42 protein-coding genes are annotated in these 49,818 nt (G+C 54.0%); 21 read left to right on the top strand and 21 right to left on the bottom strand.

Features of this window, described 5'->3' with window-relative positions; genetic code table 11:
• Nucleotides 1–93 precede the first annotated feature (93 nt).
• The gene (locus tag B3M32_RS12135; protein ID WP_290747262.1) at nt 94–2,868 is read right to left on the bottom strand and encodes a T9SS type A sorting domain-containing protein; all 2,775 of its coding nucleotides are present in this window, start codon (nt 2,866–2,868) and stop codon (nt 94–96) included.
• 201 nt (nt 2,869–3,069) lie between these two features.
• Between B3M32_RS12135 and B3M32_RS12140 the strand changes: the two genes are divergently transcribed.
• A complete protein-coding gene (locus B3M32_RS12140) occupies nt 3,070–4,281 on the top strand; it encodes a prepilin-type N-terminal cleavage/methylation domain-containing protein (protein ID WP_290747264.1) in 1,212 nt (403 codons plus the stop codon).
• Nucleotides 4,282–4,300: 19 nt separating this feature from the next.
• Here the strand turns inward: B3M32_RS12140 and B3M32_RS12145 are convergent, their stop codons facing one another.
• Nucleotides 4,301–4,525: a DUF167 domain-containing protein gene (locus B3M32_RS12145; RefSeq protein ID WP_290747266.1), complete on the bottom strand. Its 225-nt coding sequence runs from the start codon at nt 4,523–4,525 to the stop codon at nt 4,301–4,303.
• Nucleotides 4,522–5,049, bottom strand: a complete 528-nt coding sequence (locus tag B3M32_RS12150) for a DivIVA domain-containing protein (RefSeq protein WP_290747268.1) — start codon at nt 5,047–5,049, stop codon at nt 4,522–4,524. The genes B3M32_RS12145 and B3M32_RS12150 overlap by 4 nt, the downstream gene beginning before the upstream one ends.
• 120 nt (nt 5,050–5,169) lie before the next feature.
• On the opposite strand from B3M32_RS12150, the gene B3M32_RS12155 reads away from it, so the two are divergent.
• From B3M32_RS12155 to yidC, 5 genes are all read left to right on the top strand, one after another.
• On the top strand, nt 5,170–6,267 hold the full coding sequence (locus B3M32_RS12155; RefSeq protein WP_290747270.1) for a GGDEF domain-containing protein: 1,098 nt from the start codon (nt 5,170–5,172) through the stop codon (nt 6,265–6,267).
• Between the two features lie 160 nt (nt 6,268–6,427).
• The gene (gene rpmH / locus B3M32_RS12160) at nt 6,428–6,583 is read left to right on the top strand and encodes a 50S ribosomal protein L34 (protein ID WP_290747272.1); all 156 of its coding nucleotides are present in this window, start codon (nt 6,428–6,430) and stop codon (nt 6,581–6,583) included.
• Nucleotides 6,584–6,621: 38 nt separating this feature from the next.
• Complete coding sequence (locus tag B3M32_RS12165) at nt 6,622–6,948, top strand: ribonuclease P protein component (RefSeq protein ID WP_290747339.1); 327 nt, start codon at nt 6,622–6,624, stop codon at nt 6,946–6,948.
• The gene (gene yidD / locus B3M32_RS12170; protein ID WP_290747274.1) at nt 6,935–7,183 is read left to right on the top strand and encodes a membrane protein insertion efficiency factor YidD; all 249 of its coding nucleotides are present in this window, start codon (nt 6,935–6,937) and stop codon (nt 7,181–7,183) included. Before B3M32_RS12165 ends, yidD begins: the two co-directional genes overlap by 14 nt.
• Nucleotides 7,180–9,015 (top strand): membrane protein insertase YidC, encoded by a 1,836-nt coding sequence (yidC, locus tag B3M32_RS12175; RefSeq protein WP_290747276.1) that lies wholly within the window; start codon nt 7,180–7,182, stop codon nt 9,013–9,015. The genes yidD and yidC overlap by 4 nt, the downstream gene beginning before the upstream one ends.
• 9 nt (nt 9,016–9,024) lie before the next feature.
• Here yidC and B3M32_RS12180 read toward each other — a convergent pair whose 3' ends face one another.
• The 11 genes from B3M32_RS12180 to hisE all read right to left on the bottom strand — a co-directional run bounded on the left by B3M32_RS12180 (nt 9,025) and on the right by hisE (nt 19,547).
• A complete protein-coding gene (locus B3M32_RS12180; protein WP_290747278.1) occupies nt 9,025–9,900 on the bottom strand; it encodes a rhamnan synthesis F family protein in 876 nt (291 codons plus the stop codon).
• A gap of 17 nt (nt 9,901–9,917) precedes the next feature.
• Nucleotides 9,918–12,203, bottom strand: coding sequence for a ribonuclease R family protein (locus B3M32_RS12185; RefSeq protein WP_290747280.1), 2,286 nt, complete (start codon nt 12,201–12,203; stop codon nt 9,918–9,920).
• Between the two features lies 1 nt (nt 12,204).
• Nucleotides 12,205–12,921, bottom strand: coding sequence for a lysophospholipid acyltransferase family protein (locus tag B3M32_RS12190; protein ID WP_290747282.1), 717 nt, complete (start codon nt 12,919–12,921; stop codon nt 12,205–12,207).
• A 119-nt stretch (nt 12,922–13,040) separates the two neighbouring features.
• On the bottom strand, nt 13,041–14,042 hold the full coding sequence (gene pyrC, locus B3M32_RS12195) for a dihydroorotase (protein ID WP_290747284.1): 1,002 nt from the start codon (nt 14,040–14,042) through the stop codon (nt 13,041–13,043).
• A 126-nt stretch (nt 14,043–14,168) separates the two neighbouring features.
• The gene (locus tag B3M32_RS12200) at nt 14,169–14,981 is read right to left on the bottom strand and encodes an ABC transporter ATP-binding protein (protein WP_290747286.1); all 813 of its coding nucleotides are present in this window, start codon (nt 14,979–14,981) and stop codon (nt 14,169–14,171) included.
• The gene (locus tag B3M32_RS12205) at nt 14,981–15,859 is read right to left on the bottom strand and encodes an MlaE family ABC transporter permease (protein ID WP_290747288.1); all 879 of its coding nucleotides are present in this window, start codon (nt 15,857–15,859) and stop codon (nt 14,981–14,983) included. Before B3M32_RS12205 ends, B3M32_RS12200 begins: the two co-directional genes overlap by 1 nt.
• The gene (gene yihA / locus B3M32_RS12210) at nt 15,840–16,487 is read right to left on the bottom strand and encodes a ribosome biogenesis GTP-binding protein YihA/YsxC (RefSeq protein WP_290747291.1); all 648 of its coding nucleotides are present in this window, start codon (nt 16,485–16,487) and stop codon (nt 15,840–15,842) included. Before yihA ends, B3M32_RS12205 begins: the two co-directional genes overlap by 20 nt.
• A complete protein-coding gene (gene recR, locus B3M32_RS12215) occupies nt 16,484–17,080 on the bottom strand; it encodes a recombination mediator RecR (RefSeq protein WP_290747293.1) in 597 nt (198 codons plus the stop codon). The genes yihA and recR overlap by 4 nt, the downstream gene beginning before the upstream one ends.
• Complete coding sequence (locus B3M32_RS12220; protein ID WP_290747296.1) at nt 17,070–18,305, bottom strand: EAL and HDOD domain-containing protein; 1,236 nt, start codon at nt 18,303–18,305, stop codon at nt 17,070–17,072. The genes recR and B3M32_RS12220 overlap by 11 nt, the downstream gene beginning before the upstream one ends.
• A gap of 145 nt (nt 18,306–18,450) precedes the next feature.
• The gene (hisG, locus tag B3M32_RS12225; RefSeq protein WP_290747298.1) at nt 18,451–19,290 is read right to left on the bottom strand and encodes an ATP phosphoribosyltransferase; all 840 of its coding nucleotides are present in this window, start codon (nt 19,288–19,290) and stop codon (nt 18,451–18,453) included.
• A complete protein-coding gene (hisE, locus tag B3M32_RS12230; RefSeq protein ID WP_290747300.1) occupies nt 19,287–19,547 on the bottom strand; it encodes a phosphoribosyl-ATP diphosphatase in 261 nt (86 codons plus the stop codon). Before hisE ends, hisG begins: the two co-directional genes overlap by 4 nt.
• Before the next feature lie 141 nt (nt 19,548–19,688).
• Between hisE and B3M32_RS12235 the strand changes: the two genes are divergently transcribed.
• The gene (locus B3M32_RS12235; RefSeq protein WP_290747302.1) at nt 19,689–20,918 is read left to right on the top strand and encodes a hypothetical protein; all 1,230 of its coding nucleotides are present in this window, start codon (nt 19,689–19,691) and stop codon (nt 20,916–20,918) included.
• Between the two features lie 9 nt (nt 20,919–20,927).
• On the opposite strand, the gene B3M32_RS12240 is transcribed toward B3M32_RS12235, so the two are convergent.
• The 4 genes from B3M32_RS12240 to B3M32_RS12255 form a co-directional block, all read right to left on the bottom strand.
• Nucleotides 20,928–21,662 carry a methyltransferase domain-containing protein gene (locus B3M32_RS12240; RefSeq protein WP_290747341.1) on the bottom strand — a complete coding sequence of 245 codons (735 nt, stop codon included), beginning with the start codon at nt 21,660–21,662 and terminating at the stop codon, nt 20,928–20,930.
• Complete coding sequence (locus B3M32_RS12245; protein WP_290747304.1) at nt 21,659–22,852, bottom strand: hypothetical protein; 1,194 nt, start codon at nt 22,850–22,852, stop codon at nt 21,659–21,661. The genes B3M32_RS12240 and B3M32_RS12245 overlap by 4 nt, the downstream gene beginning before the upstream one ends.
• Nucleotides 22,853–22,891: 39 nt before the next feature.
• Nucleotides 22,892–23,761 (bottom strand): TIGR02147 family protein, encoded by an 870-nt coding sequence (locus B3M32_RS12250; protein WP_290747306.1) that lies wholly within the window; start codon nt 23,759–23,761, stop codon nt 22,892–22,894.
• Between the two features lie 132 nt (nt 23,762–23,893).
• Nucleotides 23,894–24,934 (bottom strand): sigma-54 interaction domain-containing protein, encoded by a 1,041-nt coding sequence (locus B3M32_RS12255; RefSeq protein WP_290747308.1) that lies wholly within the window; start codon nt 24,932–24,934, stop codon nt 23,894–23,896.
• Between the two features lie 149 nt (nt 24,935–25,083).
• On the opposite strand from B3M32_RS12255, the gene B3M32_RS12260 reads away from it, so the two are divergent.
• The 7 genes from B3M32_RS12260 to B3M32_RS12290 all read left to right on the top strand — a co-directional run bounded on the left by B3M32_RS12260 (nt 25,084) and on the right by B3M32_RS12290 (nt 34,954).
• On the top strand, nt 25,084–27,216 hold the full coding sequence (locus B3M32_RS12260) for a glutamine synthetase III (RefSeq protein WP_290747310.1): 2,133 nt from the start codon (nt 25,084–25,086) through the stop codon (nt 27,214–27,216).
• Between the two features lie 180 nt (nt 27,217–27,396).
• A complete protein-coding gene (locus tag B3M32_RS12265; protein ID WP_290747311.1) occupies nt 27,397–28,218 on the top strand; it encodes a TIGR02147 family protein in 822 nt (273 codons plus the stop codon).
• Between the two features lies 1 nt (nt 28,219).
• Complete coding sequence (locus B3M32_RS12270; protein ID WP_290747313.1) at nt 28,220–29,656, top strand: hypothetical protein; 1,437 nt, start codon at nt 28,220–28,222, stop codon at nt 29,654–29,656.
• A gap of 47 nt (nt 29,657–29,703) precedes the next feature.
• Nucleotides 29,704–31,932: an NADP-dependent isocitrate dehydrogenase gene (locus tag B3M32_RS12275; RefSeq protein ID WP_290747315.1), complete on the top strand. Its 2,229-nt coding sequence runs from the start codon at nt 29,704–29,706 to the stop codon at nt 31,930–31,932.
• A gap of 53 nt (nt 31,933–31,985) precedes the next feature.
• Nucleotides 31,986–33,239 carry a hypothetical protein gene (locus tag B3M32_RS12280; protein ID WP_290747317.1) on the top strand — a complete coding sequence of 418 codons (1,254 nt, stop codon included), beginning with the start codon at nt 31,986–31,988 and terminating at the stop codon, nt 33,237–33,239.
• On the top strand, nt 33,239–34,027 hold the full coding sequence (gene tsaA / locus B3M32_RS12285; RefSeq protein ID WP_290747319.1) for a tRNA (N6-threonylcarbamoyladenosine(37)-N6)-methyltransferase TrmO: 789 nt from the start codon (nt 33,239–33,241) through the stop codon (nt 34,025–34,027). The genes B3M32_RS12280 and tsaA overlap by 1 nt, the downstream gene beginning before the upstream one ends.
• An 87-nt stretch (nt 34,028–34,114) precedes the next feature.
• The gene (locus B3M32_RS12290) at nt 34,115–34,954 is read left to right on the top strand and encodes a hypothetical protein (protein ID WP_290747321.1); all 840 of its coding nucleotides are present in this window, start codon (nt 34,115–34,117) and stop codon (nt 34,952–34,954) included.
• 8 nt (nt 34,955–34,962) lie between these two features.
• On the opposite strand, the gene B3M32_RS12295 is transcribed toward B3M32_RS12290, so the two are convergent.
• Nucleotides 34,963–35,511 carry an NUDIX hydrolase gene (locus B3M32_RS12295; protein WP_290747323.1) on the bottom strand — a complete coding sequence of 183 codons (549 nt, stop codon included), beginning with the start codon at nt 35,509–35,511 and terminating at the stop codon, nt 34,963–34,965.
• 119 nt (nt 35,512–35,630) lie between these two features.
• Here B3M32_RS12295 and B3M32_RS12300 point away from each other — a divergent pair, with 119 nt between their 5' ends.
• Complete coding sequence (locus B3M32_RS12300) at nt 35,631–36,764, top strand: GGDEF domain-containing protein (protein ID WP_290747324.1); 1,134 nt, start codon at nt 35,631–35,633, stop codon at nt 36,762–36,764.
• Between the two features lie 80 nt (nt 36,765–36,844).
• Here the strand turns inward: B3M32_RS12300 and B3M32_RS12305 are convergent, their stop codons facing one another.
• Nucleotides 36,845–38,029, bottom strand: coding sequence for an MFS transporter (locus B3M32_RS12305; RefSeq protein ID WP_290747325.1), 1,185 nt, complete (start codon nt 38,027–38,029; stop codon nt 36,845–36,847).
• Nucleotides 38,030–38,162: 133 nt separating this feature from the next.
• Between B3M32_RS12305 and B3M32_RS12310 the strand changes: the two genes are divergently transcribed.
• Genes B3M32_RS12310 through B3M32_RS12325 form a run of 4 tightly spaced genes read left to right on the top strand, consistent with a single transcriptional unit; the run spans nt 38,163 to nt 45,702 of the window.
• Nucleotides 38,163–38,747 carry a DUF1007 family protein gene (locus tag B3M32_RS12310; protein WP_290747326.1) on the top strand — a complete coding sequence of 195 codons (585 nt, stop codon included), beginning with the start codon at nt 38,163–38,165 and terminating at the stop codon, nt 38,745–38,747.
• Between the two features lie 46 nt (nt 38,748–38,793).
• On the top strand, nt 38,794–40,902 hold the full coding sequence (locus tag B3M32_RS12315) for a hypothetical protein (protein WP_290747328.1): 2,109 nt from the start codon (nt 38,794–38,796) through the stop codon (nt 40,900–40,902).
• A gap of 18 nt (nt 40,903–40,920) precedes the next feature.
• A complete protein-coding gene (locus B3M32_RS12320; RefSeq protein WP_290747330.1) occupies nt 40,921–42,267 on the top strand; it encodes a hypothetical protein in 1,347 nt (448 codons plus the stop codon).
• 33 nt (nt 42,268–42,300) lie between these two features.
• Complete coding sequence (locus B3M32_RS12325) at nt 42,301–45,702, top strand: hypothetical protein (RefSeq protein WP_290747332.1); 3,402 nt, start codon at nt 42,301–42,303, stop codon at nt 45,700–45,702.
• A gap of 11 nt (nt 45,703–45,713) precedes the next feature.
• Here the strand turns inward: B3M32_RS12325 and B3M32_RS12330 are convergent, their stop codons facing one another.
• Nucleotides 45,714–46,874: a class I SAM-dependent RNA methyltransferase gene (locus tag B3M32_RS12330; protein WP_290747334.1), complete on the bottom strand. Its 1,161-nt coding sequence runs from the start codon at nt 46,872–46,874 to the stop codon at nt 45,714–45,716.
• Between the two features lie 143 nt (nt 46,875–47,017).
• On the opposite strand from B3M32_RS12330, the gene B3M32_RS12335 reads away from it, so the two are divergent.
• Nucleotides 47,018–48,121: a PD-(D/E)XK nuclease family transposase gene (locus B3M32_RS12335; protein WP_290747335.1), complete on the top strand. Its 1,104-nt coding sequence runs from the start codon at nt 47,018–47,020 to the stop codon at nt 48,119–48,121.
• A gap of 44 nt (nt 48,122–48,165) precedes the next feature.
• Nucleotides 48,166–49,257, top strand: a complete 1,092-nt coding sequence (locus tag B3M32_RS12340) for an FISUMP domain-containing protein (RefSeq protein WP_290747337.1) — start codon at nt 48,166–48,168, stop codon at nt 49,255–49,257.
• The last annotated feature ends 561 nt before the right edge of the window (nt 49,258–49,818 follow it).

Here is a 49,818-nt window from a genome sequence, read left to right on the forward strand (position 1 = left end):
GACCACCGCTACCAACGACGAGAATGTTCATAAGCGAGTCCTTATCTTTTGATCAAAAGATAATTTAGAAAAATTGAGGCGAAGCCTGACGGCTTACTTCACAAAGATTCTTGCGGAGCGCATCTGGGACTTGCTTGCAATGCGAACCATGTAGGTTCCCTGCGGCAGTGACGCGAGGCTATAGCTCTTGGCGCCCACGACCTGATCGTCAAAGGATTCCACCAAATGACCCATCATGTCGAATACCTGTACGCGAACCGTCGAAAGGCTCGGCTGCACGACCGTAAGTTCGTTATTCGCAAAGCTGAACTTGAAACCGCTCTTTGCCGAGGCGGCAATCGCCTCCGACTTCGACTCGATTTTCTTCGCCTTGAACTTGGCCGTATAGGTCACGTTCTTTGTCACGTCGGCAATCTTTGCATCCCAGCCATCGAAGGTGAACGTAGAGTCCTTGGAATCCTTCTTGGTCGCTTCCGGGACCTTGATCTTGTCGGCCTTGGTGCCGTACTCGTAGTAGGCGGAATCCAGAATCTTGCCCTCGGACACGAACTTCACGAGGTACTTGTTTACCGTGCTGTCGAATACCGCCGTGTAGGTGGCATCACCCGTCACGTCGGCCAGTTTCTTGTCCCAGGCCTTGAAGGTGTAGGTGTACTTGTCCGTAGCGGCCTTCTTGGTTTCGGGCTTCTTGAGGCTATCGGCCTTCGTGCCGTAGGCGTACTGGGCAGAATCAGCCTTGCCATCGACGACGAACTTCACGAGGTACTTGTTCACCGTGCTGTCGAACAGAGCCGTGTAGGTGGCATCACCCGTCACGTCGGCCAACTTCTTGTCCCATGCCTTGAAGGTGTAGGTATACTGGGCCGTGGCGGCCTTCTTGGTTTCGGGAATCTTGAGGCTATCGGCTTTCGTGCCGTAGGCATACTGGGCGGAATCAGCCTTGCCTTCGACGACGAATTTTACGAAGTACTTGTTCAGGGTGCTGTCGAACAGAGCCGTATAGGCGGTAGCTTCCGTCACCTCGACAAATTCCCTGTCCCAAGTATCGAACGTGTAGGTATACTTGTCCGTAGCGGGCTTGACCGGAGTCCCGTCGTATGCAGGAACAGAACCGTACGCCCATTCTGCCGAAGCCAGGGTGTCGACGCCGTCGAGGAAGGTTACCGTGTACGTGCGGAGCGTGCTGTCCCACACCACCTGGTAAGTGGCGTCCTCGGTCGCAGCGACAATTTCCGGAGTAAACAATCCCGTGAAAGTAAAGCGGTGCGATACCGTGGGTTCTATGTTCTTCGCGTACCTATTACAGAGGTGGCATTTCGGCATGTCGCCTTCGGAAACGATCAGTTCTTCAATCACGTTTTCACCGTCAACAAAGGTGATGGTGTAAACCGGAAGGTTGACGCAGCTGACGTTGTCGATTTCGAGGGAGCCTTCTTTCCCGATTTCACCCTGGATATCCCAGTCAAAAGCTTCGACACGCTTCATCGCGTCCGTGAGGTTCACCGCCTTGCCCCAACCGTTCTGCTGCTTCAACTGCGTTGCGACGGGAATCACTTCGGTCTTCCAGACTTCACTCTCCGCAACACTCGTCATGTGATAGTTGCCGCCCACATCGTAGCTCGAGCGAATCCTGAAGTTGTGCGCGGCACCCCTGTAATCATACTTGATGACCTCGCATGTCGAAAGGTCACGGGCGCTCACGTCGTACACGCTCATCACGGCACGTGCATACGGGATATCAGAAGAATCCGGCTTCAGCAGATATGTCAACTTTGCGGCGTTAGACGAATCGTCTGCAGAGGCGCCATACGAAACTTCGAACTTGCCGCCATTGCCCACGGCGCCATCTAGCGAGAACTTGCCGTTCCATTCGTTCACGCATTCTTCACCGTCCGCGCAATTTTCGAAATCTTCGACAAGAACCGTTTCGCCTTCCTCCATCTTGTAAACAAGCGAACTGTCGAACACCGCGTGGTACGAGGTATCCGCCGTCGCCGCGGCAAAAGGCCTGTCCCAACCCTTGAAGTAGTAAGCGAAGCTATCGCTAGGCGCCCTCACAGGAGTTGCTCCGGGATAGGTGACCATTTCGCCTTCGGGGAGTATCGTCGTCTTTACGAGGCGGGCGTCACTGTAGAACGCAATAAGGTGTCCATCCGGCCTGATGCACTTCAAGTTGTCGATGTAGAGGTATTCGCCCGTAAACTCGTCCTCGATATTCCAGCGAACACGAATGACAGTGCTTGCATCCAGGTGATTGGCACCCCAGCCATAACGGTCCTTCAGGTCACTCGGCTTCACATGGGCAACGGTAAGCGTATCGCTTGCCGGTATCGGCTTTTTTATGTCGCTGTAGTGCATATGGTCATCGTCATCTCCGTCGGAGGTTAGAACGAACTGGTGAGCGGCACCCTTATATTCATAGGTATACTCCGTACACGCACCGACGACACCTACGGGGTAAAGCACGGTAATGCCAATATTGTTTGTGCGGCCAAAGAAACCAATGCCATAATCGGTTCCTTCCACGGCGTTCGAAGTGTCTATGGAAACGAACCTCGTCACGGTGATTACGCTGTCCACTTTAACGATACTGTCTACCTCGACAACGCTGCCTGTCGAATCCTCGCTGTCGACCTTGATGACATGGTCTACTTTGATAACGCTGTCTGCCGTAACTTCGAGCAGGTAGATGCTTTCGTTCTCGTTACCTACCGTACCCGCCACATTATCCCAGGTATGGAAGTAATAGCCTACCCCGTTTTCCGATGGCTTAACCGTATTGAAATCACTTAACAGGACTTCTTTTGCCATGCCGACCGTGGCCGCAAGTCCGATAATTATGGCGGGGTACATGAGTTTGCGCTCCATTTTGCGTATCTCCGGAGTTGGGGGTTGGGGATTTAGAGATACCAAACATCTGTACAGCCTGGGGAAAAATAGCTAAAATCCGGTTTCGCCTGTGATTACGCTCATAGTCAAAATGCATTATTCCAAGCGGTAATAAGGCCTAGTATGCGCATTTGCGGGATTTTATATAATTTTTGTAAGATCTTTATCAGGACACCTCATATGAAAAAGGGCTTTACACTTGTCGAAGTCATGATCGTCGTGATTGTAATGGGCATCTTGGCCGTTGTCGCCTTGCCCAAGTTGTTCGGCCATATTGCAAAGGCCAAAGCGGCGGAAGTCCCTATTGCGGCGGGAACCTATATAAAGCTGCAGGACGCTTACCTTACAGAATCGCCCGTTGTTGGCAGCTGGCAACGGATTGGCTACGCCCCACCGGGCTCGAATGGCCGGAGCAATTATTTTGAATATAAGGGATGTGTCGTTGACGATATTCCGATAAGCATCGCCGAGGCGGGTATTGTCGGCTGGCAGGCGTTCAATATTGAAAAACTGAAGGATTGCAGGTCCCGTAATGCCTGGACTGTCGCTGTCAACCCTACTGGAGAACGAAGCCTCAGTTACGACCATATCGTTTCGTCCGTAGATTGTGCCGCACTTACCTTGAAGTGGGATGTGGCGACCATTCCTGAGGGGGCGTGCGAAGCGTCCATGCAGATGGCAGAAGCGGAGCCGCCTTCGAGTTCTCCGGAAGGAGAGGAGATGTCGTCGGAGGCCGAGGAAGAACCGGAATCGTCGCCCTCCGCATCTGCGGATTCCGATAGTGATGACGATGCCGAGGAAGTTGATTGCGAGGCATTGGCGGCCTCGGTTAACAGTAATGGTAAAAAGAATGGCTGGGAATGCTTCGCGGAATGCGGTATATTCTTGCCTCCGGGAAAAATTCCGAATAGGAGCGGCAACAAGAGATACACGAAGAAAAAGAATAATCCAGAGTGCCAGATGCCGAGTTCGTCAGGAACGGCTTCGAGCGCGGCGAACAGCTCCGTTGCTCAAAGCAGCTCCAGCAAGGCGGTTGCCAGTTCCAATAGCCAGCAGCCCGCCAGCTCGCATAGTGTTGTCGGAGATCCTGTAAATGATGATGTAAATAATCCTGTGAATGGTGGCGAAAATAAAGTTAGTTCGGGACAGGGAATATCGTCTTCCAGTGAAGCCGAAGCTGAAATAAGCGACCCCGAACCGGAAGTTCCTGCCATCGTCGACCAGGATGGCAACCAGATTAGCGCCGATGCGTATGCTGCCATAGATGCAACAATAGATCTGTGTACTGACCTCAAAGGACATGGGACAAATTGTAAGAAGACGACGCCTATTTCAAAGGACCAGTGCGCAGAATATGATACCCGATATAACTGGTGTATAACAAAAAAATAGCCGTAGTCTGCCAATTAAGCTATAGCCCGTCGATTTCGACAACCTTCTTGTTGTTCGTACTCCCGAGAACGACGCGGACGTCGCGCTTGTGTACCTTGAAATGCGAGGCGAGGAGCTCGCAGATGGCTTCGTTTGCCGCCCCTTCGACAGGAGGGGCTTTTACGTCTACCTTGTAGCTGCCGTCGGGCTGGGCGACGACGCTTTCACGCTTGCTGCGGGCGTGAACCTTGATGTTTATTCTCACGCGAGGACTTTTCCGACGTTGGCGGTTCCCGGGGCGGGAACGCTGCGTTCCTGGCTTTCGCGCAGTTCGCGCTGGTCGTTTTCCATGGCGGCAAGGAGTTCTTCTTGGCCGCGGATGAGGGCTCGGCAACGGATAAAGTAGTTGTTGCGAAGCTGCTTGAGCTGCTCAATTTCGGCCCGCAGGTTTTCGGCCTCGCGCTTGGTGTTTTCGACTTCGCGGACGGCGCGTGCCTTGGCTTCGGCAATAATCAGTTCGGCTTCTTTTTCGGCAGATGCCTTGACCTCGTCAACCGTCTTCTGCATGGTGACGACGGCGTCCTGGATGGTCTTTTCAATTTGTCTGTAATAATTTACACGCTCTTCTGCAATCTTCAACCGCTCCGTGAGGTCGGTGCGGTTGCGCGACATTTGTTCGAAAGCCGTGGCCGTGGTTTCCAAGAAGGCCTTGACTTCTTCGGCGTCAATGCCGCCAAAATTCTTCTTGTGGAATGTCTGGTTGCGGATATCAAGAGGTGTTAGTTCCATTGTTCGCCTACTGAAAAGTGAATGCAAATCTTATAAAAAAATACATAATAAAGTTTTTTTTGACTTTTTCTTTGTGTAAAAGATATATTAAATGATAGAGAAAATGTGGGGGGAAGGGACATGTTGGGATTTGCACGACGAATTTGGGCCAAGCAGGAGACTCTGGAGCAGAGACTCTTCTGGATGATTTTGGCCATTTCTCTGTTTCTTGCTTTTGGGTGTGTTGTTATTACCGCGGCCGAGCAGGTGGGCGTCTTTGCGGTGGTGATGTGCGCCATGATTTTCGTGGCTTGCGTTGTCTCTGGCATCCTTGTGCATGTGACATCCCGCATTTCTTTGGGCTTCTTTATCCTTATCGTGTTTCTTTCGTGCGTCTCGTCGCCGTTGCTTTTCTTTTTGTGCGGCGGGATCAAGAGCGCCATGCCGTATTTCTTGTTGTCGGGGCCGTTCCTGTGCGGATTTATCACTAACCGCCGTGCAAAGGTCGCTGGGGTGATCTTTACCCTGTTCATGGGCGTTCTCGTGTTTGTCGTGGCGTGGGTGAAGCCGGAATGGGTAGTCGAACCCGCGAGCGACTCCATCGTTATTTTGGACATCATGCTGAACTACGTGCTGTTCGGGGCCGCCCTTTTTGGCATCTGTTCTTATGCGGTAAACGCCTATATGGCCGAAAAGAGCCAAAAAGACAAGTTGATGAAAAAACTGGAAGAACTTTCCCGGCAAGACGACCTTACCGGGCTTTACAATCGCCGTTACTTTATTCAATATCTTGAAGATGTGGTATGGTACAACAGGGAATCCTTCTACATAGTGATGTTCGATATCGACGGGTTCAACCAGATTAACGAGACGTACGGAAAGGTCTTCGGGGATTCGGTAATTTGCGCCGTCGGACGGCTTGTCCGCACCAGCTTGAACGAAGATGTCGGCGAACGGGCTATCCGCTTTAGCGGCGAGACGTTCGCATGCGTGTTGAGGGGCGATTCCGAGATTTCCGCCTATACCCGTGCCGACCAGATCCGCGAGAAGGTGAGCAACCTGCAGTGGCAGGAATATCCGATGCTCCACGTGACTGTCAGCGGCGGTTTTATCTCTTGCGGTGTCGGGAATTCTTTCGACAGGCGCGCCATATCGCGTGTGGTGGACAACCTTCTCTATACGGTGAGGCTAAAGGGCGTGAATCAGCTCAAGATTCTCACGAGCCGCGATGTCTACTGATTTTATGTTGATAGATTGTTGATTAATTGTAGCCACGCCTGATTAATATCATTTTTAGTGCCGAAAAAGGGCTGTGAAGGCCCCGACCCCCTTGATTTGTGGCATTTTTTTGCTAAATTTGCGACTCAAAGAAAATTTGCATCTATAAAAAGGTTTTATCATGAAAAGAACATTCCAGCCTCATAATCGTAAGCGCGTCAACAAGCACGGCTTTATGACCCGCATGGAAGACCGTTGGGGTCGTGCTGTCCTGAGCCGTCGCCGAGCCAAGGGCCGCAAGCGCTTGACCATCAGCGACTCCATCTATAAGAAGTAAGTCGGGGTTGGCTTATAGCCGCTCTGCGTTCTTATCGGCTGCCGTCGCAGCCCGCTTACCGGCAAGTAGCCGTCCAGGGAAAGTTCGTCCGCTCACCGTCGTTGTCGATGAGGTGGATTGACAGTCCGGACGGTTTTTGTCGTTTTTGCTTTTTGGCAAAAAAGAAGAATGGCAATGCCGTATACCGCAACAAGTGTCGCAGGGTCCTGCGGCCGTTGTTTTATGGGATGGTGCCCAAGATAGGCAAGCCCGTATGGGCCATGGTCATCGTGACCGATTCCTCTGCGGAGATGACTCCGCTCCGTTTACGCGAATCTGCACAGAAGCTCTTCTTGAAAATGGGATGGGGCGATGCGGAGGATTAAGGGAGTGCTCGGGGCGTTGCTGATTGCCCCGATCCGCCTGTACCAGCTGGTGCATCCTTACTTTTTTCACGGGGTATGCCGGTTCCAGCCGACCTGTTCGCAGTATGCAATCGAGGCCATCCGGGTGCACGGACCCCTCAAAGGTTTCTATCTTGCTGTTTTTAGAATTCTGAGATGTAACCCCTTCTGCAAGGGCGGCTATGATCCGGTTCCGCCCAGAAAGGAAACCAAATGAACAAGAATACTATTATCGGTTCCGTTTTGATGGCCGTAATCGTCATCTGGTGGATGACCATGAATTCCGCCAATGCCGAGGCCCAGGCTGCAGCCAAGGCTAAGGCCAAGGAAGCCGCCGCTGCCGAAGCTGCCCAGTCGCAGCCTTCCGGCGAACTTGTCCTTCCGGACGAGAAGCCCGAAGTGAAGGCTCCTCCGGTTCTCGGAGCCCCGGTTGTTGCCGATTCCGCTACGGCTGATTCCGTAGCCACCGACTCTACCGTTGCCGCCGACAGCGCTGCCCAGCCTGCTCCGGTTGCCCCGCGTACGGTGACCGTCGAGACGGATAAGTTCATCATGACCCTCGACAACAGGGGCGGCAGGATCCGCAGCGTTATCGCGAAGGCCCTCGCCGACAGCGCCGGCAAGTTCCCGGAACTCATCCAGGATACGCTCCGTGGCGCCCTCGATTTGAAACTCGGCAATGCCGACTTGAGCGATGTGCTCTTTGCCGTGGACGCTCCGGAATGGATTACCGTAGATGCGGACACGAGCGTGCAGTTTGTCTTTGAAGATGCCGGCAAGAACAAGGTTATCCGCAGCTACGCCTTTACCAAGACGGGCGTCTCCGTGCGCCAGACGAACAAGTTCGAAGGATTCCGCCCGGCAGAATACGAACTGAGCTGGAAGGGCGGCATGAAGGAAACCGAAGAGCTCCCGAAAGGCAAGAGCTTTGGCGGGGCAAGCTACTTCTTTAGCGAAGTCATCTTCAACAATTCCGAAAACGTGGAACGCGAAACGGTCCGCGATGCCGAAACGTTCAAGAACGACCGCCTGGTGTGGGCGGGCTTGCGTCGCAAGTATATCGCCATGTCCGTCCAGTTCGACAAGCCCATCCCGGCAACCTTGCAGACGAAGTTCATGAAGGTCGAAGATGACGAGAAGGATCCGGGTACCTACCAGATTGCCTTGACGGACAACCTCCGCGGTGATTCGCTCAGTTACGAGTTCATGGTCCTCCCGCTGCAGTGGGACGAAATCGAGGCTTTGGGTAAGGACTACGAAAAGGTTATCGTCAGCGGATGGACCTGGTGCGGCGCCAACGTCTGGTTCGTGTGGATTTGCAAGATGCTTCTCAAGTTGCTGAAGCTGTTCTATGCGCTTATCCCGAACTACGGCGTGGCCATCATCCTCGTGACGTTTATCGTCCGCGGCATTACGACCCCGTTTACCGTGAAGCAGCTGAAGTCTACCCGCGGCATGGCCAAGCTCAAACCGCAGATTGACGAAATCAACGTGAAGTACCGTACCGACCCGCAGAAAAAGCAGGCGGCCATAATGGAGCTCTATAGCAAGAACAACATCAACCCGCTGGCCAGCTGCACGGGCGGATGCCTCCCGATGATTATCCAGATGCCGATTTTCATGGGCCTCTTCTTTGTCCTGGGCCGCGCCATGGAACTCCGCGGTATGCCCGCCTTCCTGTGGATATCGGACTTGAGCAAGAGCGACGTGGTCTGGAGCGGTTTCAGTATCCCGTTCGTCATGCCTGCCGGCTTGGCGATTCTCCCGTGGATCATGGTGGTGACGACATATTTCCAGACGAAGGTCACGATGAGCGGCAGCGCCGGCATGGATCCTGCACAGCAGAAGATGATGGTGTGGATGATGCCCGCGATGATGTTCTTCTTCAGCGCCGTGATGCCTTCGGGTCTTGTGCTCTACTGGATTATCTCGAATATCTGGAGCATTGTCCAGTACAAGGTCATCAACCGCAACCTCGTGCCGGCTACGGCTTCTTCCAAGCTTAACGGCAAGGAAGTGAAGGACGCGGAAATCGTAAAGAAGAAATAGTTCGGCTCGTCAGTGCTTCTTGAATTTGTCGAGAAGCCGCTTGGCGGGGAAGCCGGCCAGCTGGAAGGTCTTTTCCCAGGCGAAGTCACGAACACGATCTATGAGGCTGTCCTCGCAACGGGGCAGCCATTCTTTTTTGAAGTCGGGTGCGAACCCCGCCTTTTCGATCAGGGCGTGGTAGTTCTCGTTCAGGGCGTCGTAGGCGTGATAACGCACGAAGTGCTTTTTCTCTTCGTAGCTGAAACGGCGCTGTAGCAGTTTGCGTTTGATAAAGCCCGCTCCCTGCTCGATGAGTTCCCTGTAGGCGAAAAAGACGGGGCGTTCCGTATGGTATAGCGATTCCATCCGAACGTCCGCTTCGGCGAATTTTTCGCTGAGTCCGACTTCTAGGCGGCGCGTCACGTCGTAGAATTCGGTCTGTTCCGGGGTCTCGAAGATATGCATGAAGAATACGCCCAATGCCGCGGGCTTCATGTAGAGGAAAAACGACTGCAGGTGCGGCGCGAATTCGTCGTTGGACGTGAGCGATATGACGTCGGCGGGGCTCTCTTCGGCTCGTTGGAAGTATTCCTCGAACTTGTCCCGGTAATAGACGACGGAATCGTTGATGAGCAGCAGGCGCTCGATGTTTTCGTTTTCGGAATTGCTGATGGCCTGCATGTGCAGGTAGCGCCTCCACATGCCGAAATCATAGCCGTGGTTCTGCGTGAGGAACAGTTCGATGTTGTTGTCGGCGAGGAACTCGTAAGTCTTTTGCGATAGCTTCCGCTCGTTGGTCAGCAGAACGACCTTGAAATCGGTCTTGGCCAAGTGGCCAAGCGCATAGCGTACGTAGCCCGGAATCTCTTCGCCTTCCTGGTAGCTTGCGTACAGTGCGATTTTCATGGGCGTCCTGGCCATGCCTAGCGCCTTCTGCCGCGACCTTTCTTACCGCGGGAATCGTTGCGGGAACTGCTGCGGGAATCGCCGCGTGAATTGCCGCGCCCGCGGTCGGCGAACTGGGCCTTGCGGCGTTGCTCGCGGTTGCGCTTGACGGGCTGGTACTCGGGCTCAAAATCGTCCCCGTCAAATTCGTCGGGCTGGCTCAGGTAACCGAGGGCTTCCGCGGCGGCAGCACGGTCGGCGCGTTCTTCCTTGCGGTGCTCGCCCTGACGGCGCTTCTTCGGTTCGCTGCTAAGCTTTTCCAAAATGCTGAAGTCGGCCTGGCCGCGCAGCGGGTCCACGCGCAACAGGCGCACCAGGACCTTGTCGCCACGGCGGAAAGTGCGTCCGCTCTTCTTGCCGAAGGCGAGTCCCTGGTCGGGATTGAAAACGTAGAAGTCTTCGCCGACGATGTCGCGGAAACGTACGAGGCCTTCTGCGATCGGGTCGGCGATGGAGACGTAGATGCCCCATTCCTCGATGCCCGTGACGGTCGCTTCGAAGTCGTCGCCGACATGGCTCTTCAAAATCCAGCAGCTGCACACCTTGATGGAGATGCGTTCCACTTTCATGTTCTTGATTTCGTTTGTCGAAATCAGGTCGCAAACTTCGATGACGCTGTTCGCGCGTTCGGCGTTGATTTCCTTGCCCTTGCGCGCAAGTTCACGATGGCACCAGAGGTCGGCGTAACGGCGGATAGGCGAGGTAAAGTGGCTGTAGTCTTGCCAGTTCAATGCAAAGTGCCCGAAGCTGTTGCTGTCGTAGTGGGCTTTCTGCATACTGCGCAAGATGCGGTTCATCAGGGTTTCGTCGTCGCCGGCGCGCTTCACCAGGTGCTGGTACAGCTTGAAGGCGACCGGGTTCAGGTTCGTGTCGCCGCGCCTCGGCTTGCCCAGGTCGCGCAGCATCACGGGCGAATCCTTGAACAGGTCCGGATACATGTAGTACAGCTCCATGATGTCCTTGGTATCGGGAGCTTCGTGGATACGGTAGATTCCCTGCAGCTTGCGCTTCAGGAGTTCCTTGGCGCAGCAGTTGTTCGCGATGAGCATGCATTCCTCGACCCACGAATTGCTTTCGTCAGTCTCGCGCGGTATAATTTTCACGGGTTCGCCCTTCTCGTCGAACTGGCAGCCGTATTCGGTACTCTTGAATTCGAGCAGGCCTTCCTTGCTGCGGTTCTTCTTGAGCATCGCAGTCACCTCGGCGAGCGCCTTGATGGAATCGTCGCCGGCTTCCATCATCTGCACTGCCTCGCGGTAGGTGATGCCCTTCGATACGTTCACGATGCTGCGGTGAAAATCCCAGCTGAGCACGTTCGCGTTCTTGTCGAGTTCCATCATGCATGTGAAGGCGCAGCGGTCCACTCCCTGGTGCAGGCTGCACACGCCGCTCGAAAGCTTTTCGGGGAGCATGGGCACGGCTGTCCACGGCAGGTACTGCGTGTAGCTGCGTTCCAGGGCTTCTTCGTCGAGGTCACTGCCTTCGGGTACGTAGTAGCTCACGTCGGCGATATGCACGCCGAGCCTGTAGCCGCTGGCCGTACGTTCCACGCTGATGGCGTCGTCGTGGTCCATGGCGCCATCGGGGTCGATGCAGAGCACGTCGAGCTTGCGGTAATCGACGCGTCCCTTGAAGTCCTTCGCAGAAGGTTCCTTGATGCCTTCCACGAATTTCTTGATGGCGGGGGAGAAGTCCTTGGGGAGGTTGGCCTCTTCCATGAACTTCGTCTTGACTTCGTCCCAGGTGACGTTGAGCGCGTCGGCGGAGTGGTCCACCTTCGCCAAATAGCTGTGCTTGAGTTTCGGGTGCGGGTACAGCGTGAAGTTGATGGTCTCGCCTTCTTTGCCCGGGGCCTGGCGGCGGTGGCACATCTCGTATACCTTTCCGGTATCGATTTCGTGGACTTCCCATTTTTCTTCATCAAGCTGGTGCAAGATGCCGCGCTTGACGCGGGTCTCGTTGTCCTTGCCGGTCTGCCTGCGGCTGCGTGCGCCGGGACGGCGGTTGTCTTCGATGCCCTGCTCCGCGAACTTGCGGCGGCGTTTCTCGTTTTTCTCTTCCAGCGGTTCTCCGTCACCCAATTGGTATTCCTTGTGGCTGGTGCGCTTCAACAGTCCGCGTTCCACCATGTCGGCGAGCATCTGCTTGAAAGCCATCTTCTGCTTCTTGGGAAGTCCGAGCGCGCCGCGCAACTGGCTCCCGACCATCGGTTCGTCTCGGAGTATCGCAATAATCTGTTCTTCGCTAGGTAAATGCTGAGCCATACTAGGCCTCCTTTGCTGTGCCGCTTGCGGCTTGCGCCTGGGCTAATTCCTGTTGCTTGTAGGGCATCGCGGATTCGATCAAATCGTGCATCTCGTCGCGCAGTTCGCCCATCGGCTTGTTTGCGTAGTCTTCGCCCTTCACCATCGGGTGTATAACCATCTTGACTTCGCCTCCGCGAATGGACCACTTGACCTTCGGGAGGATTTCACCCGTGTTCACGAGGGTGATGGGGAGAATGTCGAAATGCTGCTCCTTGGCCATGCGGAAAATCCCGTTTTGGAACTTGAGCATGTGGCCGTCCTCGGTGCGGTGGCCTTCGGGGAATACCGTGAAGTTGTATCCTTTCGCGATGCGTTCGGCGACCATCTTGCCCATGCCGGCGTTCTTGCGCGGGTCCTTGTGGACGGGAATGCAACCGATGGAACTGATGACCCATCCAAATACGGGAGCCTTCCATAGGCTTGCCTTTGCCATGAAGGCGGCATTGCCTATTGCGGGCCAGATGACGTTGATGTCGAGGAAACTCTGGTGGTTTGCCACGATGACGAACCCCTTGCGGCCCTTGGGAATGTTCTCTTCGCCTTCGATCTTGAGGGTGATATGGAACAGCTTGAAGGCGATGTGCGTAAAGAAGAACTGGCAGACGTTCGTGATTTCTTCCCTGTGGCCGCGGATGTAACCCTTGTAGATGATATAGGGGATGCCGAGGATTAACATGCCGGTAACGACGATGAGATAGTATAAAGTTGCAAGAAATGCACGATAAACAGACATAGGATTCCTGGGGTTGATATCTATGTCTATAATGTATATTTTTTGCGCGGAAAGGACAAACGCTACTTGATTTTCCACTCAAGTGTCTGGCCCGCGGCAAGCGGGACGACGCCGTTCACCACGAGGGGGACTGTCCATGCTTCTTTCACGACCTCGATCTGCTTTGTGGTGCGCGGAATGCCGTAGAAATCGGCTCCGAAACCGGCGATAAAATTCGCTAGCTTGTCCAGGTGCCCGGCCTTCTCGAATTCCTGTACCAACAGCGGGATGGCCACGGGAGCGCTGTAGACGCCCGCCGCCCCGCACGGACATTCCTTCTTGCCCAGCTGGTGCGGGGCGGAGTCCGTGCCGAGAAAGAACTTCGGGTTGCCGCTGAAGGCGGCTTCGCGGATTGCGGCACGGTCTTCAGGCCGCTTCGGCAAGGGCTTGCAGAAGTGGTGCGGCCTGAGGGCGTCTCCGACGATGTCGTCGAGAGTCATCATCAGGTGGTGCACCGTGAAGGTGGCCGCCACGTTTGCGGGCAGGCGCTTTACCGCCTCGACCGACTTTGCGGAACTCAAGTGCTCAAAGACGATTTTCAGCTTTGGGAACTTTGCGGTGAGCGTTTCCACGCGCTTGATAAATGCGGGTTCGCGGTCCAGGCAGAACTCGCCCGGTTCCTCGCCGTGTACGCACAGCACGAGTCCGAGCTTTTCCATCATGGCGACCACGGGGAAAACGGCTTCAAAGTCACTGATGCCGTCGGCGCTGTTCGTGGTGACGCCCGCGGGGTAGTACTTGCCTGCGACAACACCCACAGCCATCATGTCCTTCAGATCTTGTTCTGTGTAGTTCGGGTTCAGCTTGAACGTCATGAGCGGTTCAAAGTCCGGACGCACGCTTTTTGCCGCGTCCATAATCTGCGCCTTGTATTCGGCAATCGCCTTCGCGGAAGTCATCGCGGGGACGGTGTTCGGCATGATGATGGCACGCCCGAACTGGCTGACAAGGTCGCGTACGTAACCGGGCATGAGTTCGCCCTGGCGCAGGTGGGCATGGAAGTCGTCTGGAAGGGGGAGAAACATTGAAAATTCCTTTTTTGTGATACAATATAGGAACTAATGTGGGATGATTGATAATTGATGATTGATGATTGATGATTGATAATTATCCATTATCCATTATCAATTATACATTGTGCCGAAGGCGCTCTACCCGCTGGTGCGTAGGTCGCGGAACAGTTCCTTGGAAATGTCGTTGTTGGCATGGAGCCAGTAGTCGAAGGGATGGGGTTCCGTCAATTTTTTCTGGTACAAGAAACAAAGATTGCAACCCAGTTCCTTCGCTATCATCAGGTCGTGCGTGATGATGATGATGGACGTCTTGAACAGCGTACGCATGTTGTCGATAAGCGGCAAAAGGTTGCGGCGGTTGTAGTTGTCGAGCCCTGCGGTGGGTTCGTCCATTAAAAGTAGCTCCGGGTCCATGGCCCAGGAACGGGCGATGGCGACGCGCTTCTGCATGCCTACGCTCAGCTGGTGCGGGAAAAAGTTCGCAAAATCCCTGACGCGCATGAGGTCCATGGCCATGTTGATTTTTTCTTCGATTTCCTGGGCGGTTCCCTTTTTATGGTATCGCAACGGAAGGGCGATGTTGTCGCGTACGCGCAGGTTCGATATCAGGGCCCCGTTCTGGAAAACGAGCCCGACTTGCCTCTTGGCAATTTCGAGGGCGGTTTGCCTTTCCGGGGGAATATGCTCGCCAAAGTAGTACAGCTTCCCGGCGCTGGGACGGGCGATGCCGGCAATCACGCGCAGAAGGGCGCTCTTTCCTTGACCCGAAGGTCCGCCGATGCAAAGCGTCTCGCCGCGTTGCAGCACCAGGTTCGCTCCCGAAATGATTTCCCGGTCGTTGTCGCGCGTCTTGTCGAAAAACGAAAGCGAACGCGGCATCGAGAACTTCGTGCCGGCAAGCCCCTGGAAAGACAGGTGGAGGTCTTCGATTCGTAGCGCTTCGTTGTTCATCAGATAATCTTCGAAATTTCGTTGAAGTAGTCCAGGAAATAGAACAGGGAAAGAATCACGTCGGCACAAACGATATAGAAGAAGGACTTGATGACGGACTTGCCCGTAGCCTTCGGAACCTGGCGGATGTCGCGCGGAATGTTCATGGCCTGGTAGCAGGCGTTCGTCGTAATAATGCAACCGAATACGATTGGCTTGATGACGATGAAGATGAAGTCCGTCATCGAAAGCGCCTTGAGGATTTCCGTCGAGAGGTAATCCCATGTCAACTGGAGGTTCAGCGCATTTCCGGTGATTGCGGTAAGGCCCTTGATGACAAGGTAACCGGCGCCGATGGCGCTACCGCTAAAGATAATGGTCATGATGAACGTGGCGATAGTCCCGCCGATAAGGCCCGGCATTACCAGGTAACGGATGGGGTCTACGCCCATAGTCGCCAGCGCGTCGACTTCGGAATCTATAACCATGCTCCCTACGTATGTCGTGAGCGAGGAACCGCTTCGGCCCGCGATAAGGAACGCCGTGAGAATCGGCCCGAGTTCGCGGATGATCACCACCACCATGAGGTTTCCGACCACGTCGCTAAAGCCCATCTTGCCCATCATGGTCATGATTTCCACGATGACGATGGTTCCGAAAAGGGTCGCCACCACGAAAAGGACGGGGAAGATTTCTACACCCGTAAAGAAGGTCTGCAAGATGATGTTCTTGGAGTCTGTCTTGAAACTGCGGCTGGCCGAGAAGATGGACGAGATTGCACGACAAAACAGCGCGACCTGTTGACCGATGGTCCGCTGGAGCAGGAACATGCCCATCTTGTGGAAGAACCTCCCCAAGACCGTGAGCTTCGTGATGTCGTTATTCGTGTATTGTTCCATCAGTCTTGTCGACCAGCTCCTTTCCGTTTATCGCATCCAAGATTTCTTGCCAAAGCGGTTCGAGGCCGTTTTTCTTGAATGAACTTACGCAAAGGGGCTTGACCGGCAGCGAAAGGCGTTCCTGGATCAACTTCAGGTTCTTCGCCAATTCCGACTGGTTCACCTTGTCCCGCTTACTGGCGATAACCAGGACTGGGCACCCCGTGGCACGGATACTTTCCACCGTTTCGATATCGATGGGCGTTCCTCCGTGGCGTATGTCCACCAAGTAGACAAGCCCACGCAAATCCTTGCACTTCTCCACGTAATCGCGGATAAAGTCAGACATTTCATCGCGTTTGGCGTTGCTCACCTTGGCAAAGCCTACACCTGGTAAATCTACAAGAAAAAACGCCTTGTTGATTCTAAAAAAATTAATTTCTCGCGTTTTTCCGGGGGTGGAGCTGGTTTTTACAAGATTTTTCTGCCCCGTCAGGGCGTTCAGCAGCGACGACTTGCCCACATTCGAACGTCCGAGGAACGCAACCTGCGGCAGCCTTTCGTTCGGAAGGCCTTTCAGCGATACTGCCGATTTGACGAATTCCGCGCTGAATATGGTAAAATCGCCGAATTTTACGGGGCTCATCATAGGCTCACCCTTCCTTCGAATGCGCGCAGCATGGTGACTTCGTCAATGAATTCCAGATCGCTCCCCATGGGGATGCCTCGGGCGAGTCTTGTGCGCTTGACGTTTGTCCCGGACAGCATGCGGTCGATCATCAGGGCGGTGCTGTCGGCTTCGGGACTAGAACCAAGCGCGAGGACCAGTTCTTCTATACCTTCTTCCTTGACTCGGGAAACCAGTTGGGACAGGTGAAGGTCTTCGGGACCGATGCCGTCAAGCGGAGAAAGAACTCCGCCAAGAACAAAGTAAAGTCCCTTGAAGATGCCGGAGCGTTCGAACGGGATGATGTCGGAACTCTTTTCGACGACGCATAGGGACTTTGCTCCCGCACGTGAGGTGCAGGTCGGACAGACGTCCATGTCGGTAAACGCATGGCAATGCGGACATGGGTGGACCTTTTCGATGGCGTTCGTCAAGTTGCCGGCAAACCTCTCGACGTCGGTCTTGGGACGCGTCAGTACATGGTACGCCAAGCGGCGGGCCGTTTTCTGGCCGATGCCAGGAAGGCTCGCGAATTCGGCAATCAGCGCCTCGAGACTTTCCGGTTCAACGTTCATGGGCCCACGTGTATGCGTCGTTCACGCAACGGTTCAGGAGTGTAGAAGAAATCTTGAGTTCTGCGAGAAGGCTTATGATTTTTGCCTGGTCGTCTTGTTCCACGGCGTCGGCGAGCTGGAGCAGTTTGCCGAGACGGCCGGAGCGCTGCAATAGGGCTTCGCGGATGTCTTCGTCGGCACACGATTCCGTAAGGATGCTTTCGAGCGGGGCGCCTACGAGTGCGTCCATACGGCTGATGAGTCCGACCATGAACGCCTTGGCGGGCAAGTCGTTGTCGGTGCCGCTGAGCACACGAGCCAGGATTTCGAGGAACTTCGCTCGGTGGCTGGCGTTCTGGAACAGCGGGGAACTCTGCGGCGTCATTCCCATCTCGGGGCGCGCGTAGAGCATGAGCATGAGCCATTCCTGGATGTTGCGCATGCCAATCCAGACGATGGCGTCGCGGACGTTCGAAATATCGCGGCCGCGATACTGGGCGTCGGAGTTTACGAAGCGCAGCAGGTTCGCGGCGACATCCCCGTTGTTGGCGAAGCAGTCGCACAGCTCGTCGAGGTCGGGATGCTTACGCAAAAGCAAAAGGATGCGGAGGATGGCGGCCGAAGTCGCGTCGATTTTTTTGCCGGTCACCAGTTCGGGCTTGGCGAAGAAGAATCCCTGGAAGTAGTCGTAGCCGTCTTTCAGGCGCATCTTGAAACAGGCTTTCGTTTCGACTTTCTCGGCGAGGATCTTGATGTTCTTTGCCTTGAAGAATTTTGCCGCGTCGGCGAGCGCCTTGTCGTCGTTGTCGACGAGGTCCATCTTCACGTAGGAGACGTACGGGAATAGCGGTTCGCAGCGTTTCAAGAAATCTTCGTTGAAGATGAAGTCGTCCAGCGCCAGTTCAAAACCGCGCGCCCTGTAGCGTTCTACGGCTTTTACCAGGGAGTCGTCGACTTCGACATCTTCCAGGATTTCCAGGACAAAACAGCGGGGGTTCAACAGACCGAATACATTGTCCAGGAGCATGTCGCGGCTACAGTTGATGAACGCCTTGTGGTCGCCGATGAGTTTCGGTAGGCCGATGTTGTTCAGGACATTTTCCAGGACCTGTGCCGTGGCGAGAACGTCGCTTGCGATGACTGCGGTATCGCTGGATGGGGAGTCACGGAACAAAAGTTCGTATGCGTAAATTTTCCCTTCTCGGTCAAGGATAGGCTGGCGTGCTAGATAGGCGAGAGAATGCATTTTTTAGACGATAGACGAAAGACGATAGACGAAAGAGATACTGGAAAAAATTAGGATTTAGGAATTATAAATTCGGAATTACTTAGTTAGGCGGCGAAGCCGCGAAAATTTCAAATCCTAATTCTGAATTATTTAACGTGCAACGCTAAATCCTCGCGCTCTTGATTCCGAACAGGAGGATACTGCGTGCTCCGGCATCCCAGAGCTTGTCCATGATGCCGTTCGCTTCTTCTTGCGGGACCATCGCCTTCACGGAATACCACTCGCGGCCGTGCAGCTTGGTCACCGTCGGGGCGTCGAGGCCCGGCGTGAGTTCACATGCTTTTTGCAGGAGCTCGGCGGGGCAGTCGTATTCGATCATCATGTACGACTGGGCCACCAGCTTACCTTCGATGCGGCGGATAAGCGTGTGGACTTCTTCGAGTTCGGTCTTCTGCGGGTTGCAGAACAGGGCCGCGTTGCTGCGGAAAAGCGGTTCGCCCACGATACGGAGTCCGGCCTGCTTCAGGGTCGTGCCGGTTTCCACCACGTCGACGATGGCATCGGCCACGCCAAGGCTCACCGAAATTTCGACGGCGCCTTCGAGCACCACGAAGTTCATGTCCTTCTTGTAGTAGCCTTCCACGATATGCGGGAAGCTCGTGGCGATGGTCTTGTCCTTGAGTTCTTCGAGCGTCTGCACCGGGCTTTCGTTCGGTACGGCGGCGCACATCTTGGAGGCGCCGAAGGGCAGGTCCAGGACCTTCACCGCGGGGCTCTTCGCCTCGGCGTTGAAGTCGATTCCGGTGATGCCGGCGTCGATAATGCCGCGGCCTACGTACATCGGGATGTCGCTCGGACGCAAGAAAAAGAATTCGATGCCGTTCTTTGTGTCGAGTTGAGTCAAAGTCTTGTAGGGCTTGGTGGCCTTGTAGCCGCAAGCCTTCAGGAGTTCCTGGGTGGGCTCAAAAAGCATGCCCTTGTTGGGGAGAGCTACCTTGATCATAGTTTTGCGTACACCTCTTCGAGAGTGAGACCTTTTTCGGCCATCATCACGGCTACGTAGTAAAGAACCTGAGAAAGTTCCAGGCACTGGGCGTCGCGGCTTTCGAACCGTGCGGCCTGCCAGCTTTCGGCAGCTTCTTCCACCAGCTTCTTGCCGATGGCGTGTGCGCCCTTCTTGAAGAGTTCCGTGGTTCCCTTTCCTTCGGGCATTTCCTTCTTGCGCTGGCAAGCCAGAGCGAACATTTCTTCAAACGTCATGATAGACCTCTTGTTTTTCTGGCCCAAAAGATAGTATTTATTCAGTGCCGGCTATGCTACGCTAATTTTACATCTGTGGCAAATAAAACAAAATTATATTTAGACGGGGCTTGTGGTGCCTATATATCAGGGGAAATGAAGATGAAAAAAATTTGTTTATTTGTGGGTTTGGCTGTTAGCGCGGTAATTCTTTGGTCTTGTGCGCGCGGCCTGGACGTGAGGGACCCGCAACTGTTCCGTACAAAGACGGGTGTCATCGGCGTGTTCCGCCAGCCGGCTTTCTATTGCAGCGAGGCCAACCCGCACTATATGCGGTTGGGAGATTCGACAGTCATTGTCAAGCCTACATGGAGCCAGGAACAAGACAACATGTTCGTTACGCCGCACAAGCCGGGCAAGGCAATCCTCTATTCCTATGCCTATACCTGCGGCGAAAACGAGAACAAGTTCGTCCTGGATACTGCCGAGACGGCAAAAAATCCTGGCCCTATCGGCGTGGTTGTCCCGGACCAGGGATTCTGCAAGATAGTCATCTCGTTCGTGCAGGGCGACAAGCTGTTCTCTCGCAACAATGACGTGCTCCACGACATGGCCGTCAAGGAAAAGCTCGGCGTCAATATCGACGAAATCCCGTTCTGCGAAGTCGTCGACAATACGGGTTCTACGGTTTCCTTCGCCGACAAGGATTCCCTGCTGAACGAACAGTACAAGGCCGCCGTTGAAGACGCCGCGGTCGCCGAGTCCGAAGAAATTTACCCGCTGCTGCAGATCGATTCGTCGAGCTATTCCGATAAGGTCTTCTGGAATACCGACAAGTCCAAGGTGCTGCTGGCGGTGCTGAACAATACGCCGGACAAGTACGAGGACGGAAGGACTATTACCCTCGAAAAAGAAGTCTGGGCGGTAAGCGAAAGGGAACTTTACCTGTGGTACAAAGAAAACAAGGCGGGAACGCATAGCTGGAGCCTCAGGCTTCGTCAGCTTTTCGGTCTCCCGAGAAAGGCCGACGTGACGCACTTCAGCCTTATCTGGGTTGACCCGAAGGATATCATCCGCCCCGCTTACGTTACCGATATCACCAGCTCGGAGATGACCACTTCGTTCAAGGACGAACTGGAAAGCGACAGCACGAATACCGACAGGATGATGTGGTACAAGAACTGGTTCGACGACGAATATGCGAAGAGCTACGTGAAGGGCAGGGAAGGTCGCACCTGGACGCGCCTGGGCTATACCTACGACTGGGGTAGTAAGGGCAGCAACAAGTATGGTTTGTCGGAATTCCTGGTTGTTCCCGGTGCCGAGGTGGAAGTCCGCTTCACCAAGAATCTCAAGTCGTATTTCCAGTGGATGAACGACCGCAACAATTAATTCCGGAAACTACTTTTTGACGAGGACCCGCCACAACTGCTGTCGGGCTTCTTTGTATTTCCGCTCGAAGGCGGTTTCGGGTTCGCTTGGCGAAAAAGGTTCGCAAAAGGCGTTGCCCTTGAGTATCCCTGCGGCCTGCGTGAACTCTCTCGCGTAAATTTCCCAGTTCGTCCTTAATTCGATCGTATCTCCGAGGGCGAGTAGCGTCGGGAATATAGGGTGCAGGTGAAAACGCCTTGTCGCTGCATTTCCCTTGGGCCACGGGTTCGGGTAGTAAAGCGCATGGTAGGGAATGCGCCAACGGCCCCGGCGGACTTCGTCTAGGGCGAGATTCCAAAAGTCCAGGAGTTCTGCGCGTACCCAGAATACGTTGTCTGGAATTTCTTCGTTGCCTGTTGCGGATTCCAGTTGTCGTCTGTTCCCGGCCTTGCATAGCCTTACCGCCGACTTGTCGATGCCGATAACCGGGACGTTCGGGTAGCGCTTGGCGATGTGGAGCGTGCTTTCGCCTGTGCCGCAGCCGGAATCCAGTACGACGGTGCGTGGGCTATCGCCCGTGCCGCTTTTCTTGTAGAACTCCGTGACAAAGTTGTCGGCTGCCGAGAAGGACACTCGCGTATGTGCGGCGATAGGGCGTAAAAAACGGGTGGACGCATGCTTGCGAACCACCTGTTCTAAATTTTTATAGGGACCTTCCTGGTTTGTGGCGACCGAACGCGCTCCGGCGCTATGCTCAGGCATCATCTTTTCCAAATGCTGAGCCTTTTGCCGCCAATAAGTTCAATATCGTCAAGCCAGATTTCGACAGTATTCTCTTCGTTGTTCGATTTGAATTTCCACACGAGCTGGTTTACGCAGGTGTAGGAATAGTTCGTGTCGAGAATGTCCGCTAGCGGCACGAGAATTTTCTGCCAGTCGCTAGAAAGCGTGAACTCGTACTGCGCGATTTCCTGGTTGCTTTTCTGCGTTTCGTCGATGGCGGCGAATACGATGGCTCCTTCGCCCTTTACGCGGAACGCCACGGTATCTACAGAAGAAATGTCGTTGCAGAGAGCCTTGTCGCTCTTGCCGAGTTCTATGCCGATGGTCGCCCAGGGCCATTGCGTGTTCCCGGTAGAATCCTTGAAGGCGTCGCCGAACGTGGCAGCCACATGGGCGACAATATTGCCGTCTTCCTCTTTTTCCAGGGTGAAGTTGTGGATTTTGTCTTTGGTGATGTATTTGGGAGTCACGTTCGAGTCGGCAAAGTTGAAGTACCACCAGCCGCCATCGTAGAAGTGCGCCGGCATAAAGCGGTTCTGGTAGTTCGAATCCTGGAAGTCGTCGAGCAACAGTGCACGGCTTTCTTCGGCGAACGTGCTCGCGGTAGAACTTTCTCCGGCAACGACCTTCAGGTAGGTGCTGCTGGATTCTTCGTTCTTCTCGTCCGGTATGAACACGAGACTCAGGGGGCCCGCCGGAAGCGAATCCATGGAGAACTTGCCGCCGCTGACCTTGGCGGAGTGATCCATGCCGCGAACCTTCACGGTGCCATCAACCTTCTTTCCGATGTCACCAGAAACGGATACAGTCGCTTCGAGCGTCCCTTCTCCCAAGTCGATGTTTTTCCCCTCGACTAGAATTTCTTTCTGGAAAGCCTTGTCCTCGAGTTTCGCTTCGAGCGTATACTCTCCGTTAGGGATATTTTCCAGCGTGATGACACCGTTTTTGTCGGCTTCATGGAATTTGGAGTCCGCGGCGTCCAGGCTTTCGCTTTCGGTAAGCTTGACCCTTGCGTTTGCAGCCGGTTTGCCTGCGACCATGATCTGCGCGGTAATTGCGTTACCGGCTTCGGTTCCGCTGGGGCCGCCGCCTGCAGTCTTGTCGTTATCGGAACAACCGATAGTGGCCAGGACAGTGATTCCAAGAAGATATGTGAACAGTCTTTTCTGCACACTGGAAAAATACAAAAAATCAAAGTTGTTTCGCATGGCCTAGCCCTCCTTCTTGGGGTTGGAGGTGCCGGAATTGTCGGCCGTGGCGGGGTCGTCGACCTTGTCCGAAAGCGGGAACATTGCGATATTCAGTGCGTAGACGCGGTCGGCGCGTTCGCTCTTGCGGGCAAACTGTAGGAGCCCGCGCCTGAATTCTTCTATGCGGCGCTTGATTTCGGGCAGGTCCGATTCGTCGGCGGTGAACACGACGCTGGAGATGTCGCGTTCTTCGGGTTTGTGGCGGTCCAGGGATTCCTGGGCGAGTTCCATGGTATGCCTGTGGAAGTCGCGGACCGCGCGGCTCTTGACTTCGCCGCCGGTAGAAAGAATCTGGTCGGTGATGTTCCAACCGTTATTGCCGTCAGGAACGACAAGGCCGAGTTGCTTCAAAATGCCGAGCGCGTTGCGGGCGTCGTCCTGGGAAATGGGCGGGTTCAGGTGTTCCGCCAGTTCAGCGATATTGCTTGTGTCTTTTGTAATGCCGATAAGGGAGCGGAGCGCGGCGCAGGCCCAGCTGCCGAAATAGGCCATCTCGGGCTGCAAAAGGACGCGTGCCTCCATGGATCGGAGTTCCATGAGCTTGTAGTAAAGCTCGGAAAGCGTTTGCTTGGCCTTGGTCTTGTTGAATCGGTAAAGAGTCTTGAAATATTCGGCCCTGCGGTCGTCGAGTCCGCAAAGGCGGATGAACACGGGGAGCGTCCCTTCGTTCAGGTGCCCTTCTTTCTGGAATACGCGAACGAGCCAGGCCGGGTCCACGCCGGTCTTCTGGCCGAGATAACGGTAGCTGGTGAACGGGTTATCCTTCTTGCTTTCGGTAAACCAGTCCTTCAGGAACTCGCGGTATTCTAGATAGTCTAATACTTCGGGCATAGCTATAAAGTACCAAAATAATAACTAAATGGATTGGCGGGCTTTTGCTTTCGTAAAGTTTCCGTTGCATTTTTTTCAACGCAGAAAATGGTGTTTTTAGCATAAAAAAGGCGTTTTTGCCTAATCGAGGCCCTATTCCTGCGACAGCCCGTACTTCTTCACCTTGTAGTGCATCATGCGGGGGCTTACGGAGAGGTCGCGGCCGGCGGCACTCAGGTTCCCGTTGTTGCGGCGCAGCGCCTCGGTGAGGATTTCCCTCTCGTAGCTTTCGAGGAGCGTCTCGAGCGAGGCGCCCCCTTCGGGGATGATGGACGTCTTGCTGGTGACGTCGGTCTGCAGCGTGGGCGGCAGGTCGTGTGAATGGATGCAGTCGTCGGTGGTGGCGAGCGCCGCGCGCTCGATGCAGTTCTCGAGTTCCTGAACGTTGCCCGGCCAGTGGTAGCTCATGAGCATGTCGATGGCGGGCGTGGAAAGGCGCGTCACGTGCTTGCCGTACTTGAGGTTCACCTGTGCGATAAAGTGTTCTGCCAACAGCAAGATGTCGCTCTTGCGCTGCGCTAGGTCGGGGAGCGTAATCTGCACGATGTTCAGGCGGTAGAAGAGGTCTTCGCGGAACAGCTTCTGCTGCATCATCTCTTCGAGATTCCTGCTCGAGGCGGCGATGAGGCGCACGTCGGAATGGAGCTGCATGTTGCCGCCCAGGCGGTTGAAGGTTTGCCCTTGCATAAAGCGCAGCAGTTTCTCTTGGTCGGGGAGGCCTAGTGCCGAGACGTCGTCGAGGAATAGCGTGCCGCCGTTCGCGACTTCTGCCTTGCCTATATGGCGCGTGTTCGCACCGAGGAATGCTCCGCGCTCGTAGCCGAAGAGTTCGCTCTCGAAGGCGCTCGCCGGGTTTCCGAAGCTTTCGCGGAGGTTCGCGCACCCGAGCACGGTGAACGGGCCCCCTTTGCGCGGGGAGAGTTCCGCGATGGTGCGGGCGGTAAGCTCCTTGCCGGTTCCGTCGTTGCCGTAAATAAGCGCGGGCGCGTCGTTGCCGGCGCACGACTTAATTTGCTTGTAAACGCTGCGCATCTCGCCGCTGTTCCCGACCATTTTGCCGGGCTTCTCGTCGATGATATCGCGCAAGGCCTTGATTTCGGCTTTCAGCCGTTCTATTTCTTCTGCTTCCGTCATTTTGTTTTACAATAATGTAATAATATACATTAATTTTACAAAAATGTAACAAAATTTCGGAAAAACACCCCGAAAATCGCGTGCCAACCCCCGTTTTTATTCCTAATTTCTTTTTCATAAAATGAAAAACGTCCCTTTAGGGGCAAAAAATGAGGTTCAAGATGAGCGTAAGCTACCGCAAAAAGACAATCAACGAAATCGCGAAGGAAGCGCCCGCGCCGACCAAGCCGGCCGCCCCGGTCAGCGTGGACTTCTACGGTGAAGACGTGTTCAACACCGAAGCCATGCGCGAGTACCTGCCCAAGGACGTCTGCGAAAAGCTGATTGCCACCATCAACGAGGGCGCCGCCCTTGACCCGAGCATCGCTGCCGACGTGGCGCACGCCATGAAAAAGTGGGCGATGGACCGCGGTGCCACGCACTTTACGCACTGGTTCCAGCCGCTCACCGGCTCTACCGCCGAGAAGCACGACTCCTTCCTGGAACCGGACGGCTGCCGCGCCATCATGGCGTTCAGCGGCAAGAACCTCATCGTCGGCGAACCGGACGCATCCTCCTTCCCGAGCGGCGGTTTGCGTTCCACGTTCGAAGCCCGCGGCTACACCGCCTGGGACCCGACTTCCCCCGCATTCATCAAGCGTCACGGTAACGGTGCAACGCTCTGCATCCCGACCGCGTTCTGCAGCTACACCGGCGAAGCGCTCGACAAAAAGACTCCGCTCCTGCGCAGTTTGCAAGCCCTTTCTAAATCCACCCGCCGCCTCATGACCTGCTTCAAGGCGGGCCCCAAGAAGACGACCGTCACGCTCGGTGCCGAACAGGAATACTTCCTAATCGACAAGCGCTTCTACCTGCAACGCCCCGACCTGTACCAGGCCGGCCGCACTCTGTTCGGTGCCGCTCCCGCGAAGCATCAACAGATGGACGACCATTACTTCGGTAGCATTCCGGCCCGCATCCTCAACTTCATGAACGAAGTCGAGACCGAACTCTGGAAGCTCGGCATTCCGGCGAAGACCCGCCACAACGAAGTCGCGCCCGCGCAGTTCGAACTCGCCCCGATGTTCGAAGAAGTGAACCTCGCTTGCGACCACAACATGATGATTATGGAAGTGCTCCGCAACGTGGCCGACAAGAATGGCCTCGTCTGCTTGCTGCACGAAAAGCCCTTCGCCGGCGTGAACGGTTCCGGCAAGCACAACAACTGGTCCGTGTCTTACGGCAAGGGCAACCTGCTCAATCCGGGCAAGGACCCGCACCAGAACGCCGTGTTCCTCACCACGCTCTGCGCCATCATTTATGCCGTCGACACCCATGCTGACTTGCTCCGCATGACAACCGCCGGCGCCGGCAACGACCACCGCCTCGGTGCGAATGAAGCTCCTCCGGCAATCGTCTCCATGTTCCTCGGCGACCAATTGATGGACGTCATCGAACAGATTGAACAAGGCGTGCCCAAGTCCTCTAAGCAAGCCGGAGCATTGCGCATCGGTGCCGACATGCTCCCGGCTTTGCCGCGCGACGCTACCGACCGCAACAGGACTTCTCCGTTCGCCTTCACCGGCAACAAGTTCGAATTCCGCGCTCCGGGTAGTAGCCAAAGCTGCTCCGAACCGAACGTGGTCCTGAATACGATTGTGGCCGAGGCTTTCGACATGATTTCTGAACAGCTCGAGAAGCTCGACGAGAAGAACTTCCACACGGGCCTGCAAAAGATTTTGCAGAAGATCGTGAAGGAACACAAGCGCGTGATCTTCAATGGCAACGGCTATACCGACGAATGGATTGCCGAAGCGCAGCGCCGTGGACTCCCGAATATCCGCACCTCCGTGGAAGCCCTCAAGGCCCTCACGAAGGAAGAGAATATTCAGTTGTTCGAAAAGTACGGTGTGATGAACCGTCGCGAAATGGAGTCCCGCTACGAAATCAACGTCGAAGATTTCCACAAGAGAATCCACATCGAAGGCGAAGTCTGCCGCGACATGGCCAAAAACATCATCTTGCCGAAGGTGGTGGAGGCTTACTCCAGCGCACTCAAGACGAACGAAATGGCTCTGAACCAGGGCTTCCCCGGCGTCGATGCCTACGTGAAGTCGCTTGGCGAAGGCGTCAAGAACCTGAGTGCCGCCATCGCCACGATGGAAAGCTCGCTCGAAGGCGAACACGAAGGAATCATCGCCGCGATGGCAGACCTCCGCAAGGTCGTCGATGGCCTCGAAAAGGTTGTCCCCGACGAGATGTGGCCTTTGCCGAAGTATCGCGAGATGTTGTTTATTTATTAATACTTGGATCAAGGACTGGGGAGGGTGAAAACTTTCCCCTTTTTTTATATGATACACGGTGTATTATTACGAAGAAGATTTTTTAGAAAATTTCTAAAAATGCAGTTTTTCGCCTGAAAAAAGTAGTGTTGTATTATAAGAAGTATTGATTTTTCTGCCGGACGAGAGTAAATTATTGGTATGAAACCAATAATTGAATATCAGGACTATCGCAAGTACATGCGCGATTTTTACGAGGAGCGTAAACGCTGTTCGGTGTTTTCTTGGCGAGAGTTTTCACGTTTGGCGGGATTCTCTTCCCCCAATTACATAAAGCTTGTGTGCGAAGGCAGGAGCCGTTTGAGCAAGAAGGGTGTCGAAGGGGTAGCCGATGCCATGGGGCTCGAAGGTGCCGACCGCGACTATTTCCGCGTCATGGAACATTTTGGCGATGCGCGCAACGACGTAAAGAAGATGCAGGCATTTAACGAGATGCAGAAAATCGCGAAGGAGAACCGTTTGCGTGTTGTTGATGCGGAGGCGTTCAAGTATTTTGAATCGTGGGTGAATCCCGTGCTGCGCGAACTCGCCCCGATTATGCCGGGCGCAAAACCGCTCGAACTCGCGCGACAGTGCTACCCGGTGGTGAGTGCCGCCGAAGTCCGCCAGTCCCTGGACTTCATGGTGCATGCGGATTTCTTGAGGAAGGTCGGCGAGGATACCTACGAGCAGACCGAAAAAGTCGTGACGGGCTCTTCCGAGGCAATCCCGCTGGCATTACGCTCGATGAACCGCCAGATGTCGAAATTCGCGACCTCGGCAATTGACAACGTACCGCCGGAAAAACGCCATATCGCCGGTGTTACGCTTGGATTGTCCGAATCTACGTACAAGTGGCTGGTGCAGAAACTTGAAGTGCTCCGGCATCAGGTGGTTGCCATCGCAGCCAAGGAAAAGGAATACGATAAGGTTTATCGCTTGAATTTGCAACTGTTCCCGCTGACCAAGGGGAAGGAGGCTTAAGATGAAGAGTATGGGTAAAATAATCCTGGCGGGATTGGCTGCCTTTGGGGCGGCATGTTCCAACGATGCGAGTGTTGAGCCGGATGTTTCCGGGGCTACTACGGAACCGAGCACTTCGCCGACGGCGCAATTGACGGAAGAACAGAAAGCGGTGCTTGAAAAGTCGTTCTACTCCCTTCTCGATACGATAATAGCGGTTCCCGATAATGTGGATGACATGGGGGTCGAAGTGGATCCAAAAACGGTTGCGCAATATAAGTTGATGTATCCGTTCTTTGGCATAATTCCGGATACGACATTTGCCTATCCAAGTCTGGATGGACGTAGAAAGTGCAATGTTTCGACTTTTTCTGCCGAACTTGGTATGGAATTCTCGCAATCGCTTGACACGGGCAATGTCTACTATAGTGATACCTATAACAAGAAACATTATTCCAGTACGATTGCAATCAAGGTGTTGGATGTAGATGGTGATTCGGTCGTTATGGAGACGGTTGGTTCTACCACCTACTGGGGCTATGACGCCTCGTGTTCCGAATTCTTGACTCGTTTTAAACAGTCTTGTACCGCGTCTAACGGAATCTTTAAGGATTTTGGAGACGGGTGCCGGAATCTGAACCTGAGCTTGGCATGCTCCATGATAATTCCTGAAGGAAAAACTCCTGGCGAAGTCATTGATTCTCTTACGGGAGAATACAAAAATGCATGTAGAGAAGATTCTCTCAAATATGCTGCCGTCGACGATGACAAGAACGCTCCGAAAGGTTGCTCCGGTGGAGGGAGCGGCGGCGAAAACGGTGAGGTCGCTTATTACGGCGATTGCCCCCTGCCCGAAGACAATTTTAATGCGGAACTTGACAGTCTCAATAGAATATGGCGCACCAATTTGAGCAGAACGTTTGACGCCTACCAAAAACAGTTCGCCGTTTACAAAGATGTCGTTGACGGAATGGTGTACCTGCGTCATTACCCGGAACTTGTCTTTGGTGACGGCTCTGCGTACAATACCTTCCCAGATGCAGCCGAAGCCCGGCCTTACAAGAACGAAGGCATTTACCGCCTGCCCGATTCCCTGGTAAGTGTATTTTTCCCGGAGGCCGCAAGATGCCCTTACGTGTTCGATGCACCCCAAAGACACTCGCAAATCTATTACATAATCGTGCTGAAAGATGTCGGCGCCAAAGGGCACATTTTGAACAAAGTTGACGCGAGCGGAATTTACGTAAGGGACATCTTGAAGAGTGGTGAAAATTGCCCCGAAGACACGACCGAGCATTATTCCGTCTATTTGATCAGGGGCGCTGCAGAATGGGATGTTAGCGACAAGCAAATCATCAGGGAAACTTACGTAAGTACTCTTTGGAACTGCAACGACCCCGAAAGCCTTGAGCGGATTGAGCCGTATGGCGAATGGACGTCTCGCGACGGATTCATCTGACCACGCCAAGGGACCTCACCTGTTTATTTTTCTATCTTTGTATTCGTATGAATACAAAGATTTATTATACCCTTACCGACGAGTCGCCCTTCCTTGCGACGCAATCCCTCCTCCCGATAGTAACCGCTTTCGCGAAGACTGCGGATATCGACGTGGAGGCCAAGAACATCTCGCTTCCGGCGCGTATCCTCGCGGCTTTCGCCGATACGCTCCCCGCGGGCACGACATTTGCCGGCAAGCCTGTGACCGACGATCTTGCTTTCCTCGGCGCGCTTACGCTCAAGCCTGAGGCGAACATCATCAAGCTCCCGAATATTTCGGCTTCCGTGCCGCAGCTCAAGGCGGCCATTGCCGAGCTTCAGAAGAACGGCTATGCGTTGCCCGATTATCCGGATGCCCCCGCGAACGACGAGGAGAAGGCTATCCGCGCCCGCTACGACAAGGTGAAGGGCTCCGCGGTGAACCCGGTGCTCCGCCAGGGCAACTCCGACCGTCGCGCCCCGAATGCGGTGAAGAACTTTGCCCGTAACAACCCGCACAGCAACGGCACGTGGAATGCCTCCGTGAAGACGCACGTCGCGAGCATGCAGGCCGATGACTTCTACGGAAACGAAAAGTCCATCACGCTTGCCGATGCCGACACGTTCAAGATTGAATTCGTGGATGTTAACGGCGCCGTTACCGAACTCCGTGCCGCAAAGCCGCTCCTGAAGGGAGAAATCCTCGACGCGACGGTGATGCGCATGGCTTCTCTCGAAAAGTTCATTGCCGATGCGATGGCCGAAGCCAAGGCCAAGGGACTCCTCTTCTCGGTGCACCTGAAGGCGACCATGATGAAGGTCTCTGACCCGGTGTTGTTCGGGGCCTTTGTGCGCGTGTTCTTCAAGGACGTGTTCACGAAGTACGCCGACCTGTTCAAGGAACTCGGAATTGACGCGAACAACGGCCTGGGCGATTTGTACAAGCGTCTCGAAGGCAATGCTCGCGAGGCTGAAGTTCGCGCAGCCATCGATGCCGCACTCGCTAACGGCCCGGACCTCGCCATGGTCGATTCCGCGAAGGGCGTTACGAATTTGCACGTGCCGAGCGACGTGATTATCGACGCCTCGATGCCCGCGATGATTAGGAATTCCGGTTGCATGTGGAACAAGGATGGTAAGCTGCAAGAGACGATTGCCTGCATTCCGGACCGCTGCTACGCTGGAATCTACGACGAAACGATTGAATTCTGCAAGAAGAACGGCGCATTCGACCCGAAGACGATGGGTACCGTGCCGAACGTGGGCCTCATGGCGCAGGGTGCCGAAGAATACGGTAGCCACGACAAGACGTTTGTCGCCAAGGCAAAGGGCGTTATCCGCGCCGTGAACGGCAAGGGCGAAGTGCTTCTGCAGCAGGACGTGGAAGCCGGCGATATCTTCCGTATGTGCCAGGCGAAGGACGCTCCTATCCGTGACTGGGTGAAGCTCGCCGTGACCCGCGCCCGCGTCAGCAATACTCCGGCGATTTTCTGGCTCGACCCGAACCGCGCGCATGACCGCGAAATACAGAAGAAGGTCGAGGCCTACCTGCCCGAACACGACCTGAACGGCCTCGACATCAAGATCATGAGCCCGCGCAAGGCCATTGTCGAGACGATGAAGCGCGCGAAGGCCGGCCTCGATACCATCGGTGTCACCGGCAACGTGATGCGCGACTACCTCACTGACCTCTTCCCGATTCTTGAAGTCGGAACGTCCGCGAAGATGCTTTCCATCGTGCCGCTCATGGCCGGCGGTGGCCTCTTCGAGACGGGTGCTGGCGGCTCTGCTCCCAAGCAGGTGCAGCAGTTCCTCGCCGAGAATTACCTCCGCTGGGATTCCCTCGGGGAATACTTCGCGCTGGTGCCGTCGTTCGAGCAGGTCGCAACGCAGACCGGCAACAAGAAGGCGCAGGTCCTGGCCGATACGCTCGATGCCGCGAACGGCAAGATTCTCGAATTCAACCGCACGCCAGCCCGCAAGATTGGCGAACTCGACAACCGCGGCTCGCACTTCTACCTCGCGATGTACTGGGCCCGTGCCCTTGCAGACCAGAAGGCCGATGCGGAACTCGCCGCGAAGTTCGCGCCTGTCGCCGATGCGCTCGAGTCCCGCGAATCTGAAATTGTCGCTGCCTTCGCCAAGGAACAGGGACAACCTGCGGATATAGGCGGCTATTACCTGCCTAAAGCGGGCCTTTTGAAGAAATGGCTCCGTCCGGTGGCGGAATTCAACGAAGTTATTGACGCTGTCTAATCCGGTTTGCGCCGAAAAAATATATGTTTAGAAGCAGAAAAAGGAGAACGATTATGAATAAACTGCTTCAAAAGTCGTTCGTGGCTTTCGCCGCGTCGGTGTTCCTGATGGCATGTGGTGACGATGATTCCTCTTTTGATGCACCGGAAAAGCCTAAAGGGGATTACTGCAAGGTCATTTCAGAGGATCCGCTTGTGATAGAGGCGTCCGAAGATGGCGTCTACAGCAAGACCTCGTTCGACTTCAAGGACAGCATAGTTCGGGAGACAATCAAGCTGAATAGCTCGGAAGCGATGGAACTGGCCTGCTCCAATTACAAGTCCGATCCCGATTATAGCTCGGTTGTATGTGAAGACAATACCGTTATTGCGGTTGGCGGTGAAGATTTTTCTTATAGCGACTTCGAAATATTCAAGCAGCTGATTATCGATGCGTGCGATGGCTTTGATGGCGGAAGCGATAAACCGTCATCAAGTTCCATCAAGTCTTCTTCGAGCAGCGTCAAGAGATCTTCGAGTTCGCAAGTTCAGTCTTCCAGCTCCGTGCAGTCCTCCAGTTCGCAGGGATATTCTGCGGTAGAAATTACGCCCATTAGCAGCTCTTCAAAGATAGAGGGCGAAAAGGTTGTCGCCAGCAATGCCGATGAACTGGATTGCCCCGAAGAAGAACCTGCCGACCTGACCGGATTCGATGTGGCGTATGAATTCAGCGATCCGTACGACATGGGACATGACTATGTCGGCAAGGAGAACGCCTATTTGAAAAGTGACGTGAAGGCGGTCAGTGCCGAGTGCAGCGCGATTGTCTTGGATGGGACTAACGGCCTGTACATCCCGTTGAGCGATGTGTTCAAGAACAAGGGGTTTGTTTTCGAAGTCCGCTTTATGCCGTTGCAGGAATCTTCCATGGGAAACATCTTTGTCGCCGAACCGCCGGGAAGCGGTAAGACGGGGTGGCAGCTCCGCCTGGATGGCGACGAGGTCCGGTTCCATTACCGCGATGCAGAGATGTCTTCGTCTTGGAATACCTCGACGGTGGGTGAGGTTACCCTGAATGAATGGCATGTTGTCCGTGTGAAGATTTTCCCTGCAAAGTCGGAACTTTCCGGGGTCGTATTCTATTCTCTGAATCTTTCCCTGGATGGAAGCATCCGCTATGCGTCCGAATTCAAGGCGGATCTTTCGAAACTGGAATTCAATCTGGGTATTGGTTATGATTCGATGAATCAGAGTAACCATGCAGACAGGTTCTTTGTCGGTAAGATTGACTATATCCGTTATGGGAGAATTACGGAAGACGGCCTGTAATGCAGATTGAACCGATTGGAATATTTCACGGCGATGCCGTTTACAAGTATGACGCTCCTCGACAGGGGCGTCTTTTTGCGGGGCATCCGGGGCGCATTGAGCTTGCTCCGGGCAGGAATTTCGAAACGGCGCTTCGCGATTTGGAAGGCTTTGAACGCATCTGGGTGATTTTCCAGTTTCACGAGAACGAGGGCTGGCGCCCGACGACGCGGCCGCCCGTGCCAGCTCCGGGACGGGAACGCGTCGGAACTTTTGCAAGCCGCAGTCCTTACCGCCCGAATCCGATAGGGCTTTCTTGTGTCCGCCTTCTCAAGGTAGACGGACTGACCTTGTACGTAGACGAATCCGATTTGTTGGACGGTTCTCCCATACTCGATATCAAGCCGTATGTTCCGCTTGCCGATGCGTTTCCGGAGGCAAAGGCCGGCTGGGTCGATGAACAGTCGGCCGAGTCGTGGACTCTGGAAATGACGGAGTCCTTTGCGGAACAGTGCCGCTGGCTTGCGGAAAACTCCCCGTTCGACCTGGAAAGTTTTGTGCGTGTCCAACTGGTTCGCGGACCGTTCGATGTGACGCGAAAACGTATTTCCCTGAACGAAGAAGACTGTTCCGGAGTGCTCGCGTACAGGACTTTCCGTATAAGTTTCCGTTACGACACCCAGGGAAAGTGTATTTTCTTGGATAGAATTTATTCGGGATATTCCAAGTTGGAATTGGATGATTTTAACGATATTTACGCAGATAAGGCTGTTCACAGGGCGTTTTTGGCCCGGTTTGACGTGTCGTAGAACACAAAAAGACAAAATCTCCTTTTAGGCCGATTCTTTTTGGCACGGAAGAATTTATTTTCGTGTAGAATGTAAGGAGAAAAAACTATGCGTACGACACAGAAGATTCACTGGGCCTGGGCTCTTGTTTTGCCCTTCGCCTTCTTTGTGGCATGCTCTTCGGATTCGTCTGTCCAGGTATTGACCCCGGACGGCAAAGTCTATGACGAAGATGAGTACGCCTCCCTTGCCGAAAGCGGGATTGTCGATGCGCAAGGGAACATTATCGACGAGGGCTCTCCTGAGGCTAGAAAAATGTCTTCGAATTCAGCGAAGGCCGAATCCGCCTCGAGCGAAAAGAAGTCTTCGAGCTCCGCCAAGGCCGAGTCCAGTTCGGACAAGGCAGCGTCTTCGAGCTCCGCCAAGGCCGAGTCCAGTGCAGACAAGGCAGCGTCTTCGAGTTCTGCCAAGGCCGAGTCCAGTGCAGACAAGACAACGTCTTCAAGTTCCGAAAAGGTAGACTCCAGCTCGGACAAAGAGGAATCGAGTTCTTCTGAACCGGAATCGAGCAGTGCTGAACCGGGCAAGCAAACGGTAGCCAATACGGCTGAAGGCGATTTCTCCTTTGGTACAGACGACATGAAGGAGGTTTCCGAGTCTGCTCAGTCCGAGCTTGACAGCCTGAAGCAAATTCTGGATGAAGGTGGAACTGTAGAGGGCTTCGAAAAGACCGATATGGAATTCAACGAAGAAACATTGCCTGTCGAAGTGTTTGACGAGATGGATATCTTCTGCTTTACGGGCGAGGGTGAATGGTTGCAGATTACCAAGGAAACGCTCGGCGAGTACATTCCGCATTACAGGAACGATCATGCCTGGGGTAACCTGAGACATTTCGATATCAAGTTCATGGATGCCTGCGAGGCAGTCTATATCAGGCACAAATAGCTAACGGATTATAAAGCACGGGTAGCAAGTTTCCACTTGAAGTAGCCCGCTATTTGTAGCGGATGGTTGAATGTGCCGTCCGCTATTTTCTTTTGCAATTCTTCGTCGCTCAATTCGCGTGATTCAATATCTTCGTTGCTGTCGAAGTGCGTACTTCCGCCCTTGACAACATTGTCGATAAAGACGACGTGAAACTTGCCGCGGTGCCTGTCCGGATTCACGGGATAGACTCCTAGGTACTTGACATTTTCGTGAGTGCCGCAGAACGCCACTTCTTCCTGTAACTCGCGCAAGGCGGCCTGTTCGGGAGATTCGCCTTTGTCGAGGATCCCGGCAGGGAATTCAAGTGCGATTTGTCCGGAACCATGACGGTACTGCTCTGTCATGACCCACTTGCCTTCAGCCGTGCGGGCGAGAATCAGTACCCAGTCGGGTTGCCATAGCGTATAGAAATCGTCGATGACCTTGCCGTTCGGGAGTTCGCATTTTTCCTTGGCGACTTTCAGCCAGGGGGCATCTACCAGGTATTCTTTATCGAGCTGTTTCCAGGGTTCCATGATGGAGAATGTAGTAAATAGCGGACAAAGTGGAGTGGAATGGTGACCTTAAACACAGCTGCTTCTGAAATTTGACCTGGTTTTGGACTTTTTTTTGAATTGTGTGTATTTTATCCAACATGAGCGTTTTTTTGTTTTACATATACGTGAGTCTCGGATGTGCAAGCGTCTTGACGGTTCTTTTGTATAGTATTCAGAGGCTCCCGACGCCGCAGTTGAAGTTTACACTGTTTTACAGGCTGGTGCTGTGGCATATCCTTTATTTTCTGAGCGACTCTGTTTGGGCGATGGTGAATGACGGTATCATCCCGAAGAATACGTTCAGCGTTCTGGCGGTGAACTACTCGAACGCGGCTATTCTGGCAGCACTGTGCTACAGCTGCTTCATTTATGCGGAAATGAGTACGCGCCCGGAGATGACTCGCATGCAGATTCGCAATCTCCAGGCGAAGTTGCGGATTCCCATTTTGGCGGAGATTGTGCTGCTGTTCCTTTCGTTCCTGACAATGCCCGATTTCTGGCTGGACGAAAACCTGGAACCGCGCGACCTGTATTACTTCATCTTGGCGTTTATCCCGATTGTCTATATCATGGTGGTGACGGTTCGTTGCATAGCCCGCGGCCTCAAGCCGCAGAACCGGCAACACCTTAAGAAGTACCTCATCGTGGCGAGCTATACTCCGGGCTGCATCGTCGCGGGCGGGGCGCAAATCCTGTTTTCGCTGACGACCCCGATATTCTGCTTCTGGTGTACGTTGATTATCCTATTTGTCTACCTGAATTCGCAGAACCAGCTGATTTCGACGGACCCCTTGACAGGGCTCAATAACCGCAACCAGTTGCAGCGTTACCTGCAGTTGCAGCGCGAGGCGAAAGATACCTTCGTGATTATGGTGGACGTGGACCACTTCAAGCAGATTAACGATACTTATGGGCATATCGAAGGAGACAAGGCTCTCATCCTTATTTCGAAGGCTCTCAAGAAGGCTTGTGGTCGGTTGAAGATGTCGGTATTCCTTTGTCGCTACGGTGGAGACGAATTCCTGATGATTGCACAGACAAAAAAACCGGATGACGTGCTCAAGATCGTCAGGGATAGCCTGCAAGAAGAAATCGCGAACCGTGAAGGCCCGCAGACTTACTCGATCGAGGTGAGCTTGGGATATGCCCGCTGGGACGGGGACGTGGCAAACTTCAAGGACTGCGTTGCCCACGCCGACCAGAAGATGTACGAAGACAAGCGCTCCGCTTAATAGGAATGTGGGGTGTGAAGTGTGAGGTGTTAACCGCAGTTCACGAGATTGATGGTTCCTCGGCCTTCGGCCAAGGATGACTAACCTTCCAGCTTATTTCTCAAATAGTGACGGGCCGTCCATGCGAAATACAGAACATCGGCGACGACAAGTGCCACGGCGCAGGCGAAAAATACCTGCCGGTGCATGCCGAAGTGCTCGGCCATCGAGCCGCCCACGAGAATGCCGATACCGATGCCGATATCCCAGCCGCTGAGGTACGTGCTGTTCGCGGTACCGCGCTGGTCGTGCCGGGCGAGGTTCACGCACATCGTCTGGTAGCCGGGGAAAATGAGCCCGAGGCTCGTGCCGATAAGGAATGCCGATGCGAAGAACGTGACGGGGGAGTGGCTGAATGCGAGCATGAAGTAGGCGATGATATTCAAGGTCATGCCCGTGCCCACGAGATGCACGAGGTAGCCCTTGTCTATAAGACGACCGGTCATGATGCGGTTCAAAATTAGCCCTGCGGCGATGAGCGCGTAGAACCAGCCGGATCCGCCGATGCCGAGTTCCTTCGCGTAGAGCGCGATGTAGTTGGTGACGGGGCCGTAGGCGAACCCTACGAAGATGAAGTTCGCGAATTGCGGGACGGCGCGCGTGAGGAAGAACCTGTCGAGCGAAAGCGGTGCGTGAGGCTTCTTTTCTTTCGGGGCGACCTTGAGCGTCTGCACTAGAACAAGTCCGATGACGCACAGGATAATCGAAATCGCGAAGACGATGGAATCGCCAAAGGCCTCGTACAGAAACATGCCTGTCATGGGGCCCGTGGCAAATGCGAGGTTCACGCTGATGCCGAAGTAGCCGATGCCTTCGCCGCGACGGCTTGCAGGGAGTGCGTCGATAGCGACCGTGTTGCTTGCGGTCGTAGAAATCCCGAAGCACAGCCCGTGCATAAAACGCAATACGGCGAGCAGCGGGACGAGCCCGAGCGTCTTGTAACCGACGAAGCAGAGCGTGAACGCGAAGAAGGTCCAAAAGTACAGCGGTTTGCGGCTGAGCGTGTCGACCAGGAAGCCCGCGAAGGGGCGGCAGGCGAGTGCACCGATAGTGTAGAGCGAAATGACGATGCCCGCCGTCGCATTGTCGGTCTGGAACTTCTCGATGATGAACATCGGGAGGATAGGCAGCAACTGGTAGAAGCTGAAGAACAGCAAGAAGTTCGCCGCTGCGCAAGTCGTGAAGTTCCGCGTCCAGAGAGCCGGTCTTGTATTCGCGTCCGTCATATTCAAATATCCTGCCGCAAAGATAGGAATTTTGGGGGACTTTTCAAAGGAAATAAGCTATATTCAAAAAACAGGAAAAGTTTATGGCTGTCGCAAACAAGGTGGCGAAGATTTCATGAGTCGGAGTTCAAAAGTGGGCTGTTTGGTCGTCCTGATCTGCTTGCTGTCTTTCGCCGTTTCGGCGTATGCCCATCCACATGTCTTTGCCGATGTGGGCGTTGTCGCCGAGTTTGACCAGGGCGGCTTTGTCGGGATCCGCAACCATTGGGTGTACGACGAAATGTACAGTTCGGCCCTGGTTTCGTCTGCGGGACATTCGGGGGGCGGGAGCTTCTCGGATAGGGAGAGCGAGTGGCTCAAGGCGGCCATATTGGGACCGATAGCGGAGAAAAACTATTATAACTACGTCCAGGCGGAGGCCTCGTTCCTCAAGGCCGAGGGCATAAGGAATTTCAAGGCGTCGATGAAGGGTGGAAAGCTCGTGCTGGACTTCTTGGTGGCTTTCTCTGTGCCGGTGGTTTCGGACTATACCATGCTTGTTATCGTGGTGTCGGACCCGACGAACTACATCCAGATGACGACGGACATGGAAAATGCGGACGTTTCTGCCCCAAAGGGCCTCGAGGTGGAGTTTTTTGCCGACGGATTGGAAGGATTGACCCTCTTTAGGGGGTTCCGGTCGGAAATCCAGGGACTTTATCTGAGATTTAAGCGTTGAAGTGCTATATTTTAGCACAAATGTAAACAAAAGGGAATAAAAAAGTATGAAAATAACAAAGTCACTGTTGGCCTGCGTCCCGGTTGCACTTTTGGTTTCGTGTAACCTGAATTCCTCGGATGAAGGTGCTACCAAGGTCTCTAACTACGAAAAACTGCCGAACTGCTCGACCAAGGAGAGCATTTCGGGAAAGAGCCCTGTTGGCGAAAAGGTTTACATAGAGGAAGAAGAATCTACGTACCTTTGCACCGATTCCGGTTGGGTCCTGAGTTCCGTGATGGACATGGAAAGCCTGCCTGCGTGCCCCACCAAGCGTGGGACGAACCTGGGTATGAAGATCTATGTCGAAAATGACTCGATTTATTACCTGTGCGTAAAATCCGGTTGGACCGAGTCCGATTCTTCGGAAGGAGATGGCGAAATTCCTGTCCCCGAGTTCGATAATAGCTTGGTGGTTGGCTATGCGAACGCTATCGGACCCTTTGTCGAGGGAGGCCGTGTCGAACTGCGCGAGGCGATCATCAAGACCGGGGATACCCTGGTTGTTTCGGATTCCGCCTTTGCCGGAAGCGTTTCGGGCAAGACGGGCTATTTCACGATTCCCGGCGTGACGACCTATTCGAACTTCGGCGTTGTGACTGTCAAGGGCCTGTTCAAGGACGCTCTGACGGGCGAAGTCTCGGGCGACAGCCTTGAACTTACGGCCTTTGTCGACCTGAATAACGAACTGAAAATAGACGTTTTCGCCAACTTGCAGTTCGGCCGTATCAAGACCTTGCTTGCCAAGGGATACGAACCGCGCGCAGCCATGGATCTTTCTGAAAAGGAGATTTCTGCGGCGTTCGGCGTCAAGGAAGGTGACGACATCAGTACGGCCAGGCTGGCAATTGCGTTGCTGCTGCGTTCCAATGTGGACGAGGCTGATTTTGTCGACATGATTGCTTCTCTGACTGAAGACTTTGCCGACAACGGCGTCTGGGACGACGATGCTTCCCGTACAAGTCTTGCCGATTTCGCCTTCAATATCGAGAATCTCAAGCTGAAGGACGAAGATACCGACGAAATCCTGCTGAAGTTGAACGACTACCGCAAAAACCTGGAAGCTTTTGGCATGGACAATGTCCCCGGCTATGAGGAATTCTACAACAAGTTCTGGGTCGATGCCTATGGCCTTGGAATTTGTGGGAGCGGCCGCCAGGACGTGGTGATGATTAACCAGAACGACAAGAGCGACAGTGCAAGTGCCTATTTCACTTGCAGCAACCTCAGCTGGGTTGTGTCGACCGATTTTGAACGCGATACCGTTGGCCTGGGCAATGCTCCCGACGGTACGCTCCACGAGGGTAACGTGGATAACGAAAAACTTTACGTTTTCGATACCACGGGATTTGGTGCTGGCCAGACGATCCGCTGGAAAGAAGCCGATTCCATTACCGAGGTTATCGGCAAGGCTTGTACGGACTACGAAGATGTGGTTTATACGGTCTCGAAGACCAAGGACGAGGATGACAATGAAATCTATTACGGCTGCGTCAACCGCACCTGGTCTGCTGCCGGCATGTATTCCGCCGAAATCGGTTACATGTGCAATCCGGATGCCAAGAATGTTGTCGAAAAGTTCAAGAAGGACGGAACCGAAACGTACGCCCGTTGCCACGAAACCAAGATGGAGGATCCTGTCGATGGCTCGGTGAGCTACAGCTATGGCTGGGCTCCCTCCGATGAGGCAAACTATGGTTTGCGCGACCATGAGTGCGAACCCTACGAGATTGTCAAGAGCGGTTCCAAATACTATTACTGCGAGGATGCCGATAAAGTGAATTACACGGAAGCTACCGAAGACGATGTGGAACTTGGCGCATGCCGAAAAGCTTTGGATGGCTCTATCAAGACATACAAGAAAGACGGCGCCGATGTCTACCGTGCCTGTCAGGAAGTGCGCGAAAATACATGGTCGTGGGCGAATACGAATGAGGACACCTACAAGATAGGCAAGGTCTGTAATGCGGATAGCTTTGGCTCCAACGGAACCATAGGGACGGATTCCTACATTTGCTCTTGCCGCGTGTATGACACATCCTTGGCTGGTTACAGAAACGCCGTAACGGCTGACGAATGCAATGCTGCTTACCCGTTCCAGTGGATCAAGCAATAAGAGAGAGGAGGGTTTATCATGAATTTTAAGAATATGTTTGCAATGACTTTCGTTTGTGCCGCTGTTGCTTTTGCCCAGCAGGCCGCTCCCGCTGCTCCCGCTACAACCGAAGCTCCGGCTCCTGCGGCACAGCCTGCTGTACAGCAGGATGCCCAGCAGGCCGCTCCCGCCCAGCCCGCTGCAGAACAGGCCGCCGTGTCGGATTCTACCGCCAAGGAATTGCCGAAGTCCGAAACCAAAGTGGAACAGAAGTCCGAAGAAAAACCGGCTGAACAGGTTGCCGAAGCTCCTGCCAAGGAAGAACCCGTGAACAAGGGTCCCTTCGACGTACTGCACGGCAATGCCTACAATTCCGTAGGCAACGAGGCTGCCGCGGATAACGTAGATGCGCTCCTTGGCCGTCCGGACAAGTTCTTTGGCCAGAAGTTCTTCTATATCGAACCGGCTGCCGAACGCGGCGTCGTTTCGCTCGGCAGGTTCTTCGCCGCCATGGACGTTTCGGGTGATGTCGGCAGGGCCACTGCCGGTTACGCCGCGAAGGGTTTCGGTGCCGAAGTCCGCTTGGGCCTCGGACAGTATGCCATTGAAGGCGACAACGGCAAGAAGAGCGGTTCCAATGCCGGTGACGACTGGGGCTTTACCGTGTCGAAGGTCTTGGGCAACTTCGTGCTTGCCTTGAATACCGACTGGACCACCTTTGCCGAAGAAAACAATGTCGAACCCGAGGTGGGCAAGTCTGTCGAAGAGAACTATCGTGACTTGAGCGTGGCACTTTCTTTCTCGAACGCCCCGTCTGCGGTCAAGCATTTCTGGTCTGCCGGCGTGCAGTTCGTGCGTCATGACAACGAGCAGACTGTCGGCGGAGACGTGAAGAACGAAGATGTCGATTCCCATATTCGCATTGCCCCGTTCTTTAATTACGGTACTCCGGCTCTGGTGTCGGACCGCGCCCGTTTGCTGCTTGGTTTGAATACGTCGGTTCCGGTCACCATGTACGACGATCAGGAACTGATCGATGAAGAAGCCGGCGATACGGTCAAGACGTCCCTCATGGATTTCGGCGTTATGCTCAGCCCGAACATCCTGGGCGAAGTGGCCGTGATTCCGTCTTTGATGCTCTTTGGACAGGCCTCTTATAACTGGCGCGTGTTCGATTACCGCTCGGGAACGGATGCGACGGATGACGAATATACGGCCATGGAAAGCGTCGCCAACCAGGTGACGGCTACGGTCGGCTTGCGTTTCCAGTACCAGAACCTGATCGCTTGCGAATTTGCTTTCGGCGACTCGTTCTTTACGGATACCAAGTCCATATTTAACGGCGAAGGCGTGTTCATCAAGTTCGGTGGATTTGTCTATTTCTAATTGAATGATTCTGGAGTGTCTATGAGGTACGCTATGGAACGAATTAAGCTTTGGGGTGTTTTCCTGGCATTGGCGTTGTCCCTTGTCGCCTGCGGCGATTCGGAAAGCGTTGAAGAGGATGAGCCTCTGAACTTGACGTTCGTGGCGAACGTTCAGGACCTCCAGTATTGTAACAAGGACATCTTCGGCAAGGTGATGTATGTCGCCGTGGAGTTGTCGTACTTCGTGTGCACAAGCGAAGGCTGGTCCCCCGTGGATTCTTCTACGGCGGAACGCCTGATTGCCGCCTACGAGGCCGCCCAGATCCAGAGTTCTTCTTCGTCCTTGGAACCCGGACAGGAAGCGAAGGCACATCTTCCGCCGGTAAGAGTCGAGTCGGTCTCTGTTTACGGTGTTGCCCAGAAAGGGCCTTTTGTCACGGGATCTTCGGTCTCGATTTTCAGCCTGGACTCTATGCTGAATGCGCTGCCTGCAAAGTATGGCGGCACGGTGGTTGGAGATTCCGGACTTTTCGTAATCAATAACGTCGCGTTTCCGTCCCAATATGCGTTGGTGCAGGTTTCTGGGTTCTACATGCACGAGGTCACGGGTAAAAAGACCAATGGCATGAAGACGACGCTCAATGCCCTGGTAGACTTGAGCACGGGGCAGCAGGTGAATGCGAACGTGAATATCTTCACCCACCTGGAATTCTTGAGAGCTCGCCAGCTTGTCACGACGCAGAATTACAATGTCCCGGCGGCGAAACGCCGTGCGACACAAGAAATCCTGGCCGCTTTTGGCTTTTCGACAGACGAATCGAACCTGATGGCTACGGACTTGTCCCTTGCCGATACGAGTGTCGCCGGTAAGACGCTGTACATGGCGTCTATCTTGCTGCAGGGCGACCTGACGCCTGACAAGTTCAGCCACAGGTTATCCGGAATTACGGACTTTTTCTCCAGGACGGGAACGCTTGATACGACTGCCCTCATTGCAGAATTTGCCGACTGGGCGAGCGCTGCCGAAGCTTCCGGCACGTACGAAACTATTCGTCTGAACATGATGAACATGAAGGTGACTCCCTTTATTCCGGATTTTGGAAGTTTCCTTTATTCTTTCTGGACGAGCGTGTACGGATTCCCGGTCTGCAACAAGGATGCGGAATATATGGTCGTGAAAAACGAGAACATGTATAGCTCCAACTATGGTGCCGGATATGTCTGTTCTAACAACCATTGGCACAAGTCCACTGTTCTTGACGAGGAACTTGGCTTTTGCGTAGCTGGCAAGGAAGGCGAGTTCAAGATGCGCGATGCGGACGGCGTGGAAGAGTATTACGTTTGCTGGAACGGAGCGTGGATCCAGATCGATGAAACGCAGTACGAACTCAAGAGCTGTACCCAGAAGCGGAACATGGAACATGTAAAGACCAGGGCGGGCGAGTATTTTGTCTGCCGCGATCAGCAGTGGAAGAAAATAGATTCTGTAACTTACGAATTGAAAATCTGCACGAAGGACCGTGCGAACGAACTTGCCATGACAAGGGCGGGCGTCAACTATGTATGCGAATGGAACGGAGCCGAGGGTGCCTGGCGCAAGGCGACGGCAATGGAAAACCGTTTCGGCGTCTGCTACGAGGGCTTGAAGAAAGACGCGGATTCTGTCGTGTTCGACCCTAGCGAAGAAAGGAAGTTGCTTATGGAACCCAATCCCGACGTGTTCCTGTGTGACAAGGGTTCCTGGAAGAGAGGGTCCATGACGGATGGCGGTGCCGGCTTCTTCTGCGGCCCCGACAATGACGGCAAGGCGGTCGAAACGTATTTTGATTCAATATATACGGATGCCGGGAGCAGGTATTTCTTTGTCCGCGGTTTTGGCATGTGCAAAGATGGCGAATGGGTTAAGCTGGACGAACTGGAATACAGGTGGGGCGCCTGTGTCGATTCCTTAATCGGGAAAATGGTAGAAACGGCTGCCCATAAGTATTACGTGTGCTCCAGTGACGATTGGCAGGAAATAGATTTTGCAACCTTCACGACCGGGAAGTATTGCGGTGCGTATTCGGCCGACACGCTTGTGTACGAAGGCTTTGTATGCGAGTATAATATGGGCCGCTATGCATGGCGCGAAGCGACGGAAGAAGAAAAGGAGACCGGTAGGACATGCCGCTTCCAGAATGCAAATACAGTCGTGTCTGGCTATGCTTGCGACTATACGACTAGCTACATGTGGAGAAAGGCTTCTGCGGAGGAGAAAACGACGGGTGTCGTATGTAACAGGACCATTGCGGATTCGGTCTTGAACGGGTATGCCTGCGAGTACAAAATGGGAGAATACCAATGGAGAACCGCTTCGTCGGGAGAAAGCGCCGCGGGCAGAGTTTGCTCGGCAAGCATGGAAAACAGATTCTCGTCTAAAAAGGATTTTGTCTGCCAATATGACTATAGCACGGGTACTTATGCTTGGCGCAGTGTCGATGCGGCTGAGAAGGAGCTGGGATACCTTTGTCTGGGGGACAATGTGGATGAACTGGATTCTACCAAGACATACGTTTGCGTAAAAAATACTGCCGGCTACCGTTGGCGCAAGGCTTCTGCGTCGGAACTAGCCCTGGGTGGCGGCTGTACCGTTGCCAGGGCTGTCTTGGGCAGGATTTATGCGGATTCTGTCTGTGTGTCTTCGGGAGTTCCTCGTTGGAGGGCCGCTACGGCCATTGAAAAGGCTGCCGGTGGTGTTTGCAATTCCGTGTATGCCCGTTACAATTCGTTGCATGAGGGCTATTTCTGCCTGACAACGGGATGGCGTGCCGCTTCTTCGTCGGAAAAGCTTGTTGGCAAGCCCTGTAATACGACCTATTACAAAATGTTCTATAGTCCTTCTAGGGTCAATTATCGGTGCCAGGATACGGTTGCGCATTTGTGGACCAGAAATACGGGGTCGTTTACATATGTCGATACACGTGAAACCGTGTCGTATACCTATTCTTACCTGGATATTCGTCACAACAATTCCGTAAGCATAGATACCATAATGCTGGAAGACCTCCATTACGTAGGCTCCGGTGTTTTAAAAACCGATTACTGGTGCTATAATTGTGATTACTATGGGATGTTGTACAAGTGGACGTTTGCGATGGGGTTGCCGGACTCTTATTCCAGTAAATTGGCAAATATGAGTGGAACCAGAAGAGGAATTTGTCCTGCTGGATGGCATGCGCCGTCGCCTTCGGAAATGAGTTTCTCGTTCACGAGGTCGTACGGTATGTATAACTATCCTTACGGAAACTATAGCTCTGTATTGAATACCACGCAAGTCGACCCGTGTTGGTGGACGACAGGGGAATATGACGCTACTGCCGCAAAGGCTGTCATAATGGATGACATGGATTCCCTGCGGGTTGTGACAAGACGAAAAACGGATGGTTGTTACCTCCGCTGTATAAGGAATAAATAGTTAGCCGATTCCTATTTCTTTTCGAGAGAAACGATGGTTTCGAGGTGCGGGGTGCCGGGGAACAAGTCGAGCGGCTGCACTTCGCGCACGCGGTAGCCGTAACGTTCCCATTCCTTGAGCGAGGAGGGAATCTCGTCGGTGCCGCAGAACACGTGACAAACGCGGATGGGCTTGCGCATGGCGAGCGCATGGATGACGCCGGGTTCGCAGCCCTTGCGGGGCGGGTCGAGCAATATCTTCTCGGGTTCGCCGGGGATGGGCCGCGGGAGTCTCGTCTGCACGAACATCTCGTCGATTTTGCCTGCGACAAAGCGGTAGTTTTTCTTGAGGAACTTCGCGGAAGCCTTCGCGCTTTCGATGGAGAGGCCTTCCCATTCCACGCCGAGTACCGACTTGGCGGCTTCGCCGAGTGCAAAACTGAACAGCCCGTATCCGCAGTACAAATCCAGGAAATGGTCTTCCTTGCTTAAGCTCAGGAGACGGCTCGCCGCCTTGATGAGGTTGTGAATCTGGCTCTCGTTGATCTGGCTGAATCCCGTGACGGGGTACTTGAGGCGGAAATGCCCGAGGTCGAGCGTGAGGTCGCGCGGGCCGTAGAGCTGCTTGAAGTCGAGGCCGTCGGTGGGGCGTTTCGATTCCAGGTAGTAGTCCGATTCGGTCGTGTCCACGTAGGCGTGCGCCGCGGTCACGTGGAGAGGCGATTCCTTCAGGGCGTCCGAAATCAGCTTTAGCTTGCGCACGATGCTCGCGTCAATTTTCTTGATGTTGAAAATCACCACGCGGTACTTGTACGTGCCGCGGATAATAATCCAGTTGAGCGCGTAGGCGAGCGGCTTGTATGCGGGCGTGATGAGCTTTTCGAACAGGAAGTCGTAAATCTTGTTGTGTTCCTCGGGTTCGAGCATCGATTCCTGACGGTCGAACTGGAGGTTTCCCGGACGCATTTCTACGCGCCTCTTGCTCGTGGTGCGGTAACCGCGGGGCATGGGGCTTGCGATTATCTTTTGCGGGTTGCCGGCGAGGCGGTTCACGTCCCAGAATTCCTGGATGGCGTCGTTCTTGACTTTAAGCTCGCTTTTGTAGTCGAGCATGGCGAGCGATTCGCCGTGGAGGGAATCGGCTTCGCGGGTGTAGTTCGGAATCTGGTGTGCAATGGCTTGTTCGAAAAACATGTGCCAAATTTAGAAAAGGCGCTCCCCCTTGTAAAAAAAACATTTTTGCCGGAACGTTTTCCGGCAAAAATCCGTTTTATATGGTAGATGGGGACTGCTCCATCCGCCTTGTGGGGGTGTACCCGCGAAAAAAGGAATATAAAATGAATAGGAATTGTGCTGTAATCCGCAAAAAACCTATCCCGGAAGCTTTCAGGGGCAAGGTCTACCTTGACCCGACATACGACCCTGCCTTCAAGGAGTTGTTTGCCAGCAAGGACGCTCTGAAGGACTTCCTCGACGGCGTCCTTGGCCTCGACGGGAACGACAAGATAAAGGATCTTCGCTTCAGGTTCGAGGAACCTGTCGAATTCCGCGTCCCGCAACGCAAGAAGGTCATCTTCGACATCTTCGCTACGACCGGCAGCGGGCGCTTCCTCAACATAGAGATGCAGCGGGTGGAACATGATTTCTTTATCGACAGGGCCATCCTCTACAAGGCATTCCTCGTCATCAAGGGGCGGAAGGAGATGGAGGAATCCCCGGAATTCAAGGCTTTGCCCGGGAAGGAGCAAAAGAAATGCCGCTACCAGTTGCCCGAGACGGTGTCGATCTGGATTTGCGACTTCGATTTACCGTATGCGACGGGCGAATACTTGGACGAGTGGGCGCTTTACAGCAGGCATTCCGTGGACAACGGGAGCGCAGTACCCCTTTCCGAAAAAAATAGGTATATTTTCCTTAGCGTTCCCAACTTCACGAAGTCCGCCGACGAGGTGAATGGGGCTGCCGAAATGTGGCTGTACCTGTTGAACCACGCCCGTGACGGTGGCGAACTTCCGGCTTTCGGTAGCGGAATCGTGGAGGAGGCCCTCGAACGCATCCGCGTGGAAAATGCGGCCGACGAACTTCTATCGGATCAGGAGAAAGACATGTCGCTAAAGGAAGATTACCAAATCGTGCTGGCGAGCGCGACGATCCGTGCCCAGGAAGAAGGCCTCGCAAAAGGTCTTGCCGAAGGTCGTGAGAAGGGCCTTGCAGAGGGCCTTGCGGAGGGTCGCGAGAAGGGCCTTGCGGAGGGTCGCGAGAAGGGCCTTGCGGAGGGTCGCGAGAAGGGCCTTGCAGAAGGTCGCGAGAAGGGCCTTGCGGAAGGTCGTGCGGAAGGACGTGCGGAGGGTCGTGCGGAAGGACAGCGTCAAATGGCTGATTTCCTTCGTTCGAAGGGCGTGTCGGAAGAATTGATAGCGGAAGCGCTTGACCAGAAATAGTAGTTGACGTAATACAGGTGCTTGGTAGTTTCTTGGGGGGCTTTATGAAGAATTTGTTTTATGTTTTTGCACTTGCATTGACGTTCTTGTTCACCGCCTGCGGCGATGATGACAGCAGCAGCTTCGTTGAGCCGGAAAAGGAATCCTCCGACAGCGGCGCTACCCTGAGTGGCGATAGCCACGAAGGATCCAGTCCATCGTCCTGCAGCAGCAAAGATGACAAGTCTAGCAGTAGCGTTTCTTCTTCCTCTGCAAAATCAAGTTCTTCCACAGACACCAAGAGCAGTTCTTCTTTAAAAACTTGCCCTCCGGAAAAAGAAGGGAAAACTAGGACGATTGTGGATTCCGGTGAAAAACAAATATGCCAGAATGGTTATTGGGTACCAATGGAATCTTCTAGTTCTGTCGATGTTAGCAGCAGTAGCTATTTCGACATGACGAACCAGTTTAACGAGAAAGTGTCTTACGGTGAGTTCACGGACCCGCGTGACGGACAAAAATACCGTACGGTGGATATGTATGATGATGTTTTTGAAGTCACCTACACGATTTTTGCAGAGAATCTTAACTACGGTGAGAAAATTCTTGGCGGTACGGTGCAGGGAGATTCAACAAAATATTGTTACGATGACGATACGTGGTACTGCGATAATGGCTGGGGAGGACTCTATACCTGGAGCAACGCCATGGGGTTCCCTGCCGTATGCGACTGTGTATCCATCAGTGCGGAGGCCTGCTCGCAAAAATTTGTTTATCCCAGTGGGCATATCGAGCCTGCGGATTATGTCCAACATCAAGGCGCTTGCCCTGAAGGTTGGCACATAATGAACGGAGGTGAATGGGCCTTCCTATCTGAAATGAGCCGTCGTGATGTCTCTCTTTATATGGGTTCGAAGATTGCGGGTTTCGGCAACGACAACTTGTACGGAATATCCTTACTGCCGGCAGGGTATTGGAATCCTGCAGCTCTAGAGTATGGGCACATTTCAAATTCAGCGTTGTATTGGCTGCCGCGACAGTATCCAGAATATGATGATTGTGCATATCGAGTGGCGGTTCGGACCAATGAATTCAATAAAACCTTTAGAGGTTTAAAAACGCAGGGCTTTTCCGTCCGCTGCGTGAAGGATTACTAATGTTATACTAGTACGGTTATATAACCGTATGGATCCCGGGGCCGCTGGCCCCAGGATGACTGTTGGGATGGTCCTGGCTTTCCAAAAACAAAACCCGAGTTTCGCGGAGCCCGAAGGGACTATTAGTCACGAGGGCGGAGCAGTAACCGCTCTTCAGACGTTCCTAGCGGTATCAGCCCCTAACAGAGCCCCTCTCGTGTTTCTTTGCGGAGAGGAGGCGTTTCGCAAAGCAAACACTTCAACGAAGTGATCGTCGTGAGCCAAAAGCGGCACTGCGCAAGCGTGCCGTGTTGGGGAGAGCGAGTGAGAAACCGGAGGTTTTTCACAAGCTAACGAACGAGCGGTCTGTAGGAGCGTGCGAAATGCCACTCGAAGCAAACATTATTACAAGAATCGTTTTGAACAACTACAAGCGCCTGTATATAACCGGATGGATCCCCCTCGTTACACGCGGGGGATGACTCCTAACCGCGACCATCCCACATTCCACACCCCACATTATATTCCGGGGGTTTTAGGGGGTGTCCCCTTAGGAGTGATGTGAACCCCAAAAGTTGGACA

Origin of the sequence: Fibrobacter sp. UBA4309 (assembly GCF_002395745.1) — a bacterium.
Lineage (GTDB): Bacteria > Fibrobacterota > Fibrobacteria > Fibrobacterales > Fibrobacteraceae > Fibrobacter.

Bases quoted from the DNA above. Each gene is read 5' to 3' on its own strand.
- B3M32_RS12275 (WP_290747315.1), top strand. From the start codon at position 29,704: ATGAATACAAAGATTTATTATACCCTTACCGACGAGTCGCCCTTCCTT.
- B3M32_RS12185 (WP_290747280.1), bottom strand. From the start codon at position 12,203: ATGGCTCAGCATTTACCTAGCGAAGAACAGATTATTGCGATACTCCGA.
- hisE (WP_290747300.1), bottom strand. From the start codon at position 19,547: ATGACGTTTGAAGAAATGTTCGCTCTGGCTTGCCAGCGCAAGAAGGAA.
- B3M32_RS12305 (WP_290747325.1), bottom strand. From the start codon at position 38,029: ATGACGGACGCGAATACAAGACCGGCTCTCTGGACGCGGAACTTCACG.
- B3M32_RS12340 (WP_290747337.1), top strand. From the start codon at position 48,166: ATGAAGAATTTGTTTTATGTTTTTGCACTTGCATTGACGTTCTTGTTC.
- B3M32_RS12250 (WP_290747306.1), bottom strand. From the start codon at position 23,761: ATGCCCGAAGTATTAGACTATCTAGAATACCGCGAGTTCCTGAAGGAC.
- B3M32_RS12235 (WP_290747302.1), top strand. From the start codon at position 19,689: ATGAAAAAAATTTGTTTATTTGTGGGTTTGGCTGTTAGCGCGGTAATT.
- B3M32_RS12190 (WP_290747282.1), bottom strand. From the start codon at position 12,921: ATGTTAATCCTCGGCATCCCCTATATCATCTACAAGGGTTACATCCGC.
- rpmH (WP_290747272.1), top strand. From the start codon at position 6,428: ATGAAAAGAACATTCCAGCCTCATAATCGTAAGCGCGTCAACAAGCAC.
- B3M32_RS12150 (WP_290747268.1), bottom strand. From the start codon at position 5,049: ATGGAACTAACACCTCTTGATATCCGCAACCAGACATTCCACAAGAAG.
- B3M32_RS12295 (WP_290747323.1), bottom strand. From the start codon at position 35,511: ATGGAACCCTGGAAACAGCTCGATAAAGAATACCTGGTAGATGCCCCC.
- B3M32_RS12280 (WP_290747317.1), top strand. From the start codon at position 31,986: ATGAATAAACTGCTTCAAAAGTCGTTCGTGGCTTTCGCCGCGTCGGTG.
- B3M32_RS12240 (WP_290747341.1), bottom strand. From the start codon at position 21,662: ATGATGCCTGAGCATAGCGCCGGAGCGCGTTCGGTCGCCACAAACCAG.
- yidD (WP_290747274.1), top strand. From the start codon at position 6,935: ATGCGGAGGATTAAGGGAGTGCTCGGGGCGTTGCTGATTGCCCCGATC.
- B3M32_RS12300 (WP_290747324.1), top strand. From the start codon at position 35,631: ATGAGCGTTTTTTTGTTTTACATATACGTGAGTCTCGGATGTGCAAGC.
- B3M32_RS12155 (WP_290747270.1), top strand. From the start codon at position 5,170: ATGTTGGGATTTGCACGACGAATTTGGGCCAAGCAGGAGACTCTGGAG.
- B3M32_RS12200 (WP_290747286.1), bottom strand. From the start codon at position 14,981: ATGAACAACGAAGCGCTACGAATCGAAGACCTCCACCTGTCTTTCCAG.
- B3M32_RS12220 (WP_290747296.1), bottom strand. From the start codon at position 18,305: ATGCATTCTCTCGCCTATCTAGCACGCCAGCCTATCCTTGACCGAGAA.
- B3M32_RS12135 (WP_290747262.1), bottom strand. From the start codon at position 2,868: ATGGAGCGCAAACTCATGTACCCCGCCATAATTATCGGACTTGCGGCC.
- B3M32_RS12255 (WP_290747308.1), bottom strand. From the start codon at position 24,934: ATGACGGAAGCAGAAGAAATAGAACGGCTGAAAGCCGAAATCAAGGCC.
- hisG (WP_290747298.1), bottom strand. From the start codon at position 19,290: ATGATCAAGGTAGCTCTCCCCAACAAGGGCATGCTTTTTGAGCCCACC.
- yihA (WP_290747291.1), bottom strand. From the start codon at position 16,487: ATGATGAGCCCCGTAAAATTCGGCGATTTTACCATATTCAGCGCGGAA.
- B3M32_RS12325 (WP_290747332.1), top strand. From the start codon at position 42,301: ATGGAACGAATTAAGCTTTGGGGTGTTTTCCTGGCATTGGCGTTGTCC.
- B3M32_RS12330 (WP_290747334.1), bottom strand. From the start codon at position 46,874: ATGTTTTTCGAACAAGCCATTGCACACCAGATTCCGAACTACACCCGC.
- yidC (WP_290747276.1), top strand. From the start codon at position 7,180: ATGAACAAGAATACTATTATCGGTTCCGTTTTGATGGCCGTAATCGTC.
- B3M32_RS12180 (WP_290747278.1), bottom strand. From the start codon at position 9,900: ATGAAAATCGCACTGTACGCAAGCTACCAGGAAGGCGAAGAGATTCCG.
- tsaA (WP_290747319.1), top strand. From the start codon at position 33,239: ATGCAGATTGAACCGATTGGAATATTTCACGGCGATGCCGTTTACAAG.
- B3M32_RS12265 (WP_290747311.1), top strand. From the start codon at position 27,397: ATGAAACCAATAATTGAATATCAGGACTATCGCAAGTACATGCGCGAT.
- pyrC (WP_290747284.1), bottom strand. From the start codon at position 14,042: ATGTTTCTCCCCCTTCCAGACGACTTCCATGCCCACCTGCGCCAGGGC.
- B3M32_RS12270 (WP_290747313.1), top strand. From the start codon at position 28,220: ATGAAGAGTATGGGTAAAATAATCCTGGCGGGATTGGCTGCCTTTGGG.
- B3M32_RS12205 (WP_290747288.1), bottom strand. From the start codon at position 15,859: ATGGAACAATACACGAATAACGACATCACGAAGCTCACGGTCTTGGGG.
- B3M32_RS12290 (WP_290747321.1), top strand. From the start codon at position 34,115: ATGCGTACGACACAGAAGATTCACTGGGCCTGGGCTCTTGTTTTGCCC.
- B3M32_RS12140 (WP_290747264.1), top strand. From the start codon at position 3,070: ATGAAAAAGGGCTTTACACTTGTCGAAGTCATGATCGTCGTGATTGTA.
- B3M32_RS12260 (WP_290747310.1), top strand. From the start codon at position 25,084: ATGAGGTTCAAGATGAGCGTAAGCTACCGCAAAAAGACAATCAACGAA.
- recR (WP_290747293.1), bottom strand. From the start codon at position 17,080: ATGAACGTTGAACCGGAAAGTCTCGAGGCGCTGATTGCCGAATTCGCG.
- B3M32_RS12320 (WP_290747330.1), top strand. From the start codon at position 40,921: ATGAATTTTAAGAATATGTTTGCAATGACTTTCGTTTGTGCCGCTGTT.
- B3M32_RS12335 (WP_290747335.1), top strand. From the start codon at position 47,018: ATGAATAGGAATTGTGCTGTAATCCGCAAAAAACCTATCCCGGAAGCT.
- B3M32_RS12315 (WP_290747328.1), top strand. From the start codon at position 38,794: ATGAAAATAACAAAGTCACTGTTGGCCTGCGTCCCGGTTGCACTTTTG.